Below are 57671 nucleotides of genomic sequence, written 5' to 3'. Positions count from 1 at the left end.
GCGCGTGGCCAGGGCGGTATAGACACAGAAAATGATGATCAGCGCATAGAGCGTCAGCAGGGAAAAGCCTCCGACAAATCCGAACTCTTCGGCCAGGGTCGTAAAGATGAAATCGGTGTGTTTTTCTGGCAGGAAGTTCAACCGCGACTGGGTGCCCTGCATGAAACCGCGCCCGGTCCAGCCGCCAGAACCAAGGGCGATCTTGGATTGGGTGATGTGATAGCCCGCGCCCAATGGGTCGCTTGAGGGATCCAGAAACGTGTCGATGCGCCGGTATTGATAGTTCTTGAGAAGCTGCCATTCGGTGCCCCGGCTTTCGAACACCGCCGTAACCAGCCCGACACCGGCGGCAATCACGGCCGCGAAATAGGCCCAGTGGACCCCGGCGAGGAACATCAGCCCACCGCCCGCCGCCAGCAAAAGAATCGAGGTGCCAAGATCCGGCTGTTTCAGCACCAGCGCTGTCGGCAACAGGATAAGGGCCACGGGCACAAACACCCAGAACGGATGCGAGGTGCGTTTGGCGGGCAACCAGTCGTAGTAGGCGGCAAGGACCATCACCAGTGAGATCTTCATCAGTTCGGAGGGTTGCAGACGCATGAACCCGAGGTTGATCCACCGTTGCGCGCCTTTGCCCTCTTCCCCGATGGTCGCCACCAGTATCAGCAGCACGATGCCCAGCAGATAGGCCAGCACGGACATGTTGCGCCAGAACCAGATCGGCACCATTGCGACAATGATCATCGCGGCGAAACCGAGTGCGAACCGCTTCATCTGTGGTTCGGCCCAGGGCTGGAACGATCCTCCGGCAACGGAATAGAGCATGAGAAAACCGACACTCGCGACACTGATCAGCAACAGCGTCAGAGGCCAGTTCATATGCAGCATCTTGCGCGGGCCGGTCGGGGTCGATTTGACATTATGCTCAAGATAACTCATGCGCGGTCACTCACCGGGGCCGCGACACCGGGATACTCCCTGTGCAGCCGTTCCTGCTGTGCCTTGATCTTGCCGCGATCGGCTGCCGGATAGGCGGACAGGGGCGGTGTATCGCCATAGAGCGCCTGCAACATGACGTCACGCGCAATCGGTGCTGCGGCGGTTGAACCGCCTCCACCATGTTCCACGATGACAGAGACCGCGTATTTGGGATTGTCAAAGGGTGCAAAACACACGAACAGCGCATGATCGCGCCGTTCCCACGGAAGGTCACGATTGTGAATGACGCCGGCGGCGCGTTCCGCCTTGGTGATGTTGCGCACCTGGCTCGTCCCGGTCTTGCCCGCCATTCGATATGCATCTTCGATGATGCGACTGCGATAGGCTGTTCCGCGTCGGTTGTTGCTGACGTCGTACATCCCGCGGCGCACCTGCCGCAGGTTGTTTTCGTTCATGCCCAGCGACTCTCCGGCGCCGCTGGGTTGCTCGATCCCGTTGATCTTCTTGACCAGACGCGGGGTCACAGCACGCCCCGTCGCCAGCCGTGCCGACATGACTGCAAGCTGAAGCGGCGAGGCCAGCATGAAACCCTGACCGATGGACGAGTTCGCGGTGTCGCCGATGCGCCAGGCATCGTTGTGTACCCGCTCTTTCCAGGCCCGATTGGGTGCAAGTCCTTCGGCGACGGCAGACATCGGGATGTCGTGGCGCACGCCAAGCCCGAACCGTTTTGCCATGGCCGAAATCTTGTCGATACCGACCTTGATCGCGACATCATAGTAATAGACATCGCAGCTTCGCTTGAGTGAGGTGTTCAGATCCACGTGACCGTGCCCGCCGCGTTTCCAGCAGTGAAAACGACGACCGGATACCTCAAGATGACCCGGGCACCAGACTGTTTCGCCGGGGCTTAGCAACCCTTCTTCCAGTGCTGCCATGGCCGTGATCATCTTGAATGTCGATCCCGGCGGATAGGTACCCTGCACGGTCTTGTTGGCCAAGGGACGATAGGGGTCTTCGGTGAGACCGCGATAGTCGGCGACCGATATTCCGCGCACAAAGAGGTTTGGGTCAAAGCTGGGAGAAGAGCAGATCGCGCTCAGGTCACCCGTTTCGCAATCGATTACGACCGCAGCAGCGCTTTCGTCGCCCAGGCGGGCCTGCACATAGCCTTGCAGGTCGGCGTCGACGGTGAGTTGCAGGTCGGCGCCGGATTGGCCCTCGCGGCGGTCCAGTTCGCGCATGACCCGGCCTGTGGCGTTGACCTCGACCCGCTTGGCACCGGCCTTGCCGCGCAGCACGTCTTCGCGTTTGGCCTCCAGCCCGACCTTGCCGATCTGGAACCGCGGGATGCGCAGCACCGGTTCGGGATCGTCGATCTGTTTCAGATCATAGTCGCTGACGGGGCCAACATATCCGATCACATGCGCCAGATCCGCTCTGCGGGGGTAGACACGGGTCAATCCGACCTCGGGTGTGATTCCGGGCAGGGCGGGAGCGTTAACCGCAATCTTGCTGATATCTTCCCAGCTGACCTGATCGGCCAGGGTGATCGGCAAAAATGGCGGGCTACGGCGCATTTCCGTAAGTGCCCGGTTCAGATCTTCCTCGTCGAGTTCGACAAGACGGGACAGATCGGCAATGACCTTTTCGACGTTTCCGGCGTCCTCGGGCACGATGATGATGCGATAGCTTGGCGAGTTGTGTGCCAACCGCTCGCCATTGCGATCAAAAAGCTCGCCGCGTGCCGGAGGGATCAGCCGTATGTTGACACGGTTTTCCTCGGCAAGCAGACGAAACTGATCGGCCTGTTCGACCTGCATATAGCGCATCCGCATACCCAATGCGCCAACAAGGGCCAGTTGGGCACCGCCCAGAACCAGCGTTCGGCGGCTCATCTTGCGGTGGGTTGAGTCGAGTTCTCTGGGATTGCGTCGCATCAGCGGGTTCCTAACCCATCGGAATTGCCAGGAGAGAGCTTGCGCACACCCAGTATGCTCTGGGTCACCAGCGCCACGAGCGGGTAAATGGCCATTGTCAGCACCATCTGGATAAGATGCAGGGACAGCGGCGCCCTGTCCACTAACGTCATTGTCAGAATGAGCCGATCCAGAACCGTGATGGCCGCGATGACGACGCAGACATTGAACCATTCCACGACAAAGTTGGTTTCACCGAGGCTGCCGGACCGGTTCTTCAGAAATTCGCAGCCCAGTACCACCAAAAGCGCCAACAGCCCTGGCGGCCGCTGAAACAGCAGATCGGCCATCAAGAGAACGGCCGCGATGCTGAGCGCGGGGACATAGTCAGGGCGGCGCAGCACCCAGGCGAGGGTGAAGGCGATCAACAGATCAGGCGGCGCCCAGCGGCGCGGCGTGGTTTCCAGCGGAATGAGGTGAAAGAAGATGATCACTGCGCACAGGGCCAGGAACCAAAGGCGCATGGCCCAGGTATGGGAAAGCGAGATGTTATTCATCCGGGGTGTCTCCGGATTGCGCGGTGTTTCGAATCTCCAGCGGGGTCACGATGTCGCCGGGGTCTGAAATCGTTTCGGTGCCATGGTGCCGCAGGACCCGCAGGAATTCGAGCCGTTCGTAGTCCGCGGCAAGCCGTACGCGCAACCGACCCGAAGGATCAGCAGCCACCTGTCCGATCAGAAGCCCTGCGGGGAATACGCCACCATCGCCGGAACTGACCACCCGGTCGCCGGGCCGGACCAGATCGGTGTTTTCCAGAAAGTCCAGTATTGGAGCCGCCGAGTTGTCACCCGCCACCAGCGCGCCTTGGCCCGAAGGCTGAATCGTTGCAGGAACCGAACTTGCCGCGTCTGTCAGAAGGATCACCCGTGACGTGGTGTCCCCAGTCCCCGAAATGCGCCCAACCAGCCCGATGCCGTCCATTGCGGCCCAGCCGTCGATGATGCCGTCGCGGGCTCCGACATTGAGCAATACCGATTGCCGGAAGGGAGACCCCGAATCCGCCATCACCACGCCCGTGACATAGGTCAGGCGTGGGTCGAGGCGCACGTTGCTGAGATCGAGCAGACGGGCGTTTTCCTGTTCCAATTGCAGCGCCGCTTCTTTCCAGGCCTGCATCTGGCGCAGTTCATCGCGCAAATCGCGGTTTTGTTCGGCGAGCCGCTGGTAGCTTTGAAAATCACGGATCAGATTGATCGTCCCGGTGACGGGCGCCATTGCCCAGCTCATGTTGGGCACCACCATGTCAGTGACCTGCGCGCGAAAGCGTTCCACGCGCGGGCTGTCGATGCGCCAGACGAGAAAGATCGCCAGCAGACACAGGCACAGAACCCCCAACAGCAACCGACGCAGGGGGGTGGTATAGTCGTCGCGTTGTGAACGGTCCTTGGCCAACGGAACCTCTTTTGCAGCGCCTGTTGCGCCTGCAGTCCATGCTAGGAAAGGGTGCGCGCCCTAGCTGTCGTAGTCAATCGCGTGTCGCAGTTGTTTTTCGAACTCCAGAGCTTTTCCGGTGCCCAGGGCCACGCAGTTCAGGCATTCATCGGCAATCGAAACTGCGAGGCCGGTTTGTTCGCGCAGCGCAAGATCCAGATCGCCCAGAAGCGCCCCGCCGCCGGTCAGCATCACGCCTCGATCAACGATGTCCGCGGCTAGGTCCGGTGGTGTCGTTTCCAGCGCGGTCATGACCGCTTCGCAGATTTGCTGGACCGGTTCCGTCAGGGCTTCGGCGACCTGGGCCTGCGTGACTTCCAGTTCTTTCGGGATACCGTTCAACAGATCGCGCCCGCGAATTTGCATTGACGCGCCACGCCCATCGTCTGGCATTCTGGCGCTGCCGATGTTGGTCTTGATCCGTTCGGCGGTGCTCTCGCCGATCAGCAGGTTCTGTTGGCGACGCAGGTAATTGATGATCGCTTCGTCCATGCGGTCGCCGCCCACCCGGATCGAACGGGCATAGACGATATCACCAAGACTCAGAACCGCGACCTCGGTTGTTCCGCCGCCGATATCCACGACCATGTTGCCCGTCGGATCGGTGATCGGCATGCCCGCCCCGATGGCCGCTGCGATGGGTTCCGCGATCAGCCCGGCCTTCCGGGCCCCGGCGCTCAGAACCGAGGTGCGAATCGCCCGCTTTTCGACCGGCGTCGCGCCGTGCGGCACACAGACAATGATCTTGGGTTTGGAGAACGTCGAGCGCCGATGCACTTTGCGGATAAAGTGCTTGATCATCTCTTCGGCGGTGTCGAAGTCGGCGATCACACCTTCGCGCATTGGCCGGATTGCCTCGATGCTGCCGGGTGTTCGACCCAGCATCAGCTTGGCGTCTTCACCAACCGCCAGCACCCGTTTGACGCCATCCTTGACATGATAGGCGACCACAGAAGGCTCGCTCAGGATGATGCCGCGTCCCTTGACATAGACCAGCGTGTTGGCGGTGCCCAGATCGATCGCCATGTCTGCAGCAAAAAGGCCACCAAAAATTCCGAAGATAGACATGCACGTGGTCCTGTAGGTTACTGCAATTGGGCCTGCGACTCGTACCGAGCCAAGCCGTGCATCTTATAGGCTTGTGCAGGGGCGTGGGAAAGGTCCGAATTCCCTCCGATCAGCGCATTATTGCCCGCCACGGGCCCGACCACCTGTCGGTGCAACATCTCTTGCTCAGGGGAAATGGGGCCCTCAACGGGCAAAAAACGCCCTGTCGTTGCAAATTCAGGCCGAAGGCTTCCGCAACGTGCGCTTGGTCTGGCGCGCCGACAGGCTTGTCGCTGCCACGTGGCCGTTCTAGGCTGACTGAAAAACCGGACAGGGCAGAGACCCTTGCCGACAACAAGGAGACCCAAATGCTCAGATTTCTGATCGGTGCGACGTTCATGCTAGGAATGGTCTGCACATCCGCTATGGCGGCCCCGTTAAAACTCAAACCCGCCAATCCACAGCCCTCATCGGTCAAGAGCGGACTGAACGTAAGCTACGGATATTCCGAAACCAAATTCAAGATGTTGTCACGTGGCAAGCAGATCCTTGCCGCGAATCCGAAGCGCGGCAAGCCGTTGCGCGGGCTGGACTACCGCGAAAAGGAATTTGGTGAACTCAACCTGACAGCCACGCAGCCTTGGTATTTTGCGGCCAAGATCAAGGGCTACTATCGGTTTGACGCGCCGGGCGTCTACGACATCGAAATGTACACAAATGACGGCATAGATGCCCGTATCGGCGGCCAACGGGTCGGCCACATTTCCGGAATCACAAGTGGCTGTGAGACAACAGTCGTGACGCAGGTCGAAGCGCCGGTGGCCGGCTGGTATGATCTGGACATTCTCTATTTTCAGAATGCCGGAACGTCCTGCCTCATGATGAAGGCAGGACCGACGGGTCAAAAGCGGAGCTGGGTGCCGAACAGCGCGTTTGGCCGCTGATCCGGGGCCTATCGCGCCGTGGGTGACAGCAGGTACATCGCCTCAAGCGCGGCGCCGGGTTCGGCGCCGGGCATAGCCGCAGCAAAGAACTCTCGCATCTTTCCGCTGTTGAACAGTTCGGACACCACAGTGTCGACCAGCAGTCTGAAATCGGCATCGCCGCGCACCATCGCCAGCCCCTGTTTCTCGATGGTCAGGATCTCGTTCGAAATCATCATTTCGTTTGCCTTGGGACTGCTTCGGAACAAGCCCATCAGAATGGATTGGTCTGCGAAATAGGCGACGATCTCCTTGTCCTCCATTGCCGAAATGCCCTCCGCATGGCTTTCAAATGGTACCACATCCGCCGTCAGGCCCGCCGCGAGTAGCGATGTGTTGAGGGCTTCTTCGGTCGTCGTCGCACCGCGCACGCCAATTTTCTTGCCGGCGAGATCCTCCAGCGATCCTTGCGCGCCATTGGGAAGCAGGATCGAGGTTCCGTCGACATAGACCGGGTCAGAGAAATCGACAATTTCGCGGCGTGCAAGCGTGATGGTGGCCGCCCCGCACAGCAGATCGATCTCGCCGCTGGCGACCTTGTCAAAGCGATCCTCTGTGCTGACCGGAACAAAGCTGACATCCAGGTTTTCGAGTTGCAGCGCGTTGGCGATGGCCTGGGCGACGTTGATGCAGATCAGCGGCGTATATCCTGCCGGGTTACCCTCCTCATTCTGGTAGGATAGCGGCGCCGCATCGGTCCGATAGCCCAGCTTCATCTCGCCGGTCTCGAGAATCCGGTCTAGTGTCTGAGCCCCTACGGGGAATGCGAGCAGGGCAGTGGCAAAAAGCGATGGCAGAGTATGGCGCACGGAACGTTCCTTGTTTCTGAGGTTGTGCGAACACTACCCGTTAGAGGGTCATATGCCAGCACAAAACAAGATACGCGCGCAGACTGATCCGCGCGCGCCAGGGTGTGTGTTGTCGAGACAGTCAAAGCGTTTCGCGATACTCTCTCAAAACGCGACACCGCCTGAAATCATGGATTTCAACGCGCTAGGTTACGCCAAATGACCCACCTCATGCGCGAATCGCTCCAGGTCAGGACACATCCTTGTAGCTGATCTCGCGGATATCGCTGCCGGGCGCGGATTTTTCCCGCCGCATGATCAGCCGGTTGAGCGCGTTGACATAGGCTTTTGCACTCGCAACCACCGTGTCGGTATTGGCAGATTGGCCAGTCGAGATCATTCCGTCCTCTTCCAGACGCACCGACACCGTGGCCTGTGCATCCGTGCCCTCGGTGACCGCATGAACCTGGTAGAGCTGCAGGTGGGCGGCATTCGGAAAGAGATCGCGAATGGCCTTGAACGCGGCATCGACCGGGCCATCTCCGTGGGCTGTGGCGCTCGCATCCTTGCCGTCAATCTCCATCTCGACCGTGGCTTCGGCAGGTCCGCCCGTGCCGCAAACCACTTTCATCGACACGATTTGCAGGTGGTCGTTTTCAGGGTCTTCGCCCACCCGCATCAGCGCAATGATGTCATCGTCGAACACTTCCTTCTTGCGGTCGGCCAGTTCCTTGAAGCGCACAAAGAGGTCCTTGAGCTGGTTGTCACCCACCTCGAAGCCGAGTTGTTCCAGTTTGTCCCGCAAGGCGGCGCGGCCAGAGTGTTTGCCCATCACGAGATTGGATTCCGTCAAGCCCACGTCTTCGGGACGCATGATCTCGAAATTCTCGGGGTTCTTGAGCATTCCGTCCTGGTGAATTCCCGATTCGTGGGCAAAGGCGTTCTTGCCGACGATGGCCTTGTTGAACTGCACCGGAAAGCCGCTCACCGTGGCGACACGGCGGCTGATGTTCATGATCCGCGCGGTATCGACCCCGGTGTGCCAGGGCATGATGTCGTGGCGCACCTTGAGCGCCATGACAACCTCTTCGAGCGCGGTATTGCCAGCGCGCTCGCCCAGCCCGTTGATCGTGCACTCGATCTGTCGTGCGCCGCCGGCAACGGCGGCAAGGCTGTTGGCGGTCGCCATGCCCAGATCATTGTGGCAATGGGTGGCAAACACGACTTCGTCGGCACCGGGTACGTCGGCGATCAGCTTTCGGATCAGATCGGCACTTTCTTCCGGGGCGGTGTAGCCCACCGTGTCAGGAATGTTGATGGTGCTGGCGCCTGCCTTGATCGCGATTTCGACCACGCGTTTGAGATAGTCCCATTCGGTGCGTGTGGCATCCATCGGCGACCACTGCACGTTGTCACAAAGGTTGCGGGCATGAGTCACCGTCTCGTGGATCCGGTCGGCCATTTCATCCTGTGTCAGGTTCGGAATGGCGCGGTGGAGCGGAGAGGTGCCGATAAATGTGTGGATCCGGGGCTGCCTGGCGCTCCTGACCGCCTCCCAGCAGCGATCGATATCACCCATGTTGGCGCGGGCCAGTCCGCAAATCACACTGTTTCGGGCGTTTGCCGCGATCTCGCTGACGGCCTTGAAGTCGCCTTCCGACGCGATCGGGAAACCTGCCTCGATGATGTCGACGCCCATTTCATCCAGCAGACCGGCGATTTCGAGCTTTTCTGCATGGGTCATCGTCGCGCCGGGGCTTTGCTCGCCATCGCGCAAGGTGGTGTCGAAGATCAAGACGCGATCTTTGTCAGTTGTCTGTGTCATGTCGGGTTCTTTCGTATCTGTCCTAGAGCCAATGGCGCGCAGGCTGCATCCTCTGAGCGGGCGCGCCAGATGATGGCACGCTCAGAGGCGCGTTAGGATCAGCAGGCCGCGCAGCGACGCAGCGCCAGAGGCGGTCGCAAGGACGATATGTGCGGCATTGGTCATGGGCACAGCTTATATCGGTGCGGTCAAAAATGAAAAGGCTGTTTTTTCGGCACGGCGATCAGGCCCCGCCAGCGTAACGCCTCTGGCGCACACGCGCGGGGACTATTCTTGCTGCGCCGGCGCCTCGGGTTTCAGAGCGCCGTTCTCCCACTCGCCGCTCTCCTGCGCACCGCTGGCATAGCGCATGGTGCCTTCGCCATGCCGCTTTCCTTCGAGGAACGTCCCTTCATAGACATCCCCATTCGAATAGGTTGCACGGCCTTCACCGCTGATTGCGCCATTATTCCAGGCGCCTTCGTAGGAAAACCCGTTCTGCATCACGATCTTGCCGGTGCCGTGGCGCGCGCCCTTCTGGAATTGCCCTTCGTAAACAGAGCCATCTGCATAGGTTGCCTTGCCCGCCCCATGCCGCTGACCGTTGACCCAGTTTCCTTCATAGCGATACCCGTCGGAATAGGTCATGACGCCCTCGCCATGGTTGAGAGCGTTCTTGAATTCGCCCTTGTAGACGACACCATTGGGATAGACGGCAGTGCCGGTTCCTTCGATCACGCCCGCGTCCCAGCTGCCTTCATATGACGATCCGTCCGGATAGGTGATCTTGCCGGTGCCATCGGCGAGGTCGTCGCTGAATTCGCCGACATAGATGGAGCCGTCAGGATAGGTCACCTGGCCGTTTCCCGCAATTTTTCCGGCTTTCCATGCGCCGGTATAGACATAGCCGTCCGAGCCGGTGAAGGTGCCCGTCCCATCGCGGTGATCCTCTGCAAAGTCGCCTTCGTAATTGTCGCCGTTGTCGTAGTCGACGCGCCCTTTGCCCTGTCTGCGCCCGCCGACGAATTGCCCGGTGTACTTGTCGCCATTGGGCTGGATCAGAGTGCCGGTGCCGTCGAACTGGCCGTTTTTCCATTCACCTTCGTAGATCAGCCCATCGGGCAGGGTCAGCTTCCCGGTGCCCGCGCGTTTCCCGGCCAGAAGCTCGCCGTCATAAATCGCGCCGTCCGCATAGGTGATGACTCCTTTGCCCTGCTTGACGCCATCAACCCAGTCCCCGACATATCGATATCCGTCCGGGTTCTGCATGGTGCCGGTGCCATGATGCTGGGCATTGCGAAATTCGCCCTCAAAGCGCACCCCGGTCGCATATACGGCAACGCCACGCCCGTTGATCGTGCCATCGTCCCATTCACCCTCATAGGTGCCGCCATCGGCAAAGGTGATCTTGCCGGTGCCCTGTGGTTTTCCCTTGGCGAACGTACCCTCGTAGACCGCGCCGTTGGGAAACTGTGCGACGCCATTGCCGATGATTTCGCCATCCACCCAGTCGCCCGTGTATTCATACCCGTTGGGAAGCGTGTAAGTGCCGGTGCCATGCTGCAACCCGCCGCGAAATGTGCCTTCGTAGACGCCGCCGATGTCGTCCTGCTTGGTCAGGACCTGATCGGTCTGCGCCAGAACCGGGCCAGCCGGAGCAAGAGCCACCAACAGTGCAGTGGTCGCTGAAAATCGGCGTATTGCGGTTGGAAATGTCATGAGATGCCCTGTTGCCCGATGTGCTGGCGGCTTTTGCGCCATATGTGCTGAAATTAGGCGAGCGTGCGACATTGAGCAATGTCTTTTGCCGCTGCTCCCTTTCGCTCGGGCGGTGATCTGCTAAATGGCAGGGGATGGTTCTGGGCATGAGGGCAGTATGACTGACCGATTTCGCGTGACACTGGCGCAACTCAATCCGGTTGTCGGTGATTTGGCCGGCAATGCAGACAAGGCGCGCACCGCGTGGGAGCAGGCCCGCGGGGCGGGTGCCGACCTTGTAGCGCTGCCTGAAATGTTCATCACCGGCTACAACGCGCAGGACCTGGTCATGAAACCGGCGTTTCATACGGCGGCGATCGAAGCCGTCCGCGCTTTGGCCGCTACATGCGCCGACGGGCCGGCAATGGCCATTGGCAGCCCTTGGGTCGAAGGCACCGAACTTTACAACAGCTATCTGATCCTCAAGGGCGGGCGGATCGTCAGCAGCGTGTTGAAGCATCATTTGCCCAATGAAACGGTGTTTGACGAGGTCCGGATTTTTGATGCGGGCCCCTTGGGTGGCCCCTATGCGATCGGCAATGTGCGCATCGGCTCTCCGATCTGCGAAGATGCCTGGCATGATGACGTGGCAGAAACCCTGGCGGAAACCGGTGCAGAGTTTCTGTTGGTGCCCAATGGCTCGCCCTATTATCGCAACAAGTTCGAAACGCGATTGAATCACATGGTTGCCCGCGTGGTCGAGACCGGTCTGCCCCTGATCTACCTGAACATGGTGGGCGGGCAGGATGACCAGGTGTTTGACGGCGGCAGCTTCGCGCTGAATCCCGGCGGGGAACTGGCGTTGCAGATGCCGCTGTTTGACGAGGCGATCACCCATCTTGATCTGGAGCGCACCGATGCCGGATGGCGTGTTTTACCCGGTGTCGAGCATTCCCATCCAGATGAATACGAACAGGACTATCGCGTGATGGTCACGGGTTTGCGCGACTACATGGCAAAATCGGGATTCAAGAAGGTGCTGCTGGGTCTGTCGGGCGGCGTCGATAGCGCAATTGTCGCGACGATCGCCGCCGATGCGCTTGGCCCGGAAAATGTGCGCTGTGTGATGTTGCCGTCCGAATACACCAGCAAGGAGAGCCTTGCGGATGCCGAGGCCGTCGCCAAGGCGCTTGGCTGCCGTTATGACCATGTGCCGATCGGCGAAGGTCGTGCGGCGATCACAAACACGCTTGCACCGCTGTTTGAAGGCACAGAGCCGGGGCTCACCGAAGAGAACATCCAATCCCGGCTGCGGGGGTTGTTGCTCATGGCGATGAGCAACAAGTTTGGCGAAATGTTGCTGACCACCGGAAACAAATCCGAAGTCGCGGTCGGGTATGCCACGATCTATGGGGACATGGCCGGTGGTTACAATCCGATCAAGGATCTCTACAAGACGCGGGTGTTCGAAACCTGCCGCTGGCGCAACGAAAACCATCGCGACTGGATGATGGGACCGGCGGGCGAAGTGATCCGCCCCAACGTGATCGACAAGCCGCCGACGGCGGAACTGCGTGAAAACCAGAAGGACAGCGACAGCCTGCCGGACTATCCCGAACTGGATGCAATGCTGGAAATTCTCGTGGACAGGAACGGATCGATTGCAGATTGCGTCGCGGCCGGGTTTGACCGGGCCACGGCCCAGAAGGTCGAGCGGCTGATTTACATGAGCGAATACAAGCGCTTTCAGTCTGCGCCGGGTCCACGACTGACCAAGGGGGCGTTCTGGCTCGACCGGCGTTATCCCATCGTCAACCGTTGGCGCGACCCTAGCTGATCATTCCCACCAGCGGTCAATCCGGGCGATATCAGCATCGGACCAGCCAAAGTGATGGGCGAATTCATGGATCGTGACATGGGCGATCAGTTCGTCCAGCTGGACGGGCTTTCGTGCACGCCATTCCGCAAGGATCGGTTCGCGGAACAGCCACACGGTGTCCGGCTGCGCCGGTTGATCCCAAACGGATTTCACCGTCATCGGCGTGCCTTCGTACAGACCCGTCAGGTCCAGCGGATCCGAAATTTCCAGATTGTGCAGCATCTCTTGCGATGGCCAGTCGGCTACGCAGAGCGCGACCGCGCGAGCAGGTTCGCGAAATGCGTCGGGCAGGGCTCTGACAGTATTGCGGGCGACGCTGGCAAAATGGTCAAGCGAGTGGGGCTGGTGCATCTGATACATATGTGCAGGCATTGCCATCGAACAACGTGGCAGCGTTACTAGATCTGATCGTCGTGACAAATGTGGTTGAATGGCGGGCGTCAAGGCCCGCCATGAATCGCTACAACATCAGCTGATAGCTGTGCGGAACGTAGTGGAAGCCATCGCCGCGCGTTTCCACATATCCAACGGCAGGCCAGGGCATGTGATAGCCGATCATCGGCATTTGCTCGGATGCCAGCATATCCAAAAGCTTGCGCCGGGTCTGCGCCGCCATCTCCTTGTCCCGGTCGAATTTCACCTCCCAATCCGGGTGCGCGAGCGACCAGACATAATGGTTGGCGAAATCCGCCCCGATCAGCAACTGCTTGCCCCCGCTCTCGAGCAGGTAGGTCATATGTCCCGGCGTGTGACCAAAGGCTTCCATTGCGGTGACACCGCCGGTCACATCCGCGCCGCCCTCGATAAAACTGGTCTGTTCGGCGAGGGGGCGCATCTGTGCTTCGAAAGTCTCGTTGCCTGACATGTCCCACGCCTCGAATTCAACCGATCCGGTCACATAGCGGGCATTGGGATAGGTCGGTGCGCCGTCATGCATCAAGCCGCCGATATGGTCGCCGTGCATATGCGTGATGACGACGACGTCCACCATGTCGGGAGTGTAACCGGCTGCGGCCAGCGCCACGGTGGTGCCTTCGGCAGACAGGCCGGTGTCAAACAAGACCAGCTCGGCGCCGGTATTCACAATCGTCGGGGTAAAGAAGAACTGTGCCTGATCGATCGGAAGATGTGCGGCATCCGAGGCGTTCTTGAAGTCTTCGGCGGAGACGTTCATGCCGAAAATGGTCTGTGGATCCGGAACCGCGCGGCTTCCTGCAAGGATCGTGGTGACCTCGAAATCGCCCAGCTTGAAGCGATTGTAAGGTGCGCTTCCGGCGCCCATCATGGGGGCTGCGGCGCGGGTTTGCGTGGCGGCTGCGGCCAATGGCAACGCGGCGGCTCCGGCAAGTGCGGTGCGACGGGTCAGTTTAATCATCGGGGTCCTCCATTGATCTGTGCATCCATTCGACGATAGGGCAGAATCGGAAAATGGCCATAACGTGACGTCCGTCAATTGGCCGCGTGCACAGATATGTGATAGGGCTGCGCCATGGCCGCGAACAAGACCCAGCCAACCGAGGTCTCCGTCGGCGAGTTTCTCGCTGGCGTAGAACCACCGCGTCGTGCTGAGGACGGGCAGAGGCTGGACCAGCTGTTTCGCGATGTCACTGGCTATGAACCACGCCTGTGGGGGCCGAGCATCGTTGGTTATGGGCGATACCACTACGTGTATGCAAGCGGGCGGGAAGGCGATTTTCTCGCCACCGGATTTTCGCCCCGCAAGGCGGCTCTGTCGATCTACATCATGCCGGGATATGCCGATTTCGGGGATATTCTGGATCGGCTCGGCAAGCATCGTATCGGAAAATCCTGCCTTTACGTGAACAAGCTGGCGGATATTGACTTGGAGGTGTTGGCCGAGCTGATCCGCGCGGGGTTGGACAATCTTGAAACGCATTGGCCGGTGCTTGCGGAATAGGCTGGCGGTGGGCGCTCTGGCTGGACAATGGCCCATGCCTGTGACAACTGATCGCCGAACAGGAGACGCCCATGACAACCACCCGTTTTGCCCCATCACCCACCGGCTACATCCATGTCGGCAACCTGCGCACGGCGCTGATGAATTATATGATCGCGCGCAAGTCGGGCGGAACCTTCATTCTGCGCATCGACGATACGGACCCGGAGCGTTCCAAGGAAGCCTATGTGGACGCGATCAAGGAAGACCTCGACTGGCTGGGCCTGCATTGGGATCGGGTCGAGCGGCAATCCGAACGGCTGGACCGCTATGCGGAGGCAGCGGACCGGTTGCGCGAGATGGGCCGGTTTTACGAGGCCTTCGAGACTCCGACCGAGTTGGACCTGAAGCGCAAGAAGCAGCTGAATATGGGCAAGCCCCCGGTTTATGATCGCGCGGCTCTGAAATTGAGTGACGCCGAGAAAGATGCGTTGCGGGCAGATCGGGGCAACGGGGTCTGGCGGTTCAAGCTGGATCAGGAACGGATCGAATGGACCGATGGCATTCTGGGCGACATTTCGATTGATGCCGCCAGCGTCAGCGACCCGGTACTGATCCGTGGCGATGGCCAGGTGCTCTATACGATTGCGTCCGTGGTCGATGATACCGAGATGGGGGTCAGCGACGTGGTGCGCGGATCAGATCACGTGACAAATACCGCGACACAGATCCAGATCATCCGGGCGCTCGGATCGGAGCCGCCGCGTTTTGCCCATCATTCGCTGTTGACCGGACCGCAGGGCGAAGCGCTGAGCAAGCGGCTGGGAACGCTGGCCTTGCGCGACCTGCGCGAACGCGGCGTGCAGCCGATGGCGCTGTTGAGCCTCTTGGCGCGGCTTGGGTCAAGTGACCCTGTGGAGTTGCGCAGCAACATGGACGAGCTGATCGCGGGATTTGATATCTCCCGGTTTGGCAGTGCTCCGACCAAGTTCGATGTCGAGGATCTCTTTCCTCTGACCGGTCATTACCTGCAGGGTCTGCCATTATCGGAGGTGCGCGCCACGGTCTCTGCTGCCGGTGTGCCAGATGATCTTGCCGAGGCGTTCTGGTTGATGGCGCGTGACAACATCACCACGCTGGGCGATCTGGAGGCATGGTGGACCCTGTGCCGGGATGGGGCCGAGCCGCTGATCGCGGATGAAGATCGGGAATTTGTCGCGCAGGCCATGTCGCTCTTGCCGGAGACACCCTATGATGCCGAGACCTGGAGCAGTTGGACCGGTGCCGTGAAGGCGGCGACGGGACGCAAGGGCAAGGGTCTGTTCATGCCGTTGCGTAAGGCCGTGACGGGGCTTGAGCGTGGGCCGGAAATGGCGGCGCTGATGCCCCTGATGCAGAAGGTGCGTGCGCGATCCTGATCAAACGTCCGGGAGCGCCGCCTCTGAAGGAGCCTCCGGCGGGAGTATTTCGACAAAGCTGAAGCGCTGGTTGTTTCAGGTTACCGGCGCGGTGACAATCCGGACGGGCAGTGCGGCAAGGCGGTCGTCGACATAGGCGGTCTGATCCGCCGTCAGCTGCTGGTGGCGTGGATAGCGTGGGGCGCTGCGGTCGTCGAGGATTGGAGAGTCCCAGCCTTTTGTCGTGGCAAAGAAGCGATCCGCGCCGCTTTCGCCGAACTCGCGCAGATAGCCCTGGATCACCACGTCGAGATAGCTGAGCAGGATCGGATAGCCGTCTGTCGGCGTGGTGTGCCGGGATTCGGGAACGGCGTAGACGGCGATATCAACTGGCGTGCTCACAGGGTGAGAAACCGATCGGGTGGCCGGCACCCGGTCATAGGCCCATTCCCGTTGGTCCAATGCCTCCCAGTCGCCGCCCGGCACATGGGCAATCATCCCGTCAATTTCCACGCCCGGCGCGGGAACGGCGGTCAGGAACGCGACGGGGCGCAGATCGGTGTGCCGCCAGGCGCGGCACCAGCCCCGCAGGCGGGCCGGGTGCGGATCGGCGAAATCATGCGTCGCCCGGTTCACGAGGCTGCCATATCCGAAAAAGTAGGGTTCCGCGATCATCCGGTTTTTGCTTCGCCACAATTGATGTGTATCAAACCACTTTTTCGCGCGATGTGCGACAAGTTGCAATCCGAAGTATGCGGGGGGCATGTCCGTGAGGATTACCAAGAGAACCAACATCGCGGCGCGGCTGTTGATGTATTGTGCGGCCAATCAGGCGCGTCTGGTCACCAAGACCGAGATCGCGGAGTGTTGCAACGTGTCGGAAAACCACCTGGCACAGGTGATCAACCAGCTGAGTCAGCTTGGGTATCTGGACACGCATCGCGGACGCAATGGCGGGATGAGGCTTGCGCGTGGGGCCGACACGATCCGGATTGGCGACGTGTTTCGCGACGTCGAGGGCGAACCTCCGGCCACGGAGTGCTTTGCGGATGCGGATAACAGCTGTCCGTTGGTGTCGTCCTGTCGGCTTCGGTTGGCGCTGACCGATGCGGTCTCGGGGTTTTATTCGAGCCTTGACGAGATCACTCTGGATGCATTGGTGTGCGACAATACCGATCTGCTGAGAATGCTGCAGCCGATCGCCTGTTCACGCTGATCATTCCCGCCCGCGCAGGACCTGAGCCGGGCGGGTGGCCAACGGGCGCCAGGCAAAACCGAGACCTGCCAACAGTGTCGCCAGAATACCGCCGCCTACGATCCCAAGTGCCGATGGCCAGATCACGCTGAACCCTGTGTCCATGATAAAATGGCTGACCGCCCATCCGCCGGCGATGCCGGCTGCCAGCGCGACGGCGCCTGCGGCGGCACCCAGCATGGCGGCGCGCAACGCAAAGCTGGCAAGGATGCGTGTCCGCGCTGCACCGAGTGTTTTCAGCACTGCGGCTTCGTAGGTGCGGGCCTGTTCGCCGGCGGCGGCGGCACCGATCAAGACGAGGAAACCGGTCAGCAGAGTCGCCGCCGCGCCGTAAGATGTGGCCGCAGCCAAGCCCGCCAACACCTCGGATGCGCGGTCGATGGCGTCGCGCACCCGAATCGCGGTGATGTTTGGGTAAGCGTTGGCAAGGTCGCGGAGAATCTGCGTTTCTGCGTCTTCTTCGGCGTAAACGGTTGCGATGAAACTGTGCGGTGCGCCAGCCAGGGCAGAGGGACTCATCGACATGACAAAGCCCAGCCCGCCGGTCGAAAAATCGACCTCGCGAAAACTGGTGATGGTGGCGGTGATGTCGCGGCCCAGAATGTTGACGGTGAGCGTATCACCCAGGTTCAGGCCCAGTTCGGCGGCTTCTTCGGCGGCAAAGCTGATCAGGGGCGGGCCGTCATAGTCGGGCGGCCACCATTCCCCGGCGATGAGGCGTGTCGTCTCGGGCATCTCGGCTGCATAGGTCAGACCCCGGTCCCCTTCGACAACCCAGTGCCCGCCTGCGACCTCTTGCGCAGGCCGCCCGTTGATGCGGGTCACGACACCGCGCAGCATCGGGGCGGTTTCCACGCGGCTTACGGCGGGATCTGTGGCCAGCCGTTCGGTGAACCCATCAATCTGATCCTGTTGGATATCCACGAAGAAATAGGACGGGGCAATGTCCGGCAGGTTGCCGGATATGGCGTTGCGCAGGTTGCCATCGATCTGCCCGACTGCGGCAAGGACCGACAGGCCCAGGCCGAGCGACAGAACAACCGAGGTCGCGCCTTCGCCGGGGCCGGAGATCGCGGTCAGGGCCCACCGCAGCGCCGGGCGGCCCCGCGCGATGGTGCCGCTGCGCCGTGCGAGGGCGCGGATTAGGATGGCGGAGATCGCCAGCAGGGCCAGCGCAAAGGCAAGCCCGCCGGTGGTCCATAGCGTCAGGCGCGCGGTTCCGCTGAACCAGGCTGCGAGGCCAATCAATGTGGCAAGGCCAACGCAGAGTGCCACGAGGTAGCGTACCGGTGGCAGCAATCGTGCACCACCCAACGCATCGCGGAACAGGGTCGCGGCGCGGACCTCTTCGGTGCGCGCCAAGGGCCAGAGGGTGAAGATCAGTGCGGTCAGCAGCCCGTAAAGCCCGGCCTCGGCCAGTGGCGCGGGGTAGATGGCAAAGGCGGCCGGAATCGGCAATTGCGCCTCGATCAATGGCGCGACAAGGATCGGCACCAGAGCACCGAGGCTCAGACCAAAGATGATGCCGACCAGAGACAACAGGCCGACTTGCAAGAAATAGGTCTGAAAGATCGTCGCCCGGTCTGCGCCAAGGGTGCGCAGTGTTGCAATGACGCTGGTCTTGCTGGCGAGATAGGCCCGGACAGCGGCGGATACGCCAACACCGCCGACGGCGAGCCCCGACAGGCCGACCAGCACCAGGAATGACCCCAGACGGTTTACGAATTCGGCGACTCCCGGCGCGCCGTTGCGGGCATCGGACCATCGCAGCCCCGAGTTCTCGAAGCGGGCGCGGGCCTCGGTGGCGAGTCTGTCGAGATCGCTGTCAGGGGGGAGGGCGAGACGGTACTTGGTCGAGAAAAGAGAGCCGGGGGCCAAAAGGCCAGACTCTGCCAAGGCACCGGTGGCAACCAGCGTTCTGGGCCCAAGACCGAACCCTTCGGATGCGCCATCGGGTTCATGCACCAGCGTGGCCATCAACACGAAGTCCTGTGTTCCCAGGCGGAAGGTATCGTCGGCGACAAGCCCGAGCCGGTCCATCAACACCCGGTCCATCACGGCACCGGGCAACCCATCGCGCCCGGCCAGCGCCTGATCCAGCGGCATGTCGGGTGCCAGGCGTGCAGTGCCGATCAGGGGATAGGCGTCATCGACCGCCTTGACCTGTGTCAGGCCGCGTTCGGTCTCGCCGTCGCGTGATACGACGGCCATGGATCGGAAATCGACAATCTCGGAAATCTCGGTGGCTGTGTCGCGCATCCAGAGGCGTTCGTCTTCGGAGGCAAACCGATAGGTGAATCGCATCTGGGCGTCACCACCCAGCAGCGCAGCACCTTCGCGGGTCAGCCCCGCCTCGATCGAGGCACGGATCGTGCCGATGGCGGCAATCGCGGCGACCCCCAGCGTCAGACAGGCGAGGAAGATGCGGAACCCTTGTAGCCCGCCGCGCAACTCACGCCGGGCAAAGCGCGCGGCGAGACGCAGGCTCATTCGGCCGCCTTCCGGTCGGTCTGCGGGGTGATACATCCGTCGCGCAGGCGGATCACACGGTCACAGCGTGCGGCGAGTTCGCCGGAGTGGGTCACGAGGATCAGCGTCGCGCCGTGACGGTCGCGCAGACCGAACAAGAGGTTCATGATCGCGGCACCGTTGGCCTCGTCCAGGTTGCCGGTGGGTTCGTCCGCCAAGAGGATATGTGGGCGGGGTACAGACGCGCGGGCAAGGGCCACCCGTTGCTGTTCACCGCCGGACATCTGGGCCGGATAGTGATCGGCCCGGCTGGCAAGACCCACGGTTTCCAGTTCGGCGGCGGCCCGGTCAAAGGCGTCCTTTGCACCGGCCAGCTCAAGGGGTGTGGCCACGTTTTCGAGCGCAGTCATGGTCGGGATCAGGTGAAAGGACTGGAACACCACGCCCATGTGATCGCGGCGAAACCGGGCCAATGCATCTTCGTCCATCTCGGTCAGATCGTGGCCAAGTGCCGTGATCGACCCGGAGCTGGCCTTTTCCAACCCACCCATCAACATCAGGAGCGAGGATTTTCCCGAACCGGATGGTCCGATCAGCCCGAGCGTTTCCCCCCGGATCACGTCCAGAGTGATTGAATGCAGGATATCGACGGGCCCGGCATTGCCATTCAGCGACAAAGAGGCATCTTTGAGAGAGAGGATTGGCTCGGTCATGGGCCCCGGTTCATTAGGTGTACAAGATGGCATATGGAGTGATTGGTGAAATGCGCAAGGTCTTAGCCGGCATAGTATTTTCGGTTTGCGGGTTTTCAGCCAGTGCCGAGCAAGTGACCATCGCCGCCCTCGGGGACAGCCTGACACAGGGCTATGGGTTGGTCCAGCAAGATGGGTTCGTGCCGCAATTGCAGGGATGGCTTGCCGATAACGGCGCGGATGTGGTCCTGATCAATGCAGGTGTGTCGGGCGATACCACGGCAGGCGGCGCGGCGCGTGTCGCTTGGACGCTGACGCCAGAGGTTGATGGCGTGATCGTTGCTCTGGGGGGCAATGACCTGCTGCGCGGGATCGATCCGGACGTGAGCCGGAGCAATCTGGCCAAAATCCTCGCGGCCGCTTTGGAGGCAAACGTCGAGGTCCTGCTGGTCGGCATGCAGGCGCCGGGCAACTATGGCCCCGAATACAAGGAGACGTTTGATGCCATCTATCCGGAGTTGGCCGAACAATATGATGCGCTCTACGAGGAGAGCTTTTTCGCTGGAATTGCGGGAGAAACGCCTGATCCGTCAGAGATGCGCGGATACATGCAAGAGGACGGGATACATCCCAACCCGGACGGCGTGCAGCGGATTGTCGAGGTCATCGGGCCGCGCGTTCTGGACCTGATCAATCGTATCGAGATGGCGGATTAGGCGATGCCGGGCCGGGTGTTCCTGACCGATCCGCCCGAGGTGATCGCGGCGACGTTTGGTGCATCAGCCGCGCCAATCGCCGACGAGCAACCCCGACACAACATTGCGCCGGGTCAAGACGTCGTGGCCTTGACGGATGCCGGTCTGACCCGGATGCGATGGGGAATGATCCCGGTTGGACGGGTCAATGCGCGGGGGCGGCCCGTGATGGAAACCATCGTCAATGCGCGCGCGGAAACCGTGTTTGACAAATCGGCGTTTGCCGGCGTCGGGCGGGCGGTTCTGCCGGTCAATGGCTGGTATGAGTGGACCGGAGAGAAACGTCGCAAGACCGCGTGGCGGATCACGCCTATGGAGGGTGGTTTGCTCTGTTTCGCGGCCATCACGGATGTTTGGGAGGCACCCAACGGACAGCGGCTGCACCAACTCGCGACGGTCACCTGCGCGCCATCCGGTGACGTGCGGGACGTGCACCACCGCATGGCTGTGATCCTTGAGCCCGAGCAGGTATCAGCATGGCTGCGCGCACCGGAGGCGGACTTGAGCCGGTTGATGCGCCCTTGGCCCGATGGTCGGCTGACGGTCGAGCCAGCGACGGACGTGAACTGGGAGGCGCCTTGAGATCAGTCAGGAATTTCCAGCATCCGCAGACCATCATGCGTGTACCTGGATCGGATCGCCCCATCATCACCAGGGTGAAAGGCGGGATCCTGCGGCAGACAACCGAGCCCACAAACCTGCACTGCGATCATGGCGGTGCTGTCGATGTACCAGAGGCGGCCGCCGGGGGTCGAGATATAGCCGTTGACCCCTTCGCGCGCGTCGCTCTCCATGTCGCGGCTGGTCGGAAACTCGGCAGGTACATCGGGGTCATAGGCCCCATGACTGTGCAACGACGCGATCAACGATACCTGGCTGTCGGGCATGGCGGGCGTACATCCATCGTGCCCCCCGCGTACCATTTCGGTCACCAGTATCGCTCCATCTGCAGTGTGCCCAAGGTATCCGCAATATTCACGATCTGTCGCGAAGGACAGCCGCTGGACACGGACGAGCCAGTCCTTTGCCGCGGCAACATCCTCGTCCGGCGGCAGCGTCACGGCGGGTTGGGCCAGCAGCAGCGTCAGGGCCATCAGGGCGAATGCGACGAGCACCGGGTCAACCGGGCAGGATCAGCTCCGACAGCATCTGGATCACAGCACGGTGACCACTGTGCCGATCGGAACCCGTTGATACAGGTCAACCACATGTTCGTTCAGCATGCGGATACAGCCGTTTGATGCAGAGTGGCCGATGGTCTCGGGCTGGGTGGTGCCGTGGATGCGGAAATAGGTATCGACGCCGTTCTGGAACAGGTAGAGCGCGCGCGCGCCCAAAGGGTTGTCCGGCCCGCCGGGTTGCACATAATCATTGCCCTTGAAGCGGCCATAGGTTTGGGGGCTGCGTTCGATCATCTCGTCCGTAGGACGCCAGGTCGGCCATTCCTTCTTGACGTCGATTGTTGCCGTGCCGGTGAATTCGAGGCCCGCCTTGCCGACCCCGACACCGTAGCGGATCGCCTTTCGTGGTTCGGTCACGAAATAGAGGTAATAGGAGCGCGGCAGGATGAGCATCTGCCCGGGCAGATATTCCTTCTTGATGCGCACGAATTGCGGAGTGGGATCGAATTCCTGGCTTTGTGCAGTCGCGAGGCTCGGGGCGATTGCGGCGGCGGAAGTCGTGGCGAGGAAAGAGCGGCGTGTAAACATGACGGGTCTCTGATCTTGGTACAATGGATACTTTCGAATCATACTTGGTTGTTGTGAACGTCGGGTCAATGGTCTGTCGGGCCCGGACGGCCCAGTGTAGCAAGGGCTGCGGCTGTGAAAGCACAGGTTGCGATCCATCCGAAGAACCAGAATCGGCCCGCGATGATTGCCTCTCCATAAGAGGCGGCAAAAGTGTCCTTGCCTGCGCGGGCGAGCATGAAAGCGACAAAGGCGAGAAGGATCGATAGTCCGAGCGTTGCAAACTGGGGGAGGCGTGCCCGGCCTGCGGCCCATGCCAAGGCCTATGAGCAGTCCGACCCAGACCACCTTGTCCGCCCAAAAGGGATGTGCACCGAGGATCTGTGGGATGCCGGTCAGATACGCAGCAACAGCGCCGATCAGCGGTAGGAGAACGAAAGTGAATGCAGACATGACCAACCGTCTATCGCGGATCGGTGCCCTGTGTGAGAGGGGTAACAGAGGTGTGATTCTTTGCGACTACAAGTCAAACCCGAGGCGACCGGCGGCCCAGATCATCGCGCTGTAGAGCAGTACCGTCAGAAGACAGCCAAGCCCAAGGGCGATCCAGAAGGACCAGCCGCGACTGAGCAGTGCCGGGATCAGCAGGAACATCGGCAACGATGGCAACACGTACCAGAAGGTCGCCATCGAATGCTGTGCCATGTTCGCCGCGTCCGGTTTGCCGCGCCAGAGCCAGATCATCCCCAGTACCGAGATCAGCGGCAGCGAGGCAATCAGCGCGCCGAGCGCGGGTTGCCGTTTGGCGACCTCGGAAACGATCGCGACGATGACGCCGGAGAGCAGCGCTTTGGCCAGAAAATACCACATGCAGTGACTGTGCAGCGTCGGCGGGCGCGTGGCAATCATCGTCATCCGTGCGCATGAAAAAAAGGCGGACCAAAGCCCGCCTTTCGAACAACTTTCCGATCAGTGATTCGGTATCAGGCGAGCGCCAGGTTGGTTGCGCTCTCGCGGCCGTCGCGGCCTGCTTCGACGTCGAAGGTCACTTTCTGGTTGTCGGCCAGGCCGGTGAGGCCTGCGCGTTCAACGGCAGAAATGTGAACGAAGACGTCCTTGCTGCCGCCGTCGGGTGCGATAAAGCCGAAGCCTTTAGTTGAGTTGAACCATTTCACGGTGCCAGTGGCCATATCCGTGGTCTCCTGTTTTGGTTGCTGTCCGCGGAGTGCGACAGCCCGGCGTGGTTGGTCTGGATCGAAGACTGGCCGGCCTATAGAGGGAGACAGTGGGTCGAAAAAGATAACGTTAGCGCTGTGGCGTATCGCATTTCGTCCTTCATCGCGCAAGAGAAATTGTGGCGCTTTCGCAAGGCGGCGGGAAGACGCCGGTCGGTGCTTGGCCATGATGTCACGATCAAACGGACGGCAACGGTGTCTTCAGACTGTCTTTTTGCACGAAAAAAGTGTATGGTTGCAATATGATATCGGTATGAAGGAGGGGATGATGACCTATATCACGATCACCACCTGGGAGATTTCAGACGGGACCGACTATGATGTTGCGATGCAAAATATTCGCGACAAGCGGATGCCCGCGCTCAAGGAACTCGGGGCTACACGGGTGAGCGTTGTGCGCACCAGCGACCGGACCAGTGCCGCGATCACCGAATGGCCGGACGCGGCGACCCGGGACGCGGCGGAACGGGCGATCGAAGCGGTGCGCAAGAAAATCCACACCGAAGATTTCTCGCGGATGACCGGCGAGATGAAAGGCGAGGTCGTCGCTGAAGGGTAACGATTGCACTGACGCAACCGACTCAATATTCGATGTTCTCCCATTCGAGCGCCACCTAGCGGAAACGCCTGAGCTTTTTCGCAGAAAAGGCGTAGGCGTGCAGTGTATTGTGGAGCAATGCTCGAGAGGCTGACTGCCATAGGATGGCTGGTTCTGAACACCCAGTGGAAACGTCCCCGGATCATTTCCGAGACGTGCTTGACCCACCCTTCATACCGCAGGCGTGCCATCTATTGATTGGCGCACCTCTGGTGCGACGGCGAACGCGACTGCGTCACCGCCGGGGCCGTTGGCTCTCTGCGGCCTCAATCGTTACACCGGAGCGATTGCAAGACAGCCTCCGCCCTGCGGTCTGGAGCTAATGTACTGCCGCTGATTTCAGTTGGATTGCAATTCTCAACAAAGAAAGATCTGAACATTAAAGGTATGAGGGTACCGATGCTACAGGCAGCTCAGCGCTCGTTAGGGTGACTGCTCTTCATCAACAATTTTTGGCGGCACTTCAAATTTCTTGGCTTTTTCAAAAGCCTCAGCCCACATGAATGGATCAGTGCCAAAATGTGTGGAGGCACCAAACGATTTGAAATCGAGCGCCGGAATTGTGCCGCTACGTACCCACAACTCTCTATCTTCCTCCGACAAAGCCACGCCAGTTTCAGCTAATAGGAGCAAAACCGCGAACCGCCGTGCTGGTAGCGCATTCTCAGCGTTGTCTCCGCTCAAAAGTGCAAGCGCTATCTTCGTCTTCTCGATCGAATGCCCCTCATCCTCGGTGAAGAATGAAAATCCCGAGGATGCAAGTACGCCGAGAAGAACAAGTCCACCGGAAATCAACGAAGTCCTAGTTTGGGTTTTTGCAGTTTCCTTAGATATTTTATCCTGCGCCTCAGAAACGAATTCTCTGACTGAGGCTTCGACTAAGCGTCTAACATCGTCCGACACAAACTACCTCGTGAACTTTTTGAACTTCAACCGCTTGGGTTCCAGCGCATCCGCGCCCAGTCTCCGCTTCTTGTCCTCTTCATAGTCCTCAAAATTCCCCTCGAACCATTCGACATGGGCGTCGCCTTCAAATGCGAGGATATGCGTGCAAATCCGGTCGAGGAAGAAGCGGTCGTGGGAGATGACCACGGCGCAGCCGGCGAAGTCGACGAGGGCGTCTTCGAGCGCGCGGAGGGTTTCGACGTCGAGGTCGTTGGTGGGTTCGTCGAGCAGCAGCACGTTGCCGCCTTCTTTCAACAGACGCGCCATGTGCACGCGGTTGCGTTCGCCGCCCGACAGCAGGCCGACTTTCTTCTGCTGATCGCCGCCCTTGAAATTGAAGGACGAGCAATAGGCGCGGGAGTTGACCGAGGCGTCGCCAAGTTCGATGAGTTCCGCGCCGCCGGTGATGGCTTCCCACACGGTGTCGTCGTGCTTGAGGTCGTCGCGGCTCTGATCGACATAGGAGAGATCGACTGTGTCGCCGTATTCGATGCTGCCTGCGTCTGGCTTTTCCTGTCCGGTCAGCATCTTGAAGAGCGTTGATTTACCCGCGCCGTTGGGGCCGATGACGCCAACGATGCCGCCGGGAGGGAGCGAGAAGTCGAGCCCTTCGATCAGCTGCTTGTCGCCCATGTGCTTGGCGAGGCCGGTGACCTCGATCACCTTGGAGCCGAGGCGTGGGCCGTTGGGAATGACGATCTGCGCACGCGACAGCTTTTCGCGTTCGGATTGTTCGGCGAGGTCGTTGTAGGCGTTGATCCGGGCTTTGGACTTGGCCTGCCGGGCCTTGGCCCCTTGCCGCATCCATTCCAGTTCGCGCTCCAGTGTTTTCTGTTTGGATTTGTCTTCGCGGGCTTCCTGCGAGAGGCGTCTGGCCTTTTGTTCCAGCCAGGCGGAGTAATTGCCCTCGTAGGGAATGCCGCGGCCGCGGTCGAGTTCGAGGATCCAGCTGGTGATGTCATCCAGGAAATAGCGGTCGTGGGTGACAATCAGGATGGTGCCCTTGTAATCGATCAGGTGCTGTTGCAGCCAGGCGATGGTTTCCGCGTCCAGGTGGTTGGTCGGCTCATCCAGCAGCAGCATGTCCGGGGCTTGCAGCAGCAGTTTGCAGAGTGCGACGCGGCGGCGTTCCCCACCCGAAAGAGACGCGATGTCGGCGTCATCGGGGGGGCAGCGCAGGGCCTCCATCGAAACGTCGATCTGGCTGTCGAGATCCCAGAGGTTCTCGGCGTCGATCTTGTCTTGCAGCGCGGCCATTTCGTCGGCGGTTTCGTCGCTGTAGTTCATCGCAAGTTCGTTGTAGCGGTCGAGGATCGCCTTTTTCGGTGCTACGCCCAGCATCACGTTTTCGCGCACGGAGAGGGTTTCGTCGAGGCGTGGCTCCTGCGGGAGATAGCCGACCTTGGCGCCCTCGGCGGCCCATGCCTCGCCGCTGAAGTCGGTGTCGATACCCGCCATGATTTTCATGAGGGTCGACTTGCCCGCGCCGTTGACACCGACGACACCGATTTTCACGCCGGGCAGGAAATTCAGGTGAATGTTCTCAAAGCACTTCTTGCCGCCGGGATAGGTCTTGGAGACCCCTTGCATGTGATAGACGTATTGATAGGCAGCCATGTCAGAACTCCGCGTCGGAAATAGGGTTGGGCCTACTTAGACAGTCGGGGTGGCAAGCGCAATCGCCCGCTCGCGTGCCGGCATTTGGGATGCCTCCGGCGGGAGTATTTGTGCAAAGATGAAATGTGGGTGCGCGTTTTTTTGGCTGGCAGGCACGTGACCTGTTTCGCTCGCAACGCGGTGCATGACGCATACGATGATATTTGGAGATATGGCAGCGCGAGAGTGGCTTCTGTTTGACACTTCGGACGTTTTGCGAGCATCTCTGCCACAATGCGCTGTGAGTTTCCCCAAGCCCGACCGGGCCAGAGCATCGGTCTCTTCGGCGGGTCGTTTGATCCGCCCCATGCGGGGCATGTGCATGTCACCCGCGAAGCGCTGAAGCGGTTCGGGTTGGACCGGGTCTGGTGGCTGGTGTCACCGGGCAACGTCCTGAAGACGCGGGGGCCCGCACCCATGAAGCGGCGATTGCAGGCCGCGCGGGAGATCATGGACCATCCGCGGGTGACGGTCACGGGCATCGAAGAACGTCTTGGGACAAGAGCGACAGCGGATACCCTGGCGCGTCTACGGGCGCTCTATCCCGGCGTTCGATTTGTCTGGCTGATGGGAGCGGACAACCTGGCACAGTTTCATCGTTGGAAGGATTGGCAGGACATCATGCAGACGGTGCCGCTGGGTGTTTTGGCGCGCCCGGGTGACCGGATATCGGCGCGGATGTCGCCAGCCGCGCGCATCTATCGCCAGTATCGGATCAGCGGACTCGCGAGCCAGTCGTTGATACATGCCCGTGCGCCAGCCTGGTGTTTCGTGAATGTTCCGATGGTCGACCTGAGTTCGACCGCAATCCGCGCGCAACGACGCAATGACTAACACAGCGGAGCAGGTGACACACGGCTGACTGAGCGTATTTCTTCTCTGGATATTGAGTTGTTTCGGGTCGGTTTCGGGCGATGTGAACTGCAAGTCAGCTGCGTGTTGGCGCTTGTATTCGCGGTTGAACGGGGTTTACTGTCAGAACTGTCCGGCTGTTTGGTGCCGGAACCGAGGCGCTGACGGAAAACACGACTTGATCAGTCAAAACAACGTGACTTGCGGATGAATACAGACAGAACGCGACGCTTTGTTTTGGGCGGCCTCGGGGCGCTCATGCTGCCGGGGTTTGCACAGGCTGCGCCGCCGGAAATGTCCTTGCGCCCACGCGCGCGCAGTGCTGATTTCGCCCGAAAGGCCGGGGGCGGTATCGAGGCCTTGATCGCCCGGTTCGGGCTGAGTGGTGCCGTTGTTTGCGCGGTTGCAGATGTACAGACAGGGCTGGAGCTGGAGGCTGCGGACGGGGCGACGGGCTTGCCGCCCGCCAGCGTGGCCAAGGCACTGACGGCGCTATATGCTCTGGAAACCTTGGGGCCGAGTTATCGTTTAAAGACCCGGCTACTGGCCGCAGGGCCTGTCAGCAACGGCGTGTTGCAGGGGGATTTGATCCTGGCTGGTGGCGGCGACCCTATCCTGACAACCGATGATCTGGCAGTGATGGCGTCGGACCTCAAAAAGGCCGGTATCCGCGAGGTGCGCGGTGCCTTCAAGATCTACGAAGGCGCGTTGCCCTTTGTGAACACGATCGATCCCGGACAGCCCGATCACGTGGGATACAGCCCTGCAGTGAGCGGGATTGCGATGAATTTCAACCGCGTGCATTTTGAGTGGCGTGCGTTGGGCAAGAGCTATCGCGTCGCAATGGATGCCCGCACGGAGCGTTATCGGCCCGAGGTTGCGATGGCGCAGATGAAAGTCGTATCGCGCAGTTTGCCGGTTTACACCTACGAGGATGCGGGCAGCGTCGACCAATGGACGGTTGCACGTGGGGCGTTGGGTGGCGGCGGTGCTCGTTGGCTGCCGGTGCGGCGGCCGGGCCTCTATGCCGGGGATGTGTTTCGGACCATGGCGCGGGCGCAAGGGATCGTTTTGCCTGCGGCCAAGTTGACCGGTGGGGTGCCGCTGGGTGCCGATATGCTGGTGCTTCATGAGAGCGCCCAACTGGTCGCGATCGTCAAGGCAATGCTGAAGTATTCTACCAACCTGACGGCGGAAATGGTCGGGATGACGGCCACGGCGGCACGGGAGGGCAAGCCCGGCTCGTTGCAGGCGTCGGCAGCCGCCATGAGTCGCTGGGCGGCGGAACGGTTCGGGATGACCGGAACGCAGATGGTCGATCATTCGGGACTGGGCGAAGCGTCACGGATGACGCCGCAGGATCTGGTTGGCGCCCTTGTACAAGCGCGCAAGGACGATGCGCTGCGCCCGTTGTTGAAGCCCTTTGTGCTGCGCGATGCAGAGGGGCGTACAAACAAGGAGCATCCGATCAGGGTGAACGCCAAGACCGGTACGCTGAACTATGTGTCGGGACTTGGCGGATACATGACTGCGCCGGACGGAACCGAGCTGGCCTTCGCGATCTTTGCTGCGGATACGCGGGCGCGTGGCCGGATTCGGCGCGCCGACCGGGAACGGCCAAAGGGCGCGCGCAGTTGGAACCGCCGCGCCAAGACATTGCAGCAGCAGTTGATTGAACGATGGGGTGCGCTCTATGGGTCTTGAGGCAGAGCCGTGGGAAATCCAGGGTAATTTGCGTTCGATCTGAATCACCTAACGCTGACTGAATTTATGGATTTCAAGGCGTTAGGCGATACCAGATGACCCAATTTGAACACGAAACGGTTTGGACCACTGGCACTGAACCTTGTCAGGTCACGTGTCGGGCGCGGGAGCCCCGCTCGATTGCGGCCGCATGGAGCCGGTCGATATTTAGTTCGTAGCGAATCTCTTCCAGCAGGCGCAGTTCCGGTTCGTGCAGTGCGCCGTCCGCCGCTGCCACGTCGCAGGCCAATGCATATGCGGTTTCAAACAACCGTTCGGGCAGATTGTCGCGAATGAGACCAAAAAGCGCATCCAGGCCGTCCTCTTGCTCGAACAGGTCAAACACCACTTGTGCGGTTTCCTTGAGGCGGTCGATATCATACTCGGCAAACACCGGGAGCATGTTGATCGAGGACTGGATCTTGACCAGTTCGGAGGTGCGCAGGTTCTCATCGGAAGCGGAGACCGCGATCATCAGCGCGACGAGGCAATCCTGCGAGCTGAGTTGGTTTGGCGGAGAATCTGGCACTGCTGGGCTTCCTTTTGGGTCATGCGGTGATGACGGCAGATTATTGGGCGCGCGCGCGCAGCACAATAGCCAGCGTCGGCAACCTGCCCGCAGGGGCAGCGTATCGGGAAAGCGCGTGCCGTGTTGACGGGACCACGACAGCGCAATAGGGAGTGCACCACTGCTGCGCGGGGTGCGCGGCCCCTGTTCTCGGAGTGTCTCATGTCTGAATTGCGCGAAGCTGCACTGGCGTCCAAGGCCTGGCCTTTCGAGGAAGCCCGCAAGCTGGTGAAACGCTATCAGAAGGCGCCGCCGGAAAAGGGTCACGTCCTTTTTGAAACCGGGTACGGGCCGTCCGGGTTGCCGCATATCGGCACCTTTGGCGAGGTTGCGCGCACGACGATGATCCGCCGGGCCTTTGAGGCGATCAGCGATATTCCGACGCGGCTGATCTGTTTCTCCGACGATCTGGACGGGATGCGCAAGGTGCCCGGAAATGTACCCAACCCGGAGCGGTTGCAGCAGCATTTGCAGCGCCCGCTGACAAGCGTGCCCGATCCGTTCGAGGAATATGACAGCTTTGGTGCGCATAACAACGCGATGCTGCGCCGGTTCCTGGATACGTTCGGGTTTGACTATGAGTTTATCAGCGCGACCGAATACTATCGGTCGGGGCAGTTTGATACGGTTTTGCTGCGTGCCGCCGAACGCTATGATGATATCATGGCAGTGATGCTGAAATCGCTGCGCGAGGAGCGGCGCCAGACCTACTCGATCTTCTTGCCGATCCATCCTGAGAGTGGACGGGTGATGTACGTGCCGATGAAACACGTGGATGCGGATAACGGGACCATCACCTTTGACACCGAGGATGGCGAGGAAATGACGTTGCCTGTGACGGGCGGCAACGTGAAATTGCAATGGAAGCCCGATTTTGGGGCACGCTGGGCGGCTCTGGATGTCGATTTCGAGATGTACGGCAAGGATCACAGTACCAATACGCCGATCTATGACCGGATCTGCGAGATCCTTGGCGGGCGCAAACCAGAGCATTTTACATACGAGTTGTTTCTGGACGAGAACGGGCAGAAGATCTCCAAGTCGAGCGGCAACGGGCTGACAATCGACGAGTGGCTGACCTATGCGAGCACCGAGAGCCTGTCCCACTTCATGTATCAGAAACCCAAGACCGCCAAGCGGATGTATTTTGACGTGATCCCAAAGGCGATGGACGAATACCACCAACAGTTGCGGGCCTATCCGGACCAGGAGCTGAAGGCACAGGTCAACAATCCGGTCTGGCACATCCACGCTGGCGACGTTCCTGTTTCGACTCTGATCGTACCGTTTTCCATGTTGCTGAACCTGGCGTCGGTGTCCGGTGCCGAGGACAAGGAACACCTGTGGGGCTTTATCCGTCGCTACGCGCCCGAGGCGACATCCGAGAGCCATCCTGATTTGGATGCTGCGGCGGGCTATGCGGTGAAATACTTCAATGACTTCGTCAAACCGACGCGCAGCTATCGAGCGCCGACTGAGGCCGAGCGCGAGGCGCTGCTGGACCTGCGCGCACATCTGGCTGCCTATGACGGCCGGATCGAAGACGAAGCGTTGCAATCCATCGTTTACGCGGTCGGACGCGACAGGTTTGATCCGCTCCGGGCTTGGTTCACAACGCTGTACGAAGTGCTGTTGGGGGCAAGCCAGGGGCCAAGATTTGGCGGCTTTATCGCCCTCTATGGCGTGGATGAGACAGTCGCGCTCATCGACAAGGCGTTGGCGGGCGAAATGGTTTGAACCAGCGCAATTGCCGAATATGCCTTGGCATTTGATTGATCGCTGACGATGGTGGGCTAGCTGTGACGCATCACGGAGGAACCTGACATGCGTCAACTGCTATTGAGTTTCATAGTCTGTATCGGACTTGCCGGATCCGCCGTGGCCCAGAGCCGAGAGATTACCGGAACCATTGATGCACAGATCGAAGCGTTTCAGAACGATGATCTCGTCCGCGCGTTTTCCTATGCCAGCCCCGGCATTCGTCAGGTTTTTCAGACCCCCGAGAGTTTTGGCGCAATGGTACGGGGCGGCTTTCCAATGGTCTGGCGGCCCGCCGAAGTGCAATATCTCGAATTGCGTGAGGTCGCAGGAAATCTCTGGCAGAAGGTTCGGATCACTGATGCCGCAGGGCGCGTACATGTGCTGGATTACCAGATGGTGAACCTGGAAAGCATCTGGAAAATCAATGCGGTGCAGATACTTGATGTGCCGGAAAGCACCGTCTGAAGACACCCATCCAAAGGGGCACCGTGACGGTGGTGTGAGCCGGTCTTTACGGTTTTTCAATAGAGCCTTTTCTGCGCGTCCGGGAACGTTCCGGACCTGATGGATTTTGCCGCCAGACGCGAAGCGCCCGGTGGCGATCAATGGGAAAGGGATTTGGATGAACAAGGCAATTACCGATGGTGTTCTGCTGATGCCGCCCGTGTTCAGCAACGGGCTGGACATGTGGTCAAGCGGCAATGGAACGCCCGGATCGGACACCTATGAAGGTGCTCCGAACGCTGCTCTGGTGCCGGCGGATCAGGATTTTGGAGGGTGTCTGGAACTTCAGAAGGTCAATTCCGTCCAAAAACTGCGCTACAAGGGTGAAACGCCGCTCTTGCCCGGCTGCTACCTGCGCATCCGCGCCCGTATCAAGGCGATCGCCGGCACATTGCCGTCGGTTCGGATCGCCGGTTGGGCCGGCGGTGCGGGCGGCACACATATCAATGACAAGGTCGAGGTTGGCCCGACGGTGACGCTGGCTACCTATGGCGATGTGGTCGAAGTGGCCGCCATCGTCGGACCGGGCGCACGCGGTGGCGTAGACATGGCGTGGGGATCGCAGGCCATTTACGGCCATTTCGGGCTGGACCTGACCGGGGCCAATGGCGGCGTGGTGCGCATCGACGATATCGAGATCGAGGATGTCACCCGCTTTTTCCTGCGGGACATGATCAGCATCGTGGATGTGCGCGACTACGGCGCCATCGGAGACGGGCTGACCGACGATTCCGCGGCCTTTATTGCGGCGGATGCCGACGCGCAAGGTCGGAAGATTCTGGTGCCGGGCGGCGTGTTCTTTCTGGGAGACGACGTGACGCTGAATGCTCCCGTGGCGTTTGAAGGCACTGTCACGATGCCTGTGGACAAGATGCTCTTGCTGACCAAGAGTTTCGACTTGCCCACATACATCGACGCGTTTGACGATGAAGAACTGGCCTTTGGCAAGGCGTTTCAGGCGCTCCTGAACAATGCCGATCATGACTCTCTGGATATGTGCGGACGCAAGGTTACGGTGACCAGGCCCCTGGACATGCAGGCGGTGGTGCCAAACAAGACCAGCTATGCAACCCGCCGGGTGATCCGCAATGGCCAGTTCGATGCGGCCAGCGGTCCGGCCTGGGATACCGAGGTAGTGACATCCGAGGCCACCTATTCCGCCAACGACGCGCGCACGCTGACCGAAGTGGTGAACATCGCCAATATCGCGGTGGGCGCGCTGGTGGAAGGCAACGGTGTCGGGCGCGAAATCTATGTGCGTTCAAAAAATGTCGATGCCGGAGAGCTGACCCTGAGCGCACCGCTGTACGATGCGCAAGGTACCCAGAACTATACCTTTTCTGACTTCAAATACATGATGGATTTCAGCGGGTTCGCCGGGCTGAGCAAATTTGTCCTGAGTGATGTCGAATTTCAGTGTGGCCGGTACGCGAGCGGTATCCGCTTGTCGCCGACAGGCAAGGCGTTTCACCTGCGCGACTGCTTTATCAGCCGACCCAAAGATCGCGGTGTGACGTCGATCGGTACAGGGTGCCAGGGCATTCTGGTCGACAGGTGTCAGTTCCTGTCATCCGAGGATTCCGAGGACGTGCCGGATCGCACGTCTGTCGCGCTGAATGTCAATGCCAACGACGCCAAGCTGCGGAACAACCGGTCGACCCGGTTCAAGCATTTTGCCTTGCTGGGCGGATCAAACAGCGTGGTTCTGGGCAACCACTTCTTTCAGGGCGATGGGACAAACGCGGGTGTGCGCACCGCTGGTCTGGTGATTGCGGACAACTATTGCAACGCAACCATCACCGGCAATTACATCGACAATTGCACGATCGAATGGACCAACGAGCGCGACCCGGAGCCTGACTTCGTCAGTGGGTTTTCGTTTGCCGCGATGTGCATCACCGACAACATCATGCTGTGCGGCAATGTTGCACCCTGGTTCAGCTTTGTCGTGGTCAAGCCGCATGGCAGTGGGCATTTCCTGAACGGCGTCACGATCAGCGGAAACCGGTTTCACAGCATCAATGGCAATATTGATCGAGTCGAACGCGTGGATACCAGCTTTTCCGATCTGAATTTCTCCCTGACCAAGAATCTGACCTTTGATGCCAATGCCTTTCACGGGATCGACAAGCAGGCAGCCAACCCACTTCGGATACGCCATGCGGCGGCCAGCGTGGCCCAGTCCTGGACCGTTGGTGTTGATGGAGATCTGCCCTTTGGCGGGCGCGTGCTCTCGGTCGACTCGATCGTGGCGCATGGTCCAATCCTGAACGCGGGTAGCGGAGTGCACTTTGTGACGCCCTATGTTCGATCCGAACAGGGCGCACTTGGCGATCAGGCGACGCTTATCTGGCCAACAGCGGTCCGGGGTGAAGTAAGCCTCATTGCGCGCATGGATAGATAGCAGGTTTCGCACTGATCCCGCTCATGAGGCGCAGCTCGCAAGATCGGCAGAAGACAGGGTGAAGGCCTTGCCAAAGCCGCCGTTGAGATGGCCGATCTTGATCGTGAAGAGCACGAATGAGAAGTCGGCAAAGCCGATATAGAGCTTGGATTTGGGATGGTCGCGCAGGTAATGCGCGACCATTTTTTCGTGTTGGGTTGAGGTCCGGTCGAGAAAACTGGCTGTGGCTTCAAGCGTCAGGCGCGGCTGGTTCAGGGGATCGCCCCTGCCGTTGATCTCACCCACCAACAAGGAGCAGCGCGGGTCAGAGCGCATTGCGATGGTATGGCCAGACAGGTCGGAAACCAGTGTCAGTGGCTGGCCATCGGGCGTACTGCCGAAGGCGATGCGGGTGACCAGTGGCGCGCCGTCCGGAGACAGCACCGCAAGTGCAGCAGTGCGGGCCGATTTCAGCAACGTTCCGGCGAGGGCTCGGGCGTTGTCATCGGACGGGCGGATCGGGTTGAGCATGACGCCAGCATAGAAGCCGACGCGAGCGACGCAATTGTCATTTGATGGATCAGAAGCTGCGCCAGATGTTGAATGTAAGACCGATCGTTCTCTGGGTGGTCGAGCGGCCCTCGACCCCGAGCACCCAGGTGCTTTTGCTGACATCGAACATGATGCCCGGTGTCAGCGCCCAACTCAGGGGCTTGCCTGCCACATGGGCGGTTTCCAGTTTGATAAGCGGTCGGATGCGCGGCCCCGAAGACAGCCCGGCGACGAGATCAAGCTTGACTGTAGGCTCGGGCAGTCCGGTCCGTACTTCGTAGGCCAGTTCGGCTCCCATCCAGCCATTGCCCCAGCGGCTTTCGAACCCGCGACCGATGGCCAGGGTGGCCTTGTACATCGGCGCCCATTGCATCTGGTAGCGATGCTTGCCAATGCCGAGTTCCACGGCGTAGCGTGTGCGGTGTTCTGCGCGGCCCAGCGGGAAGCGGGCAAAGAGCAGTGCGTGCGCGGATTTGGCCCGGATGTCATTGAGATCGAACCCGAGGGTCATGCGGGGCAACAGCCCGTATTCTGCATAGAGCTTGGTTTCGTAGTCGGGCAAAGTCACCCTGTTGCCTCGAATGGTCGAGCCGAAGGACAGGAATACATCCTTGTGCTCGCGCAGCCACGCTCCGGCCTGAACCGGAGGTGCGCAAACCGCGCAAACCAACAAAGCAGCAATCGCGAACCGCATCGCGCACCCTCCGTTCGTCAGCATCGGCAGACTTGGTTAACAGCCCTTTAACATTCGGCACTTCAGGCCCGAACGCCACCAAAATGAAAAAGGCCCCGCCGGGGCGGGGCCTTGGACTATCAGAAATGGTCACCGTGACTATTGCGGGATGTCACCTTCGATGCCTTCGACGTAAAAGTTCATGCCTGCGAGGGTGGCGTCATCAGCGGTGTCGCCTTCGGCCAGCCAGACGCTGCCGTCCTGTTTGTTCAGCGGGCCGGTGAACGGGTGGTGCTCACCGTCGGCAATCGCTGCTTTCAGGGCCAGCGCTTCGGCCTTGAGTTCGGCGGGGACGGCTTCGGAAATTTCGCCGATCCCGACCATACCCTCGGCAATTCCGTGCCATGTGTTCACAGTCTCCCAGGTTCCGTCCATCACGGCCGCGGTCCGGGCGATGTAATAGGGCGCCCAATTGTCGATGATCGAGCTGACCCGCGGCATCGGGGCATACTCGCTCATGTCCGACGCCTGCCCAAAGGTGATCACGTTGCCAGCGGCCTTGGCGGCAGCTTGCGGGGCGGTGGAATCGGTGTGCTGCAGGATCACGTCGGCACCCTGTTCGATCAGCACCTTGGCAGCGTCCGCTTCCTTTGCGGGATCAAACCATGTATAGGCCCAGATGATCTTGAATTCGACATCCGGGTTGACCTTTTTGGCGTGGATAAAGGCCGAGTTGATGCCCCGGATCACTTCGGGAATCGGGTAGGAGCCGATATAGCCGACGATGTTGGATTTTGTCATGCTGCCGGCAATGTGACCCTGCACCGCGCGTCCTTCGTAGAACCGGGCCGAGTAGACCGACACGTTGGGCGCGGTCTTGTAGCCGGTGGCGTGCTCGAATTTCACGTTCGGGAATTTCTTGGCGACGTTGATAGTCTGATCCATGTAGCCGAACGACGTGGTAAAGATCAGGTCGGCTCCGTTCAGCGCCATCTGGGTCATCACCCGTTCGGCGTCAGGACCTTCGGGCACCGATTCGACAAAGGTGGTTTCGACCTTGTCACCGAATTCGGCCGCGACCGCCTGCCGGCCCTTGTCATGTTCATAGGTCCAGCCGCCATCGCCGACCGGCCCGACATAGATAAAGCCGACCTTGGTCTTGTCCTGCGCGACCGCGCCGGTTGCCAGCCCCAGCACCATCGCGGCGCTGGTTAGAAGTGTCGTGAGTTTCATGAGATTCCCCCAAGTTGGTTTTGTTGGCCCCTCAATGAGAGGCATGGAAAATTTTGCCCAGCGAAGCCGGCGCACTGCTTTTGTCTTTTGACAGGATCACCAGCACCAGGATTGTGATGATATAGGGCGACATTGCCAGATACTCGACCGGAATGGCAACGCCTGCTGCCTGTAGGTTGAGCTGCAGAACAGTGATACCGCCGAAGAGATAGGCCCCGAGCAGGACCCGCCAGGGTTTCCAGCTGGCAAAGACCACCAGCGCCAGTGCAATCCAGCCGACTCCGGCGGTCATGCCTTCGGTCCACTGGGGCACCCGCACAAGGCTGATGTAGGCTCCGCCCAGACCGGCGCAGGCGCCGCCGAACAGGATGGCGAGGATACGGATACGCACGACCTTGTAGCCAAGCGCATGGGCGGCATCGTGGCTTTCGCCGACGGCGCGCAGGATCAGCCCGGCGCGGGTGAACTTCAGCGCGACCCAGACCGCCGCGACAATGGCGATGCCGAGGTAGAGCACGAGGTCATGGTTGAACAGGATCGGGCCGATCACCGGTATATCGCTGAGCAGCGGCATCTGCAGCTGCGCGGTGGGCGGTGGTTTGACGCCCACATAATTCTGCCCCATCAGCGCACTGAGCCCGAGGCCGAACAGGGTCAGGGCAAGGCCCGAGGCGACCTGATTGGCGAGCGCAACCTGCGTCAGCAGGATGAACAGCAGGGACAGTGCGGCCCCGCCAAACGCGGCGGCAACAAAGCCAAGGAAGGGCGAGCCGGTTTCCACCGCCACGGCAAAGCCGCTGATCGCGCCGACGATCATCATGCCTTCGACACCAAGGTTCAGAACCCCCGATTTTTCGGCGACCAGTTCACCGATCCCGGCCAGCAGGATTGGAGTTGCCGCGACCATCAGAGAGGCGATCAGCAGGACAGGGTTGATTGCAGACAGGTCCATTTCAGGCCACCTCGCTTTTGCGCAGTCGGATGCGGTAGTTGGTCAGAATGTCCAGCGCCAGCAGGAAGAACAGGAGCATTCCCTGAAACACCTGGATGGCGGCGGCGGGCAGGCCCAGTTGGGATTGTGCGATTTCGCCTCCGATATAGGTCAGCGCCATCAGACCCCCGGCCAGCAGGATGCCCAGCGGGTGCAACCGGCCCAAAAAGGCGACGATGATCGCGGTAAAGCCGTAGCCGATGTTGAAGTCGATGGTGATCTGCCCCGCAGGTCCGGCGACCTCGAACAGCCCGGCCAACCCGGCCAGCGCGCCCGATGTGCCAAGGCAGAACAGGATCAGCCGGGCAGGTTTGACACCCGCGAACCGTGCCGCCCGCGGTGCCTCTCCGGTCAGGCGAATATGAAAGCCCAGCATGTGACGGTTCAGCAGGATGTAGGCAAAGATTACCGCAATAAAGGCGAAGGCCACGCCCCAGTGCATGCCGACATCCTGATTGATCCAGCTTGTTGCACTGGCATATTCGTTCAGGTTGCGGCTGCCGGGAAATCCAAAGCCTTCTGGGTTCTTGAGAAGCCCCAGAGACACAGAGGCCAACATCTGTTCGGCCACGTAGACCAGCATCAGCGAGACGAGGATTTCGTTGGTGCCGAACCGGACCTTGAGCAGAGCCGGGAGCATCGCCCAGGCCCATCCGCCGAGTGCGCCACCGATCACCATCAGCGGAAACACCAGGATCGACTCCATCGGATAGAAGGCCAGCCCGACCCCCGCGCCACAGATTGCACCCATGATGTATTGGCCTTCGGCGCCGATGTTCCAAATCCCGGCCTTGAAGCCGAGAGACAGGCCGATTGCGATCAGCACCAGGGGCGCACCTTTGACCAGCAACTGCGGGCGATAGTAGAAAGCAAACTCGCCAAACAGAGGATCCCAAAAGATCGTGCGGATGGCTTCGACCGGGTTCTTGCCCAGCACCATGAACAGCACGCCGCCAAAGAACATCGTGGCGAGAACCGCTACCAGCGGCGTCGCCAGGGACCAGTTGCGGGACGGCTGTGGCCGTTTTTCCAGAACGATCATACGCCCGTCTCCCGTCTTGACATGTGTGTTGCCTCAGACATGGGCGACCTCCATTCCGTGTGCGCCGCCCATCATCAGGCCGATTTCGTCAATGGTCAGGCCGGTCGTGTCGCGCGGGGTGCTCAGGCGGCCTTCGTTCAGCGCCGCAAAACGGTCGCTGATTTCCATCAGTTCATCCAGATCCTGGCTGATACAGACCACGGCCGCCCCATGGGCCGCGAGATCGAGGATCGATTGGCGGATCGCGGCAGCGGCGCTGGCATCCACACCCCAGGTCGGTTGGTTCACCACCAGCACTTCGGGGCGTTGCAACACCTCGCGGCCGATCACGAATTTCTGCAGGTTGCCACCAGACATTGACCGCGCCGCATTCTCCGGGCCCGGTGTGCGGACGTCGAAATCCGCGATGATTTTCCTGGCAAAGCTCTCGGCCTCGCGCCATTTCAGAAAGCCATTGTTTTCAAGGTTTTCGCGAACCGAACCGGTGAGCATGGCGTTTTCTGTCAGGCTCATGTCCGGGGCGGCGGCGTGACCGAGGCGTTCTTCGGGGGCGGTCAGCAAGCCCAGCTTGCGCCGCGCGGTCGGACCCAGATCGCCGACCGGTTTGCCATTGAGCTTGACCGCGTCCGATGCCGTCGTGACCTCGCCCGACAACACCGACAGCAGTTCATCCTGTCCGTTGCCGGCGACCCCACCGATGCCCAGCACTTCACCTTGCCGGACGGTCATATGAACATTCTTCAGTGCGGTGCCGAAATCCGTTGGCGCAGGCACGGATAGGCCGCTGATATCAAGCGCGATCTCGCCCAACTCGCGACCGGAGCGTTCGGGCGTTTGCAGCACGGTGCCGACCATCAGTTCGGCCATGTCCCGGGCACTGGTCTCGGCAGGCATGCATTCGCCGACGTTCTCGCCCAGCCGGAGCACGGTCGCATGGTCGCAAAGGGTGCGAATTTCCTCGAGCTTGTGGCTGATGTAGAGGATCGCGGTGCCTTCGGATTTCAGCTTGCGCAGGGTTTCAAACAGGATATCGACCTCTTGCGGGGTCAGCACGCTGGTCGGCTCATCCATGATCAGCAGTTTCGGATCCTGCAACAGGCAGCGGATGATCTCGACCCGTTGCCGTTCACCGGCGGAGAGATCTCCAACCGTGCGGAAGGGATCAAGCGGCAGGCCGTAGGTTTCAGAGACCTCCCGGATCCGCGCCGCGAGGTCACGCATCGCAGGCGGGTTTTCCATCCCAAGTGCGATGTTCTCGGCGACGTTCAGCGCGTCAAACAGAGAAAAGTGCTGGAACACCATGGCAATACCATCGGCCCGCGCGGCACGCGGCTCTGGCGGGGCATAGGGCTGACCGTTGAGCAGCATGGCACCGCTGTCCGGCTTGACCAGCCCGTAGATCATCTTGACCAGTGTCGATTTTCCGGCACCGTTTTCGCCCAGCAGGGCATGCACCTGGCCGACGCCGATATCAAAGGACACGTTGTTGTTGGCGATCACGCCGGGATAGGCCTTGGTCAGGCCCTGAAGACTCAGAAGGGGGACTGTCACGCGCGGAGGTCCTTTTTGGTGAGAGTTGCTCGGGCGGGCTGCATCAGAGCGGCCGCCACGCCGACAGCGATCATCTGCGGGTGTTTGCCCAGTGTCGGGTCGCCGATGGGGCAGGTGATGTCGGCGATGCGATCCGGTGGGTGATCCAATGCGCCCAACCGAGACCGGAACCGCGCCCATTTGGTTTTCGACCCGATCAACCCGGCAAAGGCAAAGTCATGGCCCAGCAGCCGGTGGCAAAGGTCGAGATCGAGCGTATGGGAATAGGTCAGGATCAGATGCTCTGCATGTGCCGGGGCATGGCGCACCAGTTCTGCGGGCTTTGCCGCAGGAACGGCGGTGACGTTGGACGGGACGTCGCCGGGAAAGCGGTTGGGGGCAGTATCGACCCAGGTGATCGCAAGATCGGGCATCGGGGCCAGAACCTGCACCAGCGCCCGGCCAACATGACCGGCACCCCAGATCCACAAGGGGCGTGCCGGTTGGTGCACGGGTTCAATCATCCAGCCATCGACGAGTTGCGGCGCGGGAGTGACGCCCTGTGACCGCGCCGTCGCCAGCACCCGGCGGATCGCCATCGGCATGTCCGCAGGGCCCGATACAGGGCGGGCAATCACCTCGGGATCGAGTACGGCTACGGTCTCGGCATCATATGTTTCGGTCAACAGTGTCACCGCGCCGCCGCAGCATTGGCCAAGATCGGGGCCAAGTGCGTGGTGGCTCAGGCCATGGCGAGACGCGGACCGGGCCGCTTGCGCCGCCTCAAACTCCAGTGTGCCGCCTCCAATAGTGCCCGACTGACCAGTTTTCCAAACCAGCATCGCCGCGCCCACTTCACGCGGCGAAGACCCGCGTATGGCGGCAATCACCACCCGCGCGACGCGGCCATGTCCGGCGACAGCAGCGCGCAGATCCTGCAGATCAAACCCCATGACGCACCCGTTGAATTGCGGTCCAGACCTGCTCCGCCGTTGCCGGCGCATCGAGTGCCGGATAGGCATTGCCACAGGCGGCAACCGCGTCGCTCAGCGCCAGAAACGCCGAGATGCCGAGCATGAACGGCGGCTCGCCCACGGCTTTGGAGCGATAGATCGTGTCTTCGCGGTTTTCGCAATCCCAGAGCGCCACGTTGAACACATCCGGGCGGTCGGAACAGGCGGGGATCTTGTAGGTGCTGGGCGCATGGGTGCGCAACCGTCCCGCATCGTCCCAGACCAATTCTTCGGTCGTCAGCCAGCCCGCGCCCTGAACATAGCCGCCTTCGACCTGCCCGATATCCAGTGCCGGGTTCAGCGACGCCCCTGCATCATGCAGAATATCGGCCCGCAGGATACGGTTTTCGCCGGTCAAAGTGTCGACGGCCACTTCGGTGATCGCGGCGCCATGGGCAAAGTAGAAAAACGGCCGCCCCTGTCCCTTGATCCGGTCCCATTCGACCTTGGGTGTCTTGTAAAATCCCGTGGCGCTGAGGCTGACGCGCCCGGCATAGGCCATCCCGGCCACCTCGGCAAAGCTATAGGTCGCGTCCGCCACCTGCACCTGTCCATCCCCAAAGCGAACCGCGCCCGCGTCTGCCTGATGCCGCTCGGCGAGGAATTCGGCGAGGCGGTCACGGATGGTGTCACAGGCAGCCTTGACCGCCATGCCGTTCAGATCGCTGCCGGAGGAGGCCGCCGTGGCAGAGGTATTGGGCACCTTGGCGGTATCGGTCGCAGTGATCTTGACCATATCGAGCGGAATGCCAAAGCGGCTCGCCGCCACCTGCGCCACTTTCTGAAACAGCCCCTGGCCCATTTCGGTGCCGCCGTGGTTCAGGTGGACAGAGCCGTCCTGATAGACATGCACCAGCGCGCCCGCCTGATTGAGATGGGTCAGGGTAAAGGAGATCCCGAATTTCACCGGCGAAAAGGCGATGCCTTTCTTGATGATGTCGTGGGTGGCGTTCCACTCTGCAATGGCCGCGCGCCGCGCTGCATAATCGCTGCTCTTCAGCAATGCGTCGGTCATGCCGTGCAGTTCGAAATCTTCGACCAGTTGACCATAGGGTGTGGTGTTGTCACCCTTCACGTTCGGGGCCTCGGCATAGTAATTCCGCTTGCGCACCTCGACCGGGTCCAGCCCGAGTTCGTGGGCAATATGGTCGATGACCCGTTCGATTCCGACCACGCCTTGCGGGCCGCCGAAACCGCGATAGGCGGTGGCGCTTTGCATGTTGGTCTTGAGCCGGTGACTCTCGATCCGCGCCGTGGGCAACAGATAGGCGTTATCCGCATGCAGCATCGCCCGATCGGCAACCGGCAGCGTCAGATCCTGCGCCCAGCCACCGCGCGTATACTGCATGAACTCGACGCCGGTGATGCGCCCGGTGTCGTCAAATCCGGCGCGATAGGTGATACGGAAATCGTGGCGCTTGCCGGTGATGACCATGTCATCGTCGCGGTCATAGCGCATCTTGCAGGCCTTGCCGGTCCGCTGCGCCGCGACCGCACAGATGCAAGCCAGCGCGTTGCCCTGGCTTTCCTTGCCGCCAAAACCACCACCCATGCGGCGGGTTTCAACGCGAACGCCGTGCATCGGAACGCCGATGGCCTCGGCCACCTTGTGCTGAATCTCGGTCGGGTGCTGGGTCGAGGAGTGCACCAGCATGTCGCCGCCTTCGCCCGGCACCGCGAGGGCGGCCTGACCTTCGAGATAGAAATGCTCCTGGCCGCCGATCTCCATGCTGCCTTCGATGACATGCGGAGCAGCGGCGATGGCGGCGGCGGTGTCGCCTTTCTCATAGATGCGCGGGCCGTCTTCGAACCGGCTGTCTGCTTTCATCGCCTGCTCGACGCTGAGCAATGGTTCATCTTCGTCATAGGTGACCTTGCCCAGTCGCGCGGCCTTGCGGGCGGCGAGATGGGTTCGTGCCACAACGGCAAAGATGGCTTGGCCCACGTGATGCACGGTGCCGCCTGACAGCAACGGTTCGTCATGGGCCGAAGGCGACACATCGTTTGCAAACGGCAGGTCGTCGGCTGTCAGAACCGCGATCACGCCGGGTGCGGAACGCACCGTGGTCAGGTCCATCTCGGTGATCCGCCCGCGGGCGATCTCGCTCTGTCCAAAGGCCAGATGCAGGGTGCCGGTTGGCGTCGGAATATCATCGATATAGCGCGCGCTGCCGGTCACATGCAGGGGCGCCGCATCGTGGGGAAGGGGGGATGTAACGCTCATGCGCTGACCTCCAGAACCGAAACCGTTTGTCCCTGATCCTCGGCAAAATATCGCGCCAGCAGGGCCCGCGCGCTCCCGAGCCGATAGCGGGCAGAGGCGCGCATGTCGCTCATCGGGGTGAAGTCGGCGTCAAAGGCGGCTTGCGCGGTCGCTATGGTGGCCTCGGTCCAGGGATGGCCGACCAGCGCCGCCTCAACCGCATCGGCGCGTTTGGGCACGGCAGCCATCCCGCCGAATGCGATCCGCGCCGCGCTGACCACGCCGTTATCAACCGTGATGTTGAAACATCCGCAGACCGCCGAGATATCCTGATCGAACCGTTTGGACAGCTTGTAGCATTTCAGTCGGTCCTCTTGCCGCGGGAAGCTGACCGCTTCGACGAACTCGCCGGGCGCGCGGTCTTGCTTGCCATAGGCGACAAAGAAATCCTGAAGCGGCAGGGAGCGTCGCCCATCGCCCTTGCGCAGATGCAGCGTGGCACCAAGCGCGATCAGCGCCGGTGGGTTGTCGCCAATCGGCGAACCGTTGGCGATATTGCCCCCGACGGTGGCGGCATTGCGGACCTGCACGCTGGCGTAGCGGCGGATCATTTCGCCAAATGATGGATGCAGATCGGCAATCGCCGCACCCATGGCGTTCATGTCCACCATAGCGCCAAAGCGCACCGCGTCTGGGTCAATGTCGATGGTTTTCAGGTCATCGCAACGATTGAGAAAGATCACCGGATCAAGATCGCGCAGTTGCTTCGTCACCCACAGCCCGACATCGGTCGCGCCAGCGACAAGCGTGGCCTCGGGGTGTTTGGCATAGATTGCGGCGAGGTCATCTGCGTTTTCGGGGATGAAAGGTGAAGAGGGGGCCTTGACGCTCGGATCGTCCCGCACCCACTGCGGCACCGGTTGTTCGGCGGCAGCCTCTGCGGCGCGGATGATCGGCGCATAGCCGGTGCAGCGACACAGGTTGCCCGCCAGTTGATCGTCGTAGTTGGTGGCCCCGTTCAGATGTGCGGTGGTCATCGACATGACAAAACCGGGTGTGCAAAACCCGCACTGGCTGCCGTGATGGGCGACCATCGCCTCCTGAACCGGATGCAGGGTGCCGTCCGGGCCGCTGACCCCTTCGACGGTGCGCACCGATTTGCCCTGTAGTTGCGGCAGGAACAGGATACAGGCGTTCAGCGCCTTGGCTCCGCTGGCATCGGTCACCATCACGGTGCAGGCACCGCAATCACCTTCGTTGCAGCCTTCCTTTGTTCCGGTCAAAAGCCTGTCTTCGCGCAACCAGTCCAGCAGCGTTGTCGTCGGTGATACACCTGACAACGCGACGGTCTCTCCGTTCAGAAGAAACGTGATGTCCATGTTTGAAACCCGTCGCGGTACCCTGTTGTGGCCACCAATGCAGGTATTCGATGCGACGTAGAACATCTGCGGGCCGTTTGTTGTTTTCAGGTTAGAAAGGCAGGAAGCGATCTGGCAAGGAAAACATATGCTGCAACGCAACATGATGCGGTTGTTTTGCCCGGTTTCTGACAGGCGGTCTGCGGTTTAATCACGTTGAATCATGGATTTGCCATGTATCGGACTCAGCCTGCAGTGATAGGACCTTCAAAAAAAACAGAACAATCGCGGGACGGCTTGATGTTTCGCCGTTCGTCCAAAAAAGCACCTTTCCCGTGTCTGCCCGATCAGGGTAGCGTGCGGCATGAGCATCAAACCCCGATTCATTCACCTGCGCGTGCATACCGAATATTCTCTTCTGGAAGGGGCCGTCAGGCTCAAGAAGCTGGCCGGAATGTGCAAGGCAAACGACATGCCCGCCGTGGCGGTCACCGACACCAACAACATGTTTTCCGCACTCGAGTTTTCGGTCGCGGCAAGCGGTGAAGGTCTTCAGCCGATCATCGGCTGCCAGATCGATCTGTCCTACCTCGTGGCCCAGCCGGGTGAAAAACCGCGCGACCCTGCGCCGATCGTTCTGCTGGCGCAGTCCGAAGGGGGGTATGAAAATCTGATGAAGCTGAATTCCTGCCTCTATCTCGACAAGGGGGGGCAGCTACCGCAGATCACTCCCGAGGAACTTGAAAGTCACGCGGAGGGGCTGATTTGCCTGACGGGCGGCCCGGGTGGCCCGGTCGGGATGCTCTTGCAGGCGGGGCAGAGACCCGCCGCCGAGGCGTTGCTTGGTCGGATGGCGCGGGCCTTTCCAGACCGTCTCTATGTCGAGTTGCAGCGCCATCCCGGTGAGGCGGGGCAACCCGAACCAGAGCGCCTGACCGAGCAGGGGCATGTGGAAATGGCCTATGCGATGAACCTGCCGCTGGTGGCCACCAACGATGTCTATTTTCCCGAGACCAAGATGTACGAGGCGCATGATGCGCTGATCTGCATCAGCGACGGCGCCTATGTCGATCAGCAGGAGCCGAGACGACGGCTCACCGCCCAGCACTATTTCAAGAGTCAGCAGGAAATGGTGACCCTGTTTGCCGATCTGCCCGAGGCGGTGGAGAATACCGTCGAGATCGCTCGCCGCTGTGCCTTCATGGCGTATCGCCGTGATCCGATCCTGCCGAAATTTGCCGATGACGAGGTCGCCGAACTGCGCCGGATGGCAAACGATGGCCTGCAAGAGCGGTTGGCGGTGATCCCCCACGCCGTGAGTGTCGAGAAGTATCAGGAGCGATTGGATTTCGAGCTTGGGATCATCGAGGGCATGGGGTTTCCCGGCTACTTCCTAATTGTTGCCGACTTTATCCAGTGGGCCAAGGACAACGACATTCCGGTGGGACCGGGGCGCGGATCGGGTGCGGGCAGTCTCGTGGCTTATGCGCTGACCATCACCGACCTTGATCCGCTGCGCTATTCCTTGCTGTTCGAACGGTTTCTCAATCCCGAACGGGTGTCGATGCCCGACTTTGACATCGACTTTTGCATGGACCGCCGCGAAGAGGTGATCCGCTACGTTCAGGACAAATATGGCCGCGACAAAGTCGGGCAGATCATCACCTTTGGTGCGCTGTTGTCCAAGGCGGCGGTGCGCGACATCGGGCGGGTGTTGCAGATGCCCTATGGCCAGGTGGACCGCCTGTCCAAGATGATTCCGGTTGAGGGGGTCAAGCCGGTCAGCATAGAAAAGGCATTGGCGGACGAACCACGCCTGCGCGAAGAAGCCAAGTCCGAAGAGGTGGTGGATCGGCTGCTGACCTATGGCAAGCAGGTCGAGGGCCTGCTGAGAAACGCGTCGACCCATGCGGCGGGTGTGGTGATCGGAGACCGCCCACTGGATGCGCTGGTGCCGCTCTATCAGGATCCGCGCTCTGACATGCCCGCGACCCAGTTCAACATGAAATGGGTCGAGCAGGCGGGTTTGGTGAAGTTTGACTTTCTGGGCCTGAAGACGCTGACTGTGATCCAGAACGCTGTCGATCAGATCAAGGCCAGCGGGAGACACTTGCATATCGCAGCCGATGGTAGCGAATTGTTCGAGCCGCCAGAGGGCTTGGTTGACGATATCGGCACCATTCCTCTCGATGACGAGGCGTCCTACAAGCTCTATGCAGCAGCCAAGACCGTGGCGGTGTTCCAGGTGGAATCCAGCGGCATGATGGATGCGCTCAAACGCATGAAACCCACCTGTATCGAGGATATCGTGGCGCTGGTGGCGCTGTACCGTCCCGGTCCGATGGAGAACATTCCGACCTATTGCGAGGTCAAGAACGGCTTGCGCGAACGGGAATCGGTTCATCCGCTGATCGACCACATTCTCGAGGAAACCCAGGGCATCATCGTGTACCAGGAACAGGTGATGCAGATCGCCCAGGTCATGGCGGGCTATTCGCTGGGCGGCGCTGACCTTCTGCGCCGGGCCATGGGCAAGAAAATCGCCGAGGAAATGGCCAAGGAACGCCCCAAGTTCGAAAGGGGCGCGATGGAAAACGGGGTTGCCAAGAAAAAGGCCTCCGAGGTTTTCGACCTGCTCGAGAAATTCGCCAATTACGGGTTCAACAAATCCCACGCTGCGGCCTATGCGGTGGTCAGCTATCAGACCGCCTGGCTCAAGGCGAACCATCCGGTGGAGTTCATGGCCGGGGTGATGAACTGCGATATCCACCTGACGGACAAGCTGGCGACCTATTTCGAAGAGGTCAAAAAAGCGCTCGACCTGCCCTGGGTGCCGCCTTGCGTCAACCGGTCCGATGCAACGTTCAAGGTGGCGGACGGGGCGCTGGTCTATGCGCTGGGCGCGCTGAAGAACATCGGCACCGAGGCCATGCGTCTGGTGACCGATGGGCGCAATGTTGATGGCATCGACAAACCCTTTGCGACCCTGTTCGACATGGCCCGTCGGGTTGATCTGAAGCGGGTGGGCAAACGCCCAATGGAAATGCTCGCTCGCGCCGGGGCCTTTGATCAGCTTGATGCGAACAGGCGTCGTGTGTTTGACAGCCTCGATGCGCTGGTTGCCTATTCGGCCGCAGTGCATGAGCAGAAGACGTCGAACCAAGTATCGCTCTTTGGCGAGGCGGGCGATGATCTGCCCGAGCCGCGCCTGTCACCTGCTGCAGACTGGCTCCCCGCCGAACGGCTCGCCGAGGAATTCCGCGCGGTCGGCTTCTACCTCTCGGGGCATCCGCTTGATGACTATTCGGCATTCCTGAAACGCAAAGGGGTTATGACGCTGGAGGAGGTGCAGAAGAAAGCCGCGACCTCTCCCTTGGTTGCAAAGCTGGCCGGCGTCGTCGCGGGCCGCCAGGAACGCAAATCGGCCCGTGGAAACCGGTTTGCCTTTGCTCAGATGTCGGATGCGACCGGCGCATACGAGGTTACGCTGTTCTCGGAAACGCTCGAAAAGTCGCGCGCCTTTCTCGATGCCGGTTCCAAGGTGGTGATCACTGTCGAAGCCAACGTGGAAAGCGAACAGCTGAAATTATTGTGCCGATCAGTTGTGCCGATCGACACCGCCATTGGTAATATGGACGCTGCCGGATTGCTGGTCTTCATTGAAGATGCCTGCGCCGTCGAGACTGTTGCCAGCGTTCTTGAAGATGCACACAACGCCACCCACAGTGCCGCGCGTGGACCTGTGCAACTCTGCCTGATGGATCCGGCGTTACCCGGCGAAGTCGACATGGAACTTGGGCAGGAGTTTTCGATAAGCCCGCAGATCAAGGGAGCGATCAAGAGCCTTCAGGGCGTGATCACCGTCGAAGATCTTTGACTACATGGGGTGAGAAGGGGGCTCTGCCCCCGCCGCCCTTCGGGCGCCTCCCCCGAAGTACTTGCGCAAAGATGAAACCGCGGAAGCGGCTGTTCTTCATCTTTGGCTCAATACTCCGGGGAGTTTGAGGGGCAGCGCCCCTCATCAAGGCCGTATTCAGTAGTGGGGAGGGCGCTCGTCACCCAAGACAATTCCGCCACCCCGTTCCGCTTCCCGTTCGCCCTCGCGCTGCATCAGCATGTGAACCCGCCGGGTCAGCGTATCGATTTCCTGCTGCTGCTGGGCCACGACGTCGCTCAGTTCGTCCAAGGCGCGGACCAGGTGGGCGATCTTTTCTTCCAGTTGTTGCATGGCGAAGCCCCTTGTTGAGTCTTTCGGCTCATACCGTGGCCCGGCGCCAATTCCAACGGCAGAGCGCGGCTCGCCTTGCTCCTGTCATGCCCTTGGGCTAGACCGCGCGGCAACCGGACTGCCCAAGGAGGCCCGACATGGCCAAGACCAAGAAACAGCCTCGCCCCAAGGCCGAAACACCCAAAGGGTTCCGCGACTATTTCGGTGCTGAGGTCACGCAGCGCAACGATATGCTGCAGGCCATTGCAGAGGTCTATCAACGCTATGGTTTTGACGCGCTGGAATCCTCGGCCGTTGAAACCGTCGAGGCCCTGGGCAAGTTCCTGCCGGATGTGGACCGCCCCAACGAGGGGGTGTTTGCCTGGCAGGAGGACGAGGCCGACTGGCTGGCGTTGCGCTATGACCTGACCGCGCCGCTGGCGCGGGTGTTTGCACAGCACCGAAATGATCTGCCCACCCCGTACCGCCGTTTTGCGATGGGCCCTGTCTGGCGCAACGAAAAGCCGGGACCCGGGAGGTTTCGCCAGTTTTATCAATGTGATGCGGATACGGTCGGATCGGCGAGCATGGCGGCGGATGCGGAGATTTGCGCGATGCTGAGCGACACGCTGGAAGCCGTCGGTATCGCGCGTGGGGACTATGTGGTGCGGATCAACAACCGCAAGGTGTTGAACGGGGTGATGGAGGTCGCCGGTGTGTTGGACCCGTCCGATCCCGACAAGTTCGCACATGAGCGCGGGATTGTCTTGCGCGCGATCGACAAACTCGACCGGTTGGGCACGGACGGTGTACGCGCGCTTCTCGGCACAGGGCGCAAGGACGCGAGCGGAGATTTCACCGATGGGGCGGGGCTGGGCGATGAGCAAGCCGCGATCATCATGGGATTCATGGAGGCGCGACGGAATACCGGTGCAGAGACGGTCGATCGACTGCGCGATCTGGTCACGGGATCGACAATCGGCGCGCAAGGCGTCAACGAACTTGAGCAGATTGCGGGTTTGCTTGCGGCCCAAGGATATGGCCCCGATCGGATCATCATCGACCCCTCGGTTGTTCGGGGACTTGGATATTACACGGGGCCCGTCTACGAGGCCGAACTCACCTTTGAAATCTTTGACGAAAAAGGCCGTAAACGGCAATTCGGCTCGGTTGCCGGCGGCGGTCGCTATGATGATCTGGTGAAACGCTTCACGGGGCAGGAAGTGCCGGCCACGGGGATCTCGATTGGGGTGGATCGGCTGCTTGCCGCGCTGCGGGAGAAGGGGCGGATCAACGCGGTCGAACACGGCCCTGTCGTCGTCACGGTCATGGATCGGGACCGGATGGCGGATTATCAGGCAATGGTCGCAGAGTTGCGCAATGCGGGTATCCGGGCCGAAGTCTATCTGGGCAACCCGAAGAATTTCGGCAACCAGCTGAAATATGCGGACCGGCGTAACAGCCCGGTGGCGATCATCGAGGGCGGCGACGAAAAGGAACGCGGTGTGGTTCAGATCAAGGACCTGATCCTTGGTGCGCAGATTGCCGAAAACGCCACCTTGGAAGAGTGGAAAGAGCGCCCCAGCCAGTTCGAAGTGGCGCGCGATCAGATGTTGGACAAGGTGTGCGAAATCCTTGCGACCCACGACATCGGTCAAAGCTGATGCCGACCCGAGCCGAGACATTGACCGAGGCCGCGCGTCTGCGTGCGCTATTTCAGGCGGCGGGTGCCTTGCCGATCGAAACGCCGATCCTGCAACCGTCGGAAATCTTGCTTGATCTTTATGGCGAAGATATCCGCGCGCGGGCCTATGTGACCAGTGACGCCTTGCATGGCGAGCAAATGTTGCGCCCGGATTTCACGGTGCCAGTGGTGCAGATGCATATGGAGTTCGGGGCCGAGCCTGCGCGTTACACCTATTCCGGCGAGGTGTTCCGTCACCAGGACGAGCATCCGGATCGGGCGAGCGAATACGTGCAGGTCGGATACGAGCTGTTTGATCGAACGAACGCGGCGGCGGCGGATGCCGAGGTTTTCGCACGCATCGCCGAGGCGGTTGCGGGGCTGAATCTGCGCGCGGCGACCGGTGATATCGGCATTCTGATGGCGGCAGTGTGGGGGCTTGATACAACCGAACGGCGCAAGGCGGCGCTGATGCGGCATATCTGGCGGCCACGGCGGTTCCGGGCCTTGCTTGACCGGTATTCCCGGCGCGCGCCGGTGCCGCCCACCCGCGCGGCGTTGCTCGCGGCAGATGATCCGCTGGCGATCAGCGCCCCTTGGATCGGCAAGCGCGGCCAGACCGAGATTGCGGACCGGATTGACGCGTTGCGCGCCGACGCCGAAACACCGCCGATATCCGCGACTGAAATATCGGCGTTGGACAACCTGCTTTCGGTGCGCGAGACCGCTCCGTTTGCGCTGGCACATCTGCGCGATATTGCTGTTGATTTGCCGTCGATCACCGCATCGCTCTATCTGCTGGAGGCGCGGCTCGGTGCGCTGGATGCCTGTGGGATTGACGTGGAGAACCTTGATTTCGAGGCCAGCTATGGCCGGACGTCGATGGAATACTACGATGGGTTTGTCTTTGGCTTCTATGCCGAGCGTCGCCCGGATCTGCCGCCGATTGCCACCGGTGGGCGCTATGACGCCTTGACCCGGCATCTGGGCGGGGGCAGTGAGATTCCGGCGGTTGGCGGCGTCTTGCGTCCGGGTCTGATGCTCGAACTCGGAGAGGGCGCGACATGAGTGTCAAGCTGGGCGTGCCGTCCAAGGGGCGGCTGATGGAAAAGACCTTTGGCTGGTTCGCCAAGCGGGGCATCACCCTGAGCCGGAGCGGCTCGGAGCGGGAATACGCCGGAACGGTGAGCGGGGTCGATGGCGTCGATCTGGTTCTGCTGTCGGCGGGTGAAATTCCGAGGGAACTGGCTGCGGGGCGCATCCACCTGGGCGTGACCGGCACCGACCTTGTGCAGGAAAAACTCCCGCTGTGGGAGCAGCAGACCGAAGAGGTCAACCCGTTGGGTTTTGGCCATGCCGACCTGATGCTTGCGGTGCCGAAATGCTGGGTCGATGTGGATACGCTGGATGATCTGGATGCGGCTGCGGCGGCGTTTCGCGCTCATCATGGCCATCGCTTGCGGATTGCGACCAAGTATCACCGGCTGGTGCATGGGTTCCTGCGGGACGCCGGGGTGGCGGATTATCAACTGGTCGATAGCCAGGGGGCGACCGAGGGCACCGTGATGAACGAGACCGCCGAGGCGATTGCCGATATCACGTCTACCGGCGATACCCTGCGGGCCAATCACCTGAAACTGCTTGCCGATGGGCTGGTCCTGCGCAGCCAGGCAACGCTTTGGCGCAGCCGATCCGCGCCGGTTTCGGACGCGGATCGCACGACGCTTAAGGCGTTGATCAGGCAGGTCGGCTGAGCCGGAGCGCACGTTAGCGCGACCAGCGCAGCCATGCTTCGGGTGAGGACCGGAACACGTTCAGATCGACCGGCCCGGTGACGCCCGGAACGATACCGGTGCCGGTGTATTGCCAGAACGTCCAGAACGCACCGGGGTAGACCGTGCGTGGGTGCCCTGCGACCGAGCGCAGCCAGAACTCGGTGTTGCGCAGCCTGTTGATGCCGGTCTCGCGGAAGAAATCAACAGTGGTGTAGACCACGGGGCGGCGACCGTAATGCGCTTCGAGCATGTCCAGGAAAATCTTGGCCTCGGATTGGACGGTTGCCCCGTCCGGGCGAAGGCGGCAGGTGCGCGACTGGTGGTTCCATTCCATGTCCAGAACATGAGGCAGATCCGAGGTGCTGCGCGGGACATTCTGAATGAACCAGATCGCCTGCTCATGGGCCGGTCGGCAGAAATAGTAAAAGTGATAGGCACCATGGCGTACGCCTGCACGGCGCGCGCCGTTCCAGTGTTCCTGGAACATGGGGTCCATATGGTCGCCGCCCTCGGTTGCCTTGATGTAGGCAAAGTTGATCCCGGCGGATTTCACTCGCGGCCAGTCGATATCCCCCTGGTACCGGGCGACATCGATGCCGTGGATCGGATAGGAATAGGGGTCGCGGCCTTTCCAGGCGTGCGGTTTGGAATCACCGAAACGCGGATACACCAGCAAGTTCGTTTCCGGGTCCAGCTTGGCGGGAACGACGGGCGCGGTCCGTTCGACGCGGCCGCCGCAGCTGGCAAGGATGGCCGCCGCCAGCAGGGCCAGCAGAATTCTGTACATTTTCGTTCTCCTGCTCGATGCCGTTTCTGTGTCCGGCTTTGGTGTTGGAGTTTTTTTGCGTTTTACCCGATATCTGCGTCCTGCGACAGTGATATGTTGGTGATCTTCGTCAGATCACACCGATTTCGGCGAGGGCTCGATTGAGTTCCACCGGCAGGGCATCATCGTTTTCGCGACTCTCGGGCAGGTCGGGCGGGGCATCTTCGGGTGCCAGATACCGCCAACCCTGAAACGGGCGTTTCAGCACGGACTGGGTGCGATGCAACTGTGGATCCAATACGATGGCACAGCGCCGGATACCATCGCTGCCGATCACTTCATCCAACCGCAAAACGCGTTGCCGGCACTGAACCAGCCCCTTGATGACCCAGAAGATCGAACCGCCGTTCAGGATTTCAGCCTGACGCTTTGGCCACATCCGCGTGACGTGCCGGGGCAGCCCGTCCTCGGCCTGAGCGCGGCGGGTCTGGTGCCAGCGGGCAAGGTCCTCGACACTCTCGGTGCCGACGGACAGTTTGATCAGATTGACGGTCTTATCCACAGAGTCGTCCCCAAGGGAAGGCCTATATGGTAGTGGAAATTGCTCGGGCTTCAAGCTATTGTGGAATCTCCGAGAGCATGGCACTGCTCTCGGAGATTGTCGCGATGTAGCTCAATGGATAGAGCGTCTCGCTGTCTGTTAGTCTCACTCTACCAAGTTTGAGTCTACGGCGAGAAGGTTGCGGGTTCAAGTCCCGCCGTCTTGCCCACCCTCTATTGATCTGACCAGACCAGGAAAATACATGAGCCGATTTGCCGCCCCCATAGCCGAACAGATCTGGGACATGAAATACCGTTTCAAAGAGGCCGATGGAACGCCCATTGACCTGAGTGTCGAGGATACGTGGCGGCGCATTGCGCGCGATCTTGCGCAGCGCGAAGAGAACCCGGCGGAATGGGAAGACCGTTTCTATGACGCGCTGTCCGATTTCCGGTACCTGCCTGCCGGACGCATCACCGCCGGAGCGGGGACCGCGCGGCAGGTGACGCTGTTCAACTGTTTTGTCATGGGCACCATCCCCGACAGCATGGGCGGAATATTCGAGATGCTCAAGGAGGCGGCGCTGACCATGCAGCAGGGCGGCGGCATCGGTTATGACTTCAGCACCATCCGTCCGCGTGGCGCTGATGTGAAAGGGGTGGCGGCGGATGCCAGCGGGCCGCTGTCGTTCATGGATGTCTGGGACGCGATGTGCCGAACCATCATGTCGGCGGGATCACGCCGCGGTGCGATGATGGCGACAATGCGCTGTGACCACCCGGATATCGAAGATTTCATCTCCGCCAAATCCGATTCCGCACGGCTCAGGATGTTCAACCTGTCGGTTCTGGTCAGCGATGCGTTCATGGAGGCGGTCAAGGCCGACGGACCGTGGGAGCTGACATTTGGCGACACGGTCTATCACACGCTCCAGGCCCGCGATCTGTGGAACAAGATGATGCGCGCGACCTATGATTATGCCGAACCGGGTGTGATCTTCATCGACCGGATCAATGCCGCCAACAACCTTGCCTATTGCGAGACTATCGCCGCCACCAACCCCTGCGGAGAACAACCGCTGCCGCCCTATGGCGCGTGCCTGTTGGGGTCGATCAATCTGGCGCGGTTGGTATCCGACCCATTCGACGACGCCGCACATCTGGATGAGGACGCATTGGGCGAGTTGGTCACCACAGCTGTCCGGATGATGGACAACGTGGTGGACGTGTCGAAATTCCCGCTGCCCGAACAGGCCGCCGAGGCACAGGCCAAGCGGCGGATCGGACTGGGTGTGACCGGGCTTGCCGATGCGCTCTTGATGGTCGGGCTGCGCTATGGATCGGAGGAGGCGGCGCGTCAGACGTCGCGCTGGCTGCGCGCGATCGCCCGCGCCGCGTATCTGGCGTCGGTGCAATTGGCGAAGGAGAAGGGCGCCTTTCCATTGTTTGACGCCGAGAAATTCCTCGCCAGCGGGACGATGCAGCAGATGGATGAGGACGTGCGCGACGCCATTCGTGAGCACGGCATCCGCAATGCGCTTTTGACCAGCATCGCGCCGACCGGCACGATCAGCCTGTATGCGGGCAATGTCTCGTCCGGGATCGAGCCGGTCTTTGCATACGCGTATACGCGCAAGGTTCTGCAAAAAGACGGCAGCCGAACCGAGGAAGAGGTCGTGGACTATGCCGTGCAGATGTGGCGCGACAAGTTTGGCGACAAGGAACTGCCCGACTATTTCGTGAACGCGCAAACCCTGACGCCGACCGAGCATGTTCGAATGCAGGCGGCGGCACAGGAATGGGTGGATTCGTCGATTTCCAAGACCATCAACTGCCCCGAGGATATCGGTTTCGGTGACTTCAAGGACGTTTATATGCAGGCCTGGGACTTGGGCTGTAAGGGCTGCACGACCTACCGGCCGAATGACGTGACGGGGAGTGTGCTGAGCGTGGCGGAGGAGCGGCCGTCAAACACACTCAATACACCAGGCAAGCGTTTGACGCATGCTCGTAAAAGGGCAGGTCTCACGCTTAGAGAACTAGCTGAAAAGGTCGAATGGAGCCTCTCCTATGTGACTGAAATGGGACTTGATCAGAAAGAGATGCAACGCAAACACGCAGACGCATTCTCAGACTGTCTTTCAGTCAATCCTGCTTGGTTGCTTTTCGGAAGCGAGGATTCTAATCCCGAAGTCGTCGCCACGACCGACGCCGAACCGCAAACGCCCCATGGCGACGTCATCTACATGTCCGAACCGCTGGACCGACCCTCAGAACTGGAAGGCAATACCTACAAGGTCAAATGGCCCGACAGCGAACATGCGCTCTATATTACCGTGAACGACATCGTCATCGGCGGGCGCCGCCGTCCGTTCGAGGTGTTCATCAATTCCAAGAACATGGAGCATTTTGCCTGGACCGTGGCCCTGACCCGGATGATCAGCGCAGTGTTCCGACGCGGCGGTGATGTGAGTTTCGTGGTCGAAGAGCTCAAAGCCGTGTTCGACCCCCGCGGTGGCGCATGGGTGCAGGGCAAATACATCCCCTCGATCCTTGCAGCGATCGGCGGCGTGATAGAGCGTCATATGGTTGCGATCGGTTTCCTTGAAGGCGAGGGGATGGGGCTGAAATCCGACCCACAGGCGCAGGTCGTCAACCTCGACGCACCACGCGGCAAAGCCTGCCCTAGCTGCGGCCAATTCGAATTGCGCATGATCGAGGGCTGCATGACCTGCGGGAGTTGTGGCCATTCAAAGTGTTCAGGATGATTTGTTCTGCTTTTGTGTCAGCACCAGCATATTATGACCATTCCACAGCTTAAGGCTGCCATTTTACAAGCAATTGGCGGCCAGTGGCTGCTTTCGGTCCTTTTGGCGACTGCGGCGAATTCAAAACGCGAGATCGCAATTCTTTGCTACAATGAAAATGCGTGAACCCAGCCGACCATTTTGTGAGGGAGCCTGACATTCACCCCACCGAACGGCCTGTCGCGAAAGTGCTGATGCACTAAATCGCTTCGCGATATGGGCGCTTGTGACGTGGGTTGCGCGTAGTCGGGATTTGTTTCGCGGATTGTGAAGTTGAGAGTTTGCTGTTGATCGAGGTGATTTTGCCTCGGTTGACAGAGGGTTTTCCCATGAACATTCAGCATTCCACAC

General features: G+C 60.7%; 51 protein-coding genes and 1 tRNA gene (1 of these 52 running past the window's edge). 20 read left to right on the top strand and 32 right to left on the bottom strand.

Annotated features, from left to right (window positions below):
- The 5 genes in view from rodA to QO231_RS14130 are tightly spaced (at most 60 nt apart) and all read right to left on the bottom strand, a layout consistent with a single transcriptional unit that may run on beyond the window.
- Positions 1 to 939, bottom strand: partial view of a rod shape-determining protein RodA gene (gene rodA, locus QO231_RS14150; RefSeq protein ID WP_316777531.1) — the 5' portion only. 213 nt of this gene lie to the left of the window's left edge; the window shows 939 of its 1152 coding nt (coding positions 1-939); it begins with the start codon at positions 937 to 939; its stop codon lies off the left edge, out of view.
- Positions 936 to 2879, bottom strand: coding sequence for a penicillin-binding protein 2 (mrdA, locus tag QO231_RS14145; RefSeq protein ID WP_316777529.1), 1944 nt, complete (start codon positions 2877 to 2879; stop codon positions 936 to 938). Before mrdA ends, rodA begins: the two co-directional genes overlap by 4 nt.
- Complete coding sequence (locus QO231_RS14140) at positions 2879 to 3415, bottom strand: rod shape-determining protein MreD (protein WP_316777527.1); 537 nt, start codon at positions 3413 to 3415, stop codon at positions 2879 to 2881. The genes mrdA and QO231_RS14140 overlap by 1 nt, the downstream gene beginning before the upstream one ends.
- Complete coding sequence (gene mreC / locus QO231_RS14135) at positions 3408 to 4310, bottom strand: rod shape-determining protein MreC (protein ID WP_316777525.1); 903 nt, start codon at positions 4308 to 4310, stop codon at positions 3408 to 3410. The genes QO231_RS14140 and mreC overlap by 8 nt, the downstream gene beginning before the upstream one ends.
- A gap of 60 nt (positions 4311 to 4370) precedes the next feature.
- Complete coding sequence (locus tag QO231_RS14130) at positions 4371 to 5417, bottom strand: rod shape-determining protein (RefSeq protein ID WP_316777524.1); 1047 nt, start codon at positions 5415 to 5417, stop codon at positions 4371 to 4373.
- Positions 5418 to 5764: 347 nt separating this feature from the next.
- Between QO231_RS14130 and QO231_RS14125 the strand changes: the two genes are divergently transcribed.
- On the top strand, positions 5765 to 6340 hold the full coding sequence (locus tag QO231_RS14125; protein ID WP_316777522.1) for a hypothetical protein: 576 nt from the start codon (positions 5765 to 5767) through the stop codon (positions 6338 to 6340).
- Positions 6341 to 6348: 8 nt separating this feature from the next.
- Here the strand turns inward: QO231_RS14125 and QO231_RS14120 are convergent, their stop codons facing one another.
- From QO231_RS14120 to QO231_RS14110, 3 genes are all read right to left on the bottom strand, one after another.
- Positions 6349 to 7188: an amino acid ABC transporter substrate-binding protein gene (locus tag QO231_RS14120; RefSeq protein ID WP_316777521.1), complete on the bottom strand. Its 840-nt coding sequence runs from the start codon at positions 7186 to 7188 to the stop codon at positions 6349 to 6351.
- A gap of 229 nt (positions 7189 to 7417) precedes the next feature.
- Positions 7418 to 8992: a 2-isopropylmalate synthase gene (locus QO231_RS14115; protein ID WP_316777519.1), complete on the bottom strand. Its 1575-nt coding sequence runs from the start codon at positions 8990 to 8992 to the stop codon at positions 7418 to 7420.
- Between the two features lie 267 nt (positions 8993 to 9259).
- Positions 9260 to 10690, bottom strand: coding sequence for an MORN repeat-containing protein (locus QO231_RS14110; protein WP_316777516.1), 1431 nt, complete (start codon positions 10688 to 10690; stop codon positions 9260 to 9262).
- Between the two features lie 157 nt (positions 10691 to 10847).
- Here QO231_RS14110 and QO231_RS14105 point away from each other — a divergent pair, with 157 nt between their 5' ends.
- Complete coding sequence (locus QO231_RS14105) at positions 10848 to 12506, top strand: NAD+ synthase (RefSeq protein WP_316777514.1); 1659 nt, start codon at positions 10848 to 10850, stop codon at positions 12504 to 12506.
- Here the strand turns inward: QO231_RS14105 and QO231_RS14100 are convergent, their stop codons facing one another.
- Both QO231_RS14100 and QO231_RS14095 read right to left on the bottom strand, forming a co-directional pair.
- Complete coding sequence (locus QO231_RS14100; RefSeq protein ID WP_316777782.1) at positions 12507 to 12920, bottom strand: metallopeptidase family protein; 414 nt, start codon at positions 12918 to 12920, stop codon at positions 12507 to 12509.
- A gap of 88 nt (positions 12921 to 13008) precedes the next feature.
- A complete protein-coding gene (locus tag QO231_RS14095; RefSeq protein WP_316777511.1) occupies positions 13009 to 13923 on the bottom strand; it encodes an MBL fold metallo-hydrolase in 915 nt (304 codons plus the stop codon).
- A 114-nt stretch (positions 13924 to 14037) separates the two neighbouring features.
- On the opposite strand from QO231_RS14095, the gene QO231_RS14090 reads away from it, so the two are divergent.
- Entirely contained in the window at positions 14038 to 14466 is a 429-nt protein-coding gene (locus QO231_RS14090) for a DUF1801 domain-containing protein (RefSeq protein WP_316777508.1), read from the top strand.
- Positions 14467 to 14537: 71 nt separating this feature from the next.
- Complete coding sequence (gltX, locus tag QO231_RS14085) at positions 14538 to 15863, top strand: glutamate--tRNA ligase (protein ID WP_316777505.1); 1326 nt, start codon at positions 14538 to 14540, stop codon at positions 15861 to 15863.
- A gap of 75 nt (positions 15864 to 15938) precedes the next feature.
- Here gltX and QO231_RS14080 read toward each other — a convergent pair whose 3' ends face one another.
- A complete protein-coding gene (locus QO231_RS14080) occupies positions 15939 to 16514 on the bottom strand; it encodes a gamma-glutamylcyclotransferase family protein (RefSeq protein WP_316777778.1) in 576 nt (191 codons plus the stop codon).
- Positions 16515 to 16611: 97 nt separating this feature from the next.
- On the opposite strand from QO231_RS14080, the gene QO231_RS14075 reads away from it, so the two are divergent.
- Positions 16612 to 17058: an RrF2 family transcriptional regulator gene (locus QO231_RS14075; protein ID WP_316777503.1), complete on the top strand. Its 447-nt coding sequence runs from the start codon at positions 16612 to 16614 to the stop codon at positions 17056 to 17058.
- Here the strand turns inward: QO231_RS14075 and QO231_RS14070 are convergent, their stop codons facing one another.
- Both QO231_RS14070 and QO231_RS14065 read right to left on the bottom strand, forming a co-directional pair.
- Complete coding sequence (locus tag QO231_RS14070; RefSeq protein WP_316777501.1) at positions 17059 to 19587, bottom strand: ABC transporter permease; 2529 nt, start codon at positions 19585 to 19587, stop codon at positions 17059 to 17061. It abuts the gene before it with no gap.
- Complete coding sequence (locus QO231_RS14065) at positions 19584 to 20279, bottom strand: ABC transporter ATP-binding protein (RefSeq protein ID WP_316777499.1); 696 nt, start codon at positions 20277 to 20279, stop codon at positions 19584 to 19586. Before QO231_RS14065 ends, QO231_RS14070 begins: the two co-directional genes overlap by 4 nt.
- 26 nt (positions 20280 to 20305) lie before the next feature.
- Here QO231_RS14065 and QO231_RS14060 point away from each other — a divergent pair, with 26 nt between their 5' ends.
- Both QO231_RS14060 and QO231_RS14055 read left to right on the top strand, forming a co-directional pair.
- The gene (locus tag QO231_RS14060; RefSeq protein ID WP_316777497.1) at positions 20306 to 20974 is read left to right on the top strand and encodes an arylesterase; all 669 of its coding nucleotides are present in this window, start codon (positions 20306 to 20308) and stop codon (positions 20972 to 20974) included.
- Positions 20975 to 20977: 3 nt separating this feature from the next.
- Positions 20978 to 21595, top strand: a complete 618-nt coding sequence (locus QO231_RS14055; RefSeq protein ID WP_316777494.1) for an SOS response-associated peptidase — start codon at positions 20978 to 20980, stop codon at positions 21593 to 21595.
- A 2-nt stretch (positions 21596 to 21597) separates the two neighbouring features.
- On the opposite strand, the gene QO231_RS14050 is transcribed toward QO231_RS14055, so the two are convergent.
- From QO231_RS14050 to QO231_RS14035, 4 genes are all read right to left on the bottom strand, one after another.
- Positions 21598 to 22128 carry a DUF4329 domain-containing protein gene (locus QO231_RS14050; RefSeq protein WP_316777492.1) on the bottom strand — a complete coding sequence of 177 codons (531 nt, stop codon included), beginning with the start codon at positions 22126 to 22128 and terminating at the stop codon, positions 21598 to 21600.
- A gap of 39 nt (positions 22129 to 22167) precedes the next feature.
- On the bottom strand, positions 22168 to 22722 hold the full coding sequence (locus tag QO231_RS14045) for a L,D-transpeptidase (RefSeq protein WP_316777486.1): 555 nt from the start codon (positions 22720 to 22722) through the stop codon (positions 22168 to 22170).
- A gap of 498 nt (positions 22723 to 23220) precedes the next feature.
- On the bottom strand, positions 23221 to 23616 hold the full coding sequence (locus QO231_RS14040; protein ID WP_316777481.1) for a DUF3147 family protein: 396 nt from the start codon (positions 23614 to 23616) through the stop codon (positions 23221 to 23223).
- A gap of 68 nt (positions 23617 to 23684) precedes the next feature.
- Positions 23685 to 23891 carry a cold-shock protein gene (locus QO231_RS14035; protein ID WP_316777478.1) on the bottom strand — a complete coding sequence of 69 codons (207 nt, stop codon included), beginning with the start codon at positions 23889 to 23891 and terminating at the stop codon, positions 23685 to 23687.
- A gap of 313 nt (positions 23892 to 24204) precedes the next feature.
- On the opposite strand from QO231_RS14035, the gene QO231_RS14030 reads away from it, so the two are divergent.
- The gene (locus QO231_RS14030) at positions 24205 to 24495 is read left to right on the top strand and encodes a hypothetical protein (RefSeq protein WP_316777476.1); all 291 of its coding nucleotides are present in this window, start codon (positions 24205 to 24207) and stop codon (positions 24493 to 24495) included.
- 462 nt (positions 24496 to 24957) lie between these two features.
- Here QO231_RS14030 and QO231_RS14025 read toward each other — a convergent pair whose 3' ends face one another.
- Together QO231_RS14025 and ettA are read right to left on the bottom strand one after the other, a co-directional pair.
- A complete protein-coding gene (locus QO231_RS14025; RefSeq protein ID WP_316777473.1) occupies positions 24958 to 25437 on the bottom strand; it encodes a hypothetical protein in 480 nt (159 codons plus the stop codon).
- Positions 25438 to 25440: 3 nt separating this feature from the next.
- On the bottom strand, positions 25441 to 27096 hold the full coding sequence (gene ettA / locus QO231_RS14020) for an energy-dependent translational throttle protein EttA (RefSeq protein WP_316777470.1): 1656 nt from the start codon (positions 27094 to 27096) through the stop codon (positions 25441 to 25443).
- 273 nt (positions 27097 to 27369) lie between these two features.
- Here ettA and QO231_RS14015 point away from each other — a divergent pair, with 273 nt between their 5' ends.
- Both QO231_RS14015 and dacB read left to right on the top strand, forming a co-directional pair.
- A complete protein-coding gene (locus QO231_RS14015; protein WP_316777468.1) occupies positions 27370 to 27969 on the top strand; it encodes a nicotinate-nucleotide adenylyltransferase in 600 nt (199 codons plus the stop codon).
- A 225-nt stretch (positions 27970 to 28194) separates the two neighbouring features.
- A complete protein-coding gene (gene dacB, locus QO231_RS14010; RefSeq protein ID WP_316777465.1) occupies positions 28195 to 29691 on the top strand; it encodes a D-alanyl-D-alanine carboxypeptidase/D-alanyl-D-alanine endopeptidase in 1497 nt (498 codons plus the stop codon).
- A 145-nt stretch (positions 29692 to 29836) separates the two neighbouring features.
- Here dacB and QO231_RS14005 read toward each other — a convergent pair whose 3' ends face one another.
- Positions 29837 to 30205 carry a tellurite resistance TerB family protein gene (locus tag QO231_RS14005; protein WP_394356604.1) on the bottom strand — a complete coding sequence of 123 codons (369 nt, stop codon included), beginning with the start codon at positions 30203 to 30205 and terminating at the stop codon, positions 29837 to 29839.
- A gap of 255 nt (positions 30206 to 30460) precedes the next feature.
- Between QO231_RS14005 and QO231_RS14000 the strand changes: the two genes are divergently transcribed.
- From QO231_RS14000 to QO231_RS13990, 3 genes are all read left to right on the top strand, one after another.
- On the top strand, positions 30461 to 32035 hold the full coding sequence (locus QO231_RS14000; protein ID WP_316777461.1) for a lysine--tRNA ligase: 1575 nt from the start codon (positions 30461 to 30463) through the stop codon (positions 32033 to 32035).
- Between the two features lie 87 nt (positions 32036 to 32122).
- Positions 32123 to 32524 carry a DUF4864 domain-containing protein gene (locus tag QO231_RS13995; RefSeq protein ID WP_316777458.1) on the top strand — a complete coding sequence of 134 codons (402 nt, stop codon included), beginning with the start codon at positions 32123 to 32125 and terminating at the stop codon, positions 32522 to 32524.
- Positions 32525 to 32681: 157 nt separating this feature from the next.
- Positions 32682 to 34967 carry a right-handed parallel beta-helix repeat-containing protein gene (locus QO231_RS13990; protein ID WP_316777456.1) on the top strand — a complete coding sequence of 762 codons (2286 nt, stop codon included), beginning with the start codon at positions 32682 to 32684 and terminating at the stop codon, positions 34965 to 34967.
- Between the two features lie 21 nt (positions 34968 to 34988).
- Here the strand turns inward: QO231_RS13990 and QO231_RS13985 are convergent, their stop codons facing one another.
- From QO231_RS13985 to xdhA, 9 genes are all read right to left on the bottom strand, one after another.
- Entirely contained in the window at positions 34989 to 35477 is a 489-nt protein-coding gene (locus QO231_RS13985) for a HugZ family pyridoxamine 5'-phosphate oxidase (protein ID WP_316777454.1), read from the bottom strand.
- 49 nt (positions 35478 to 35526) lie between these two features.
- The gene (locus QO231_RS13980; protein WP_316777452.1) at positions 35527 to 36192 is read right to left on the bottom strand and encodes a hypothetical protein; all 666 of its coding nucleotides are present in this window, start codon (positions 36190 to 36192) and stop codon (positions 35527 to 35529) included.
- Positions 36193 to 36330: 138 nt separating this feature from the next.
- Positions 36331 to 37404, bottom strand: coding sequence for a BMP family ABC transporter substrate-binding protein (locus QO231_RS13975; RefSeq protein ID WP_316777451.1), 1074 nt, complete (start codon positions 37402 to 37404; stop codon positions 36331 to 36333).
- A 31-nt stretch (positions 37405 to 37435) separates the two neighbouring features.
- Positions 37436 to 38356, bottom strand: coding sequence for an ABC transporter permease (locus QO231_RS13970; protein WP_316777448.1), 921 nt, complete (start codon positions 38354 to 38356; stop codon positions 37436 to 37438).
- 1 nt (position 38357) lies between these two features.
- Entirely contained in the window at positions 38358 to 39437 is a 1080-nt protein-coding gene (locus tag QO231_RS13965) for an ABC transporter permease (protein WP_316777446.1), read from the bottom strand.
- A gap of 33 nt (positions 39438 to 39470) precedes the next feature.
- Positions 39471 to 40988, bottom strand: a complete 1518-nt coding sequence (locus QO231_RS13960; RefSeq protein ID WP_316777442.1) for an ABC transporter ATP-binding protein — start codon at positions 40986 to 40988, stop codon at positions 39471 to 39473.
- A complete protein-coding gene (gene xdhC / locus QO231_RS13955; protein WP_316777439.1) occupies positions 40985 to 41920 on the bottom strand; it encodes a xanthine dehydrogenase accessory protein XdhC in 936 nt (311 codons plus the stop codon). Before xdhC ends, QO231_RS13960 begins: the two co-directional genes overlap by 4 nt.
- On the bottom strand, positions 41910 to 44204 hold the full coding sequence (xdhB, locus tag QO231_RS13950; RefSeq protein ID WP_316777436.1) for a xanthine dehydrogenase molybdopterin binding subunit: 2295 nt from the start codon (positions 44202 to 44204) through the stop codon (positions 41910 to 41912). Before xdhB ends, xdhC begins: the two co-directional genes overlap by 11 nt.
- Entirely contained in the window at positions 44201 to 45562 is a 1362-nt protein-coding gene (xdhA, locus tag QO231_RS13945; protein WP_316777434.1) for a xanthine dehydrogenase small subunit, read from the bottom strand. The genes xdhB and xdhA overlap by 4 nt, the downstream gene beginning before the upstream one ends.
- A gap of 343 nt (positions 45563 to 45905) precedes the next feature.
- On the opposite strand from xdhA, the gene dnaE reads away from it, so the two are divergent.
- The gene (dnaE, locus tag QO231_RS13940; RefSeq protein ID WP_316777432.1) at positions 45906 to 49418 is read left to right on the top strand and encodes a DNA polymerase III subunit alpha; all 3513 of its coding nucleotides are present in this window, start codon (positions 45906 to 45908) and stop codon (positions 49416 to 49418) included.
- 156 nt (positions 49419 to 49574) lie between these two features.
- Here the strand turns inward: dnaE and QO231_RS13935 are convergent, their stop codons facing one another.
- Positions 49575 to 49769: a SlyX family protein gene (locus tag QO231_RS13935; RefSeq protein WP_316777429.1), complete on the bottom strand. Its 195-nt coding sequence runs from the start codon at positions 49767 to 49769 to the stop codon at positions 49575 to 49577.
- A gap of 137 nt (positions 49770 to 49906) precedes the next feature.
- Between QO231_RS13935 and hisS the strand changes: the two genes are divergently transcribed.
- Genes hisS through hisG form a run of 3 tightly spaced genes read left to right on the top strand, consistent with a single transcriptional unit; the run spans position 49907 to position 53186 of the window.
- On the top strand, positions 49907 to 51412 hold the full coding sequence (gene hisS, locus QO231_RS13930; protein ID WP_316777426.1) for a histidine--tRNA ligase: 1506 nt from the start codon (positions 49907 to 49909) through the stop codon (positions 51410 to 51412).
- Positions 51412 to 52500, top strand: coding sequence for an ATP phosphoribosyltransferase regulatory subunit (locus tag QO231_RS13925; RefSeq protein WP_316777423.1), 1089 nt, complete (start codon positions 51412 to 51414; stop codon positions 52498 to 52500). Before hisS ends, QO231_RS13925 begins: the two co-directional genes overlap by 1 nt.
- Positions 52497 to 53186, top strand: coding sequence for an ATP phosphoribosyltransferase (gene hisG, locus QO231_RS13920; RefSeq protein WP_316777419.1), 690 nt, complete (start codon positions 52497 to 52499; stop codon positions 53184 to 53186). The genes QO231_RS13925 and hisG overlap by 4 nt, the downstream gene beginning before the upstream one ends.
- Before the next feature lie 13 nt (positions 53187 to 53199).
- Here the strand turns inward: hisG and QO231_RS13915 are convergent, their stop codons facing one another.
- Together QO231_RS13915 and QO231_RS13910 are read right to left on the bottom strand one after the other, a co-directional pair.
- A complete protein-coding gene (locus QO231_RS13915) occupies positions 53200 to 53994 on the bottom strand; it encodes a glycoside hydrolase family 25 protein (protein WP_316777415.1) in 795 nt (264 codons plus the stop codon).
- A 109-nt stretch (positions 53995 to 54103) separates the two neighbouring features.
- Positions 54104 to 54535: a DUF1489 family protein gene (locus QO231_RS13910; RefSeq protein WP_316777412.1), complete on the bottom strand. Its 432-nt coding sequence runs from the start codon at positions 54533 to 54535 to the stop codon at positions 54104 to 54106.
- Positions 54536 to 54635: 100 nt separating this feature from the next.
- On the opposite strand from QO231_RS13910, the gene QO231_RS13905 reads away from it, so the two are divergent.
- The 3 genes from QO231_RS13905 to QO231_RS13895 all read left to right on the top strand — a co-directional run bounded on the left by QO231_RS13905 (position 54636) and on the right by QO231_RS13895 (position 57446).
- Positions 54636 to 54743: transfer RNA gene (locus QO231_RS13905), tRNA-OTHER, on the top strand.
- Positions 54744 to 54776: 33 nt separating this feature from the next.
- Complete coding sequence (locus tag QO231_RS13900) at positions 54777 to 57281, top strand: adenosylcobalamin-dependent ribonucleoside-diphosphate reductase (RefSeq protein WP_316777410.1); 2505 nt, start codon at positions 54777 to 54779, stop codon at positions 57279 to 57281.
- 33 nt (positions 57282 to 57314) lie between these two features.
- Positions 57315 to 57446 carry a hypothetical protein gene (locus QO231_RS13895; RefSeq protein WP_316777407.1) on the top strand — a complete coding sequence of 44 codons (132 nt, stop codon included), beginning with the start codon at positions 57315 to 57317 and terminating at the stop codon, positions 57444 to 57446.
- Positions 57447 to 57671: the final 225 nt, after the last annotated feature.

The organism is Sedimentitalea todarodis (genome assembly GCF_032595355.1).
Taxonomy (GTDB): Bacteria; Pseudomonadota; Alphaproteobacteria; order Rhodobacterales; family Rhodobacteraceae; genus Sedimentitalea; species Sedimentitalea todarodis.
Note: the sequence above shows the minus strand (reverse complement) of the source record. Positions and strands in the feature narration are given on the sequence as shown.

Coding starts and splice junctions, on each gene's coding strand:
- QO231_RS14090 (WP_316777508.1), top strand. CDS start 14,038: ATGGCCGCGAACAAGACCCAGCCAACCGAGGTCTCCGTCGGCGAGTTT.
- QO231_RS13925 (WP_316777423.1), top strand. CDS start 51,412: ATGCCGACCCGAGCCGAGACATTGACCGAGGCCGCGCGTCTGCGTGCG.
- QO231_RS14140 (WP_316777527.1), bottom strand. CDS start 3,415: ATGAATAACATCTCGCTTTCCCATACCTGGGCCATGCGCCTTTGGTTC.
- QO231_RS14055 (WP_316777494.1), top strand. CDS start 20,978: ATGCCGGGCCGGGTGTTCCTGACCGATCCGCCCGAGGTGATCGCGGCG.
- QO231_RS13995 (WP_316777458.1), top strand. CDS start 32,123: ATGCGTCAACTGCTATTGAGTTTCATAGTCTGTATCGGACTTGCCGGA.
- xdhC (WP_316777439.1), bottom strand. CDS start 41,920: ATGGGGTTTGATCTGCAGGATCTGCGCGCTGCTGTCGCCGGACATGGC.
- QO231_RS13915 (WP_316777415.1), bottom strand. CDS start 53,994: ATGTACAGAATTCTGCTGGCCCTGCTGGCGGCGGCCATCCTTGCCAGC.
- xdhB (WP_316777436.1), bottom strand. CDS start 44,204: ATGAGCGTTACATCCCCCCTTCCCCACGATGCGGCGCCCCTGCATGTG.
- QO231_RS14060 (WP_316777497.1), top strand. CDS start 20,306: ATGGCATATGGAGTGATTGGTGAAATGCGCAAGGTCTTAGCCGGCATA.
- QO231_RS13980 (WP_316777452.1), bottom strand. CDS start 36,192: ATGCGGTTCGCGATTGCTGCTTTGTTGGTTTGCGCGGTTTGCGCACCT.
- QO231_RS14110 (WP_316777516.1), bottom strand. CDS start 10,690: ATGACATTTCCAACCGCAATACGCCGATTTTCAGCGACCACTGCACTG.
- QO231_RS13935 (WP_316777429.1), bottom strand. CDS start 49,769: ATGCAACAACTGGAAGAAAAGATCGCCCACCTGGTCCGCGCCTTGGAC.
- QO231_RS14125 (WP_316777522.1), top strand. CDS start 5,765: ATGCTCAGATTTCTGATCGGTGCGACGTTCATGCTAGGAATGGTCTGC.
- QO231_RS14005 (WP_394356604.1), bottom strand. CDS start 30,205: ATGATCGCGGTCTCCGCTTCCGATGAGAACCTGCGCACCTCCGAACTG.
- xdhA (WP_316777434.1), bottom strand. CDS start 45,562: ATGGACATCACGTTTCTTCTGAACGGAGAGACCGTCGCGTTGTCAGGT.
- QO231_RS14065 (WP_316777499.1), bottom strand. CDS start 20,279: ATGACCGAGCCAATCCTCTCTCTCAAAGATGCCTCTTTGTCGCTGAAT.
- QO231_RS14115 (WP_316777519.1), bottom strand. CDS start 8,992: ATGACACAGACAACTGACAAAGATCGCGTCTTGATCTTCGACACCACC.
- gltX (WP_316777505.1), top strand. CDS start 14,538: ATGACAACCACCCGTTTTGCCCCATCACCCACCGGCTACATCCATGTC.
- dnaE (WP_316777432.1), top strand. CDS start 45,906: ATGAGCATCAAACCCCGATTCATTCACCTGCGCGTGCATACCGAATAT.
- QO231_RS14015 (WP_316777468.1), top strand. CDS start 27,370: ATGCGCTGTGAGTTTCCCCAAGCCCGACCGGGCCAGAGCATCGGTCTC.
- QO231_RS14070 (WP_316777501.1), bottom strand. CDS start 19,587: ATGAGCCTGCGTCTCGCCGCGCGCTTTGCCCGGCGTGAGTTGCGCGGC.
- QO231_RS14000 (WP_316777461.1), top strand. CDS start 30,461: ATGTCTGAATTGCGCGAAGCTGCACTGGCGTCCAAGGCCTGGCCTTTC.
- QO231_RS13975 (WP_316777451.1), bottom strand. CDS start 37,404: ATGAAACTCACGACACTTCTAACCAGCGCCGCGATGGTGCTGGGGCTG.
- QO231_RS14095 (WP_316777511.1), bottom strand. CDS start 13,923: ATGATTAAACTGACCCGTCGCACCGCACTTGCCGGAGCCGCCGCGTTG.
- ettA (WP_316777470.1), bottom strand. CDS start 27,096: ATGGCTGCCTATCAATACGTCTATCACATGCAAGGGGTCTCCAAGACC.
- QO231_RS14030 (WP_316777476.1), top strand. CDS start 24,205: ATGACCTATATCACGATCACCACCTGGGAGATTTCAGACGGGACCGAC.
- QO231_RS13895 (WP_316777407.1), top strand. CDS start 57,315: ATGACCATTCCACAGCTTAAGGCTGCCATTTTACAAGCAATTGGCGGC.
- QO231_RS14130 (WP_316777524.1), bottom strand. CDS start 5,417: ATGTCTATCTTCGGAATTTTTGGTGGCCTTTTTGCTGCAGACATGGCG.
- QO231_RS13965 (WP_316777446.1), bottom strand. CDS start 39,437: ATGATCGTTCTGGAAAAACGGCCACAGCCGTCCCGCAACTGGTCCCTG.
- QO231_RS13970 (WP_316777448.1), bottom strand. CDS start 38,356: ATGGACCTGTCTGCAATCAACCCTGTCCTGCTGATCGCCTCTCTGATG.
- QO231_RS13990 (WP_316777456.1), top strand. CDS start 32,682: ATGAACAAGGCAATTACCGATGGTGTTCTGCTGATGCCGCCCGTGTTC.
- QO231_RS14045 (WP_316777486.1), bottom strand. CDS start 22,722: ATGTTTACACGCCGCTCTTTCCTCGCCACGACTTCCGCCGCCGCAATC.
- QO231_RS14100 (WP_316777782.1), bottom strand. CDS start 12,920: ATGCCTGCACATATGTATCAGATGCACCAGCCCCACTCGCTTGACCAT.
- QO231_RS13900 (WP_316777410.1), top strand. CDS start 54,777: ATGAGCCGATTTGCCGCCCCCATAGCCGAACAGATCTGGGACATGAAA.
- hisG (WP_316777419.1), top strand. CDS start 52,497: ATGAGTGTCAAGCTGGGCGTGCCGTCCAAGGGGCGGCTGATGGAAAAG.
- QO231_RS14040 (WP_316777481.1), bottom strand. CDS start 23,616: ATGACGATGATTGCCACGCGCCCGCCGACGCTGCACAGTCACTGCATG.
- QO231_RS14105 (WP_316777514.1), top strand. CDS start 10,848: ATGACTGACCGATTTCGCGTGACACTGGCGCAACTCAATCCGGTTGTC.
- dacB (WP_316777465.1), top strand. CDS start 28,195: ATGAATACAGACAGAACGCGACGCTTTGTTTTGGGCGGCCTCGGGGCG.
- hisS (WP_316777426.1), top strand. CDS start 49,907: ATGGCCAAGACCAAGAAACAGCCTCGCCCCAAGGCCGAAACACCCAAA.
- QO231_RS14035 (WP_316777478.1), bottom strand. CDS start 23,891: ATGGCCACTGGCACCGTGAAATGGTTCAACTCAACTAAAGGCTTCGGC.
- mrdA (WP_316777529.1), bottom strand. CDS start 2,879: ATGCGACGCAATCCCAGAGAACTCGACTCAACCCACCGCAAGATGAGC.
- QO231_RS13985 (WP_316777454.1), bottom strand. CDS start 35,477: ATGCTCAACCCGATCCGCCCGTCCGATGACAACGCCCGAGCCCTCGCC.